Genomic DNA, 57,671 nt, shown 5'->3' on the forward strand with positions numbered 1-57,671 from the left:
CCAGCAGGCGATCCTCGTGCCGTTGGGCGATCGGGCGCACCTGCTGATAGACCCGGCGCCCGGACGCCGTGAGGCTGAGCCAGGTCACCCGGCCGTCTTCGCGGCTGGCTCGCCGGCGCACGTAGCGACGGTCCGCCAGCACCCGCACGGCGCGGGAGATCGCCACCTTGTCCATGCGGACAATCGGCTCGATGTCCCTGGCCATCAGCTCCTCGTGCTCGGCCAGCACCGCCATGATGCGCCACTGGGGGATGCTCAGGCGGAATCGGTCCGAGTACTCGGTGGCGATCAGGCCACTGACGCGATTCGACAGGACGGACAGACGGTAGGGCAAAAAATCCTGCAGACGCAGGGTGTTGCGGTGTCCGTCGGGGGATTTTCGGGCGCGTTTATTCATGCCGGTATTTTAATTTCATTTGAAACAAAATACTATTAAGTCCTCACAAGGACGCCCCATGCTTTCGCTTATGAGCCTGCCCGCGCGATATCGCCGGTGGGCGGTGTCCTCTTCGTCAGCTTCGCTCGAGGGAGGCGCACCACCATGGCCACGGCGCAGAACATCACCGAGAACCCGCTCGGCACCGACGGTTTCGAGTTCGTCGAATTTACGAGTCCCGAGCCGGAAGCGCTCGCTGACCTGTTCGAGCGGATGGGCTTCGTCGCCGTCGGCAAGCACCGTCGCAAGGACGTCGTGCGCTACCGCCAGGGTGACGTCAACTTCATCCTGAACCGCGAGCGTAGCGGCCAGCCCGCCGAGTTCGCGGGCGTGCACGGCGCATCGGCCAACGCGATGGCGTTCCGGGTGAAGGACGCGGCCTTCGCCTTCGACGAGGCCCTGCGTCGCGGCGCCACGCCCGTGCAGGCCCCCGTCGGGCCGATGGAGCTGAACATCCCCGCCATCGCCGGTATCGGCGGGCTGAACATCTACCTCGTGGATCGCTATGGCGCCCAGAGCATCTACGATGTCGACTTCGAGCCTGTCGAAGGCGCTGACCCGGCGGCGAGCGACGTCGGTCTCACCTACATCGATCACCTGACCCACAATGTCGATCGCGGTCAGATGGACAAGTGGGCGGAGTTCTACGAAGGCGTCTTCAACTTCCACGAAGCGCGTAACTTCGACATCAAGGGGCGCAAGACGGGCCTGCTGAGCCGCGCCATGACCTCGCCCTGCGGCAAGATCCGCATCCCCTTGAACGAGAGCCAGGACGATAAGTCGCAGATCGCCGAGTTCCTGCGCCGCTACAACGGCGAGGGCATCCAGCACATCGCCCTCGGCAGCAAGGACATCTACGAGAGCATCCCGGCCCTGCGCGCACGGGGCGTGCCCTTCCAGGACACGGTGGACGCCTACTACGAGTTGATCGATCGCCGCCTGCCGGATCACGGCGAGGACCTGGCCACCCTGCAGGCGCACAAGATCCTGATCGACGGCGGCGAGGCCCAAGGCGGCGGCAAGCTGCTGCAGATCTTCACCGAAGAGGTGATCGGCCCCGTGTTCTTCGAGATCATCCAGCGCAAGGGCAACCAGGGCTTCGGCGAGGGCAACTTCCAGGCGCTCTTCGAGTCGATCGAGCTCGATCAGGAGCGCCGCGGCGTCATCTGATCCGTTCGCTGCCCATGATTCCGAGCGCGTCGCGGCATGCTGCGTGACGCGCTCATCGCATTCGTTTTCCTAGGAGTTCATCGATGAAGCTCGCTTCCCTCGCAGGTTTTGGGCGGGACGGTCGGCTGGTCGTCGTCAGCCGCGACCTCAGCCGCTGTATCGAGGTGGTGGATATCGCCGCGACTTTGCAGCAAGCACTCGATCAGTGGTCGACGGCGGAGCCCGCCCTGCGCGAGGTGTACGAGTCGCTAAACGCGGACGCCTCCAAGGGCAAGCCCTTCGACCAGGCGCAGTGTGCCTCGCCGCTACCGCGCGCCTATCAGTGGGCGGACGGCTCGGCTTACGTCAACCACGTGGAGCTCGTGCGCAAGGCGCGTGGCGCGGAGATGCCGCAGAGCTTCTGGACCGATCCCCTCATGTACCAGGGGGGCTCGGACAGCTTCCTCGGTCCCCGCGAGCCCATCGGCGTGGGCGATGAGTCCTGGGGCATCGACATGGAAGCGGAGATCGCCGTGGTCACCGACGACGTGCCCTACGGCGCGCCGGCCGCCAAGGCAGGCGAACATATTCGCTTGGCTATGCTCGTGAACGACGTGAGTCTGCGGGGGCTCATCCCCGGTGAGCTCGCCAAGAGCTTCGGGTTCTTCCAGTCGAAGCCGTCGTCCGCCTTCTCCCCCGTGGCGGTCACCCCCGACGAGCTCGGTGACGCCTGGCGTGACAATAAGCTCCACCTGCCCCTGATCGTGCGCCTGAACGAAGCGCTCTTCGGCTGCGCGAACGCCGGCGTGGACATGACCTTCGACTTCGCCCAGCTCATCGCCCACGCCGCCAAGACCCGACCCCTCGGGGCGGGCACCATAATCGGCTCCGGCACCGTGTCGAACAAGCGGGACGGCGGCCCGGGCAAGCCCATCAGCGAGGGTGGGGTGGGTTACTCGTGCGTGGCTGAAGTGCGCATGGTCGAGACCATCCTCGAGGGTGCGGCGAAGACGCCGTTCCTGCGCTACGGCGATCGCGTGCAGATCGAAATGCGCGACGCTCAGGGCGCGGATATCTTCGGCATGATCGATCAGGTGGTTGAGCCGATCAACGACTGATGCCAGTCGGTCGACGCCGTTCGGCGTCGACCTCCTCGGGCTTAGGACACGCTGAGCCCATCGTCGACTCGGTAGGTTGATCCCGGGTCGTGCCCTCCTGCGCACATTGGCACCCGTGCCCGGGCAAACGGCCGGAACGCAGACACCGATAGCACCAGTCCCAATTTTACCTGCGCCTTATGCGGGCGCGTTCACACCTCATTGCTCGCTAAACGCGTGGCCTGCCTGCCTTTGCTCGATGCGATTCGCAACAATTTGCTCATCGTGAAAACCGGCGTCCAGTACGCCACCAAAGTGAAGCAGGTAGACCGACATGAGCAAGCAAGCACTGATCACCAGCGCAGTAGCAACCGCCCTCCTGGCCGGTAGTGCACACGCTGCTGCGCCGACCGCAAGCTCACCAAACGCTGGCGCGTCGCACTCCGTCGTCAGTGTCAAGAGCGAGACCATCGGCGCCAAGTCGTACATCGTGCAGGCGGGCAGCGTCGCGATGGCGCGGGAGCTGGTGAGCACCGTGGGCGGCGAAATCACCGCCACCCTCGGGGTAATCAAAGCGGTGGCCGCCACGCTGGATGCCGATCAGCACGCAGCGATTTCCGCGAATGCGGATGTGCGTGTGTACGCTGATGCAGCGGCCGAAGTGAGCAGCCGCCGCCGGTCCTCGAAGAGCTGGAGTGGCTGGGGGAGCGGTGGTCTCGCCTCCCTGTTTGGCAAGGCACCCACCGAGACGGCAGGTGAGACGACCCGCGCGGCCGTTCCGACCGTCGCTGCTGCCGGTGCACCCGTCGTGGATGCGGCGCCGACCGATGCCGCCCTTGGTGTGGCGAGCACTTTGAACGAGGCGGCGCCGACGCCTCCCGCGCTCGAGGCAGGTCTCTCGTCCCTCGAGTTGTTCCTCGCCGGGATGGAGCGCTTCTTTGCCACGGCGGATACGTCCTACCCGCGTGCCATCGGCGCGATGGGTTTGCACAACTTGGGCTACACCGGGGAAGACATCGGCGTCGCGGTGATCGACACAGGTTTCTGGGATGAGCGCCAGGTGGACATGTGGGATCGTCTGGTCGCCCAGGTCGACACCACGCGCTCGCCGATCTATGAGAAGCGTGCGCACGAGTGGACGAACGGCGTCGACGATGCCAACGGTCATGGCACCCACGTCTCTTCGATCATCGCCAGCAATTTTCAGGCGAGCAACGGTCGCTACGAGGGCGTTGCCCCCGGCGTCGACCTGATCTCCGTTCGAGCCTTCGGCGAGAACGGCGGCGGCAGCTACCAGGACGTTATCGAAGCAGTTGATTGGGTGATCGGGCACAAGGACGAATTCAATATTCGCGTGCTCAACCTCTCCTTCAGCGCAACGCCCCAGTCGCACTACTGGGATGACCCCCTGAACCAGGCGGTGATGGCTGCCTGGCAGGCCGGCATCGTCGTGGTAGCTTCAGCGGGTAACTCGGGTCCCGACCCCATGACCGTGGGTGTGCCCGGCAACGTGCCCTATGTGATCACCGTGGGTGCGGCGACGGACAACTTCACCTCCAACAACCCGACCGATGATCGCCTCGCGTCCTTCTCGTCCACGGGGCCGACCCACGAGGGCTTTGTGAAGCCCGACGTGGTGGCGCCCGGCGGTCACATCATGGGATGGATGCCGTACAAGGGTCACATCGCCTCGAACCATCCTGACTCGATGGCCATCAACCAGAAGCACTTCACGATGTCCGGCACTTCCCAGGCGGCTGCCGTGGTGAGTGGTGCCGTGGCATTGGTGCTGCAAGCAGATCCTTCGCTCACCCCGGACGAGGTGAAGTGCAAGCTGATGGCCAGTGCCCGTCCTGCCCTCTCCGGCAAGGGTGAGTTGGCCTACAGCGTGTTCCAGCAGGGCTCAGGCTTCATCAACGCAGCGGGCGCGATCGCGAGCTCCGCGACCGGCTGCGCCAACGTGGGCCTGGACATCGACGATGACCTGAAGGGCATTCGTCACTTCGGCGGTCCCGCCAACCTCGACGAAGATGGCAACTACTACATCATGGACATGGGCGCGGGCGAGCCCGGCCAGGCAATCGACAGCGACGGCTACACCTGGTCGCAGGGCTACACCTGGAGCCAGGGTTACACGTGGTCCCAGGGGTACACCTGGTCGCAGGGCTACACTTGGAGCCAGGGCTACACGTGGTCTCAGGGGTACACCTGGTCACAGGGCTACACCTGGAGCCAAGGCTACACCTGGAGCCAGTCCTTGCCCTGGCAGGAAGGCACCGGCGTGGACACCGCCACCGCTGCATCCGTCAACCACTGGGTGCCGCACGAATAGTCTCGTACGCCACCCAACGCACTACCCTTCGAGGGGACATCGCGCAACGCGGTGTCCCCTCTTTTTTTTGCTTCCCTTGGACGACACGAGGCGATGTCATCCGCTAGCATCCCCCAGCGTTTTACTAGTGGCGCCTCACAAACCTCTCAGGGAGCTGTTTCTCATGTCTCGCAATCACGTTCTCGGCGGCCTTGCCGCCGCCGGTCTCGCCCTGCTCGCCGTCGATGCCCACGCCCAGACGGGCTTCTACGTGGGTGGCGGTATCGGCTTCAGCGACCAGCAGGTCACCCTCGACGCCGTCAGTGACCTCACTCAGATCGCCCTGGACGAAGGCCAGGAGTTCGCCTGGAAGGCCTTCGCCGGCTTCAACCTCGACGTGCCGTTCATCAACCTCGGTGTGGAAGGCGGGTACGTGGACCTCGGCAGCCCTCAGGCGGTGGTGCCGGGTGCCTCTGAGGCGAGCCTGGACACGGACGGCTTCGATGCCTTCGCGGTGGCGGCCGTTGACGTGGGTCCCCTGTCCATCTTCGGCAAGGTGGGGCTGATCGCCTGGGATCTCGACGTCACCGCGACGCCGCCCGCCGCCAACGTGGGGGAGAGTGGCACCAACTTCGCCGGCGGCCTGGGTGCCCAGTTCCGCCTTGGCAAGCTGCAGATCCGCGGTGAGTACGAGTACTTCGATATCAGCGAAGTGGACGATAGCTTCCTGCTGTCCACCAGTCTGCTCTGGAACTTCTAGGGGTTCCCTAGGGAGGGAGTCCGGGCGGTTTGTGCAGGCGCTGCGATTGAGGGAAGTGGGGGGGAGACCTTGCCTCGCAGCGACCTGCACGCCCCGGACGCTCCTAACCCTACTGCGCTGCGACGCAGCAATCAAACAGAAATCTCCGACCGCCTAATAGACCGCCTCAATCGGGCGGCATATTTTTATGGCCATCGCCAATTGGTCTAATTGTGCCGCCAAGCCGTGGTCGACGCCGACGGTTCAGCCGGAGACCCGGGTAAAGACGAGCGCACTCATCAAGCAGCTCTCTCGCCCCGCATTCGCGACGGAGCGAGGGCGGCACAGGCGTCTCCTAGAAGAAGAACGAGGCGTACAGCTGCAGGACGTTGGCGTCGAAGCGGTGCAACGGCTCCTCGCCCACGGGCCCTTCCTGGGTGATGTCCCGATAGTTGTCGTAGCGGAAGCTGAAGCGGTCGTAGTAGACGTTCAGCGAGCCCTTCTCGACGAAGGCGAAGCCGCCTCGCTTCTGACCGAACTCCCAGCTCGCGCCGACGCTCAGAGCGTGCGCCTGGTAGGTGGAGAGCTCCTTGTCGCGGGCACGGAAGTTGAACTGATCCGCGCGGTCGAAGAGATCGCTGTAGAAGTCCGCAGCACCCTGCGTGTAGTAGCGATACCCGAAATCCAGCGTTAGGTTCCAGCGCTCCAGCGGGTGCGTGTAGCCGAAGTTCGTGGTGTGGGCGAGGATATTCCAGGTGTCCGTGAAGAAACGGTACTCGCCGTAGAGGGCGGCGCGGTAGGGCAGGTAGTACTTGGCCCGCACGGCCGCCGCGTTACTCGTGCGCGTGTTCGGGTAGAGCTCCTGCTGGAAGCTGAAGCCACTGCCCGCATCCGGGTTGCGGAAGCGCACCGAGCGATAGGGGTTATTCAGAAAGCCTTCATCGGTGATGGTCTCGTAGGAGAAGCCGAGGATGGCGTTCTTGGTCAGCACCTGCGAGAGGCCGAAGCTGTAGCCGTAGCGACGCGTGTTTTCGGAGAAGACGTCGTCGTTTCGCCGCATCACGGTGTCATCGCCGTAGGTCAGGCCGAGGCTGATCGTGGTGAGATCGCCGAAGAAATCCTGCGACACGCCGAAGTGGTAGTTGTTGGCGAGGTAGTCGTTCTCGTCGCTTCGCGTGTAGTTGAGGCTGATGAGGGTCTTGCCCGTGAGGAAGTCGATGCCCGCCGAGGTCTGCACGCGCTCTTCCGTGTAGGCGCTGCCCTGGGTCACCACGTCGAGGGAAGCGCTCGAGAGGCTGTCGACGTAGTAGTTGCCGCTTACGGACACGTGTTGACCAAAGCCCTTGCGCACGAGCACGGAAGGGCCTGTCACCTCCACGCCGTCGCCGCTGTAGGCGTGGTACAGCACGTCCGCGCGGTCGTCCGGCAGGATCGCGCTGTTGGCGTTCAGCGCCGCCAAGCCGAGGCTTGCGCAGGCCAACGCCCCCAGGCGTTTGACGAGGGCCATACTCACGAGGGAACTCCCGCTACGCATACAAATAAGCACCGCTTCAGCGATCAGTTGCAGCCGCAGCCACCGCCGGTAGCACCGGTGGCGCCGCGCGCGCCCTCGCGGGCCTCGTGGACGTGGCCGATGTAGGCGCTGGCGACCGGCGCGCGGTCGAAGGACATGATCGGGTCCGCCAGGTGATCGCGCTCGTAGGGCTCCACCCACGGCTTGATGGAGGAGCAAGCGCCGAGGGCCAGGGCGAAGGAGGCGAGGGCAGCTGCGCGGATCAGTCGGTTGATCATGTCGGGTTCCTCATCGAAGCGCGCCCCGTCCGTTGGTGGCGCGCGATGCCAATTCTTCGAAGGACGGCCGTGCTTACTCGCGGATCAGCGAGCGCACGAGGTCCTGGTAGGTGTTCTCATCGCCGGGCTTGTAGCCCTTGTGCAGGTGGCGCACGTTACCGTCGCGGTCGACCAGGATCGTGCTCGGCATGGCCTTCACCTGGTACATCTTGGTGAGCTGGTTGCTCGGATCGAGGAGCACGGGGAAGCTCACGCTGGTGTCGGCGAGCCAACGCTTGGCGTCGTCCACATCCTGCTCAACGTTCACGCCCAGGAGCTCGAAACCGAGGGGGTTGTAGCGCTGGTAGAGCGCTTCCAGCAGCGGCATCTCCTGGCGGCAGGGGCCGCACCAGGAGGCCCAGAAGTTGATCATCACCACCTGGCCGCGCAGCTCGGAGAGGCGCACGTTCTCACCGCCGAGGCTCTTCAGAGTGAAGTCCGGCGCGGGCTGCCCTTCGTAGGTGGACTTGGTGAGGCCACCGGCGCTGAACAGCAGGCCGAGGGTGAGCAGGGAGCTTGCGGCGAGGGTCTTCAGTTGCATGATGGCTTATCTCCGTGGCCGTCGCGTTTGGCGATGACGGCGTCGTGGCGTCTACGAATGGATTAGAAAAACACCGTGAAGCCGCCGTGGGCTTCCAGGTTGGTGGTGGTCTCAGGCTCCCCCAGGATGTCCAGATCGAAGAGGTGACCGCGCGCCGTGGCGTGCAGTGCCAGCCAATCCTTGACGTAGAAGCGATAGCCCAATCCTGCGCTGATCGTGAAGCGACTGTCGCCCGCGAACTCCGTGCTGCCGGCGCCTGCCGTCAGGTACAGCGATGAGTTGAAGGCGCGTTTCTTGCCCATGAACACCTCGCCCGGCAGCAGATTGAGGCCGAGCGAGAAGTTGTAATAGGTGAGCTGACGATCGTCCGGCAGCAGCAGCTCCGCGCCACCGCTCAACTCCTCGAAGCTCGTGAGGCCCGCCTCTGAGCGGCCGTAGCTCGCCTCGGCGTAGAAGGCCTGGGTCACGTGGTAGGCGGCGCGCACGCCGACCAGGGAGTTGGTGCCGAAGTCCTCGATGCTCATGATGCCGCCGAAGACACCGATCTCGAAGTTCTCCGTGTCGATCTTGGCCTGGCGGACCTCGCGGGTCTCGATGTCCGGTTCGAACACGAGCGTTAGCGTTTCCTCATCGCCGTCTTCGGCCTCGGCGTCCTTGTTGCCGCCGCCGAAGATGGCGCAACCGCTCAGGGCGAAGGCCAGCGTCAGGTTCAGAAGAAGAACGAGAAACCGAGTTTCCATTCAAAAATCTCCTCGTTCTCTTCGCGCTCGGTGAGCACGACGTAACCGTTGTACTCAGCTCGGGCCATGAAGCGACGGGTCAGGTAAGCGCGCACGCCGAAGGTAGCGGTGGCGACGGGGTCCGTGCGGTCCTCCACCTGCACCAGGGTGGCGTTGGGGGAGGTGTTGATCACGCCGGCGCCGATGCCGAAGTACGGCGAGGCGCGCCAGCGCGGGAAAAAGGTGTTCACCATGCGGCCCTGGCCGATCAGGCTGTTGGAGACTCGCCCGAGGGCCTGCGAGGCCTGAATCTCCAGCGCCAGGTTGGGGCTCAGGGCGAGCGCACCGTAGCCCGTGAGCACGTTGGCGCCGCCGAAATCGCCGGTCATGAAGCCCATCTCGAGGCGCCGGTTGCCCAGCTCGTCTAGGCCTGCGTTCTTCAGGATGACCTCATCGCCGTTGGAGAGGATCGTGCGCGCAAGATCCTCGCGCGAGACCCAGCCGACGTAATCGCGCGCCGTGCGGATCTTGTACCAATCCGTGCGCCGCTTTAGAACTTCGATAGGCTCGCCGCGATCTGCGATCTGGGTCACAGGATAGCCAGAGTGTGGACCGGTTCGCAGTTCCAGATAGGGATCGGCGACCGTCAGCAGCACGGGTGCTTTGCGCGCCCAGCCGGCACTGCTCATGAGCACCAGGCATACGGCGATGACAGCGGTTAGCACACGTGACACGGCAGCCTCGTCAGTCCACGGGGGCAGCAAACGGGTTGTTATAGTACTGGGCGCCAACGTCTAACCACTCGCTGATGAGTCTCAGTTCTGCAGCGGAGAGATAGCCCTCGTGCACGCCGCCCGGTGCGAACACGGCGAAGAACCGCGTCGACGCGTTGGCGCCATTCGCCGTTGCCGGGGGCGCCACGTTCTCTGTCGCAAAGATCGGTAAGCCCGTATCCGGGTCGATCCCCACCTGTATCTGGGCGTCCACTAAAACGCCCGCCACGAGGTCCTGCACGGTGTCGCCAAACAGCAACTCCCGGAATGACTTGAACTGGTCGGCCTCCTGATCGGAAGGACCGTCGCCTAGATCGAGCTGCGCCGCAGGTACCTGCAGCACACCGGCCGGATCTGCCGGGCTGTGACAGGCGATGCAGGTGTTGTCCTGGATCACGGTCATGTCCACCTCGTCGAGGATCAGGCGCGGCACGCTCCAGATCGGGTGGATGTGCTCCTCGTAGTTGATGGTCGTGCGGCAGGCTGCGCTCCAGGCCTGCACACAGGCCTCCAGGGTTGGCGGCGCGGTCTCGAGGTCGGCGTAGCTGAAGGCGAAGCTCGCATCGGCGGCGCGGCCCGCGGCGTCCTCGTCGGTCCACACATCCTGGTAGACGATGTCGACGCTCGGGCGTAGGGCGTTGCAGTTATCGGTGGCGCAGCTGATCCGCGTGCGCGCCTCGGCCATGGTTTCGCCGAAGTCCGCGAAGATCTCCGGGTTGGTATTGGGGAAGGGCGCCGAGGTGGTGAGGGCGCCCGGGTTGGCCGGTTCGAAGGCGTCCATGCGCCCGTGGCTCAGGGGGCTGTCCGGGTCGTGGCAGCCGTTGCATTCCATGATCTCCCCGCCCTGCACGCTGAGCCAGGTGCGATGGGCGCTGCCCACCCGGTGGCCGTCGGCATCGAGCAGGGAGAGGGAGAAGGCGACGTCGGCTGGCACCATCACGCGCACGGAGCCGTCCGGCTCCACCGGCGCGTAGCCGAGGATCTCGCGGAAGCCGAGGCCACGGTTGGGGCCGAAGGCGATGTCGGGGATCTCGAAGATGTCCTCGTCGGGGATCGAGACCGCCTTGGTCAGGCGCACGAAGCGTACGGGGCGATCCGCGGCCATGCTCAGGGCCGGGTCGGCGAGGGTGGCGATGTCGGCGGTGGCCTCGCCGTCGAAGTCGTAGACGCTGCGGATGTGGATCACGCCCACGCCCTCATCGGCGAAGGTCTGATCGAACTCCTCGCCCGCATCGCCGGGCAGGATGATGGTGGGCAGGGGACGCGGCTGGGTCGCCACCACGTCCGTGTACATCACGCCTTCCTCGGGCTGCAGGATCGGCAGCTGCGTGTCCGTCTCCAGGTCGTACAGCCATACGCCGTAGAGCGGCGGGGCCGGGACGGCGTTGGGGTTCTCGAGGTCCGCCTCGGTGCAGGGGCCGATGCGCGACTCACCCGAGTCCGGGTCCGTGATCGTCAGGCGGCACTGGCTCCAGGTCACGAGCAGGCGATTGGTGCCGTCGAAGAGGGGGAACACGCTGGAGTAGCGTCCCCCCGGCGAGGGGTCCTGCTCCGTGTCGACCAGGTTGATCGTGGCCGGCACCTGGGCGGGGCCGTTCAGCACCCCGAGATTCTGCGCCAGGGGCTGGGTGTTCTCGAAGTAGTTGGCGACGTCGATGAGCTGCAGGTCGCCGCCGTAGTTGTTGGTGACGAAGGGGCGGACCAGGGCGATGATCCGCCCGTCCGGCATCTCCTGCGGCTCGAGGAAGTGGATCTCGCTCTCGTTGGTGCCGGTCATGTGGCTCTCGGCGCCGTAGAGCAGTTCGATGCCGCTGCCGTCGGGGCGCATCTTGTAGAGGTGGATGCCCTCGGCGCCGCCGTTGCTGTTGTCCCAGCGGCTGAACACCACCTCGCCGGACTGCAGGATGCTGGGGTCCTGGTCGTGGCTCTGGTTGTAGGTCACCTGGGTGAGGTTTGCGCCGTTAGCGTCGATCACGTGCAGCACGAAGGCCGGCTCGTTGCCGTCTTCATCGAGGGCTTGGAACTGGGGCTTGCCCTCGTCCAGCAGCACGGCGCTGGAGCGGCGCTGGCGGGTTGAGCTGAAGATGATGCGCCCGTCCGGCAGGTAGGCGGGCGAGATGTCGTGGCCCTGTTCCGCGGTCAGGTCTGAGGAAATCACGCGCGAGAGCGTGTCCGTGAGCAGGTCGTACTGCCAGATGTTCCAGGTCGGTTGCTCTTCCTCATCAAGATCCGGACGTGGGGGGAAGCGCATGGCGAAGAGCACGGCGTTGCCGTCGAAGGCGAGGGTCAGGTCGCGGATATCGACGCCCGGGAACACGAACTCCGGGTCATCCACCAGGGTGGCGTACTCCGCCTCGAGCTCGACCAGGAAGGTCTCCGTGAGGTGGGTTTCCAAGGATGTGGGGGAGGCGCGATCGCGAAGGAAGAGCTCGGCGCCGCCGGCGAAATCGATCAGCGCGCGCGCATCGAGTTCGATCAGCTCGCCCGCCTCGTCGACGGGGAGGTCGCGCTTAACATAAGCGATAGGAAAATCGATCACCACCGGGTCCGCTTCCTGCCCCGACCCGAAGCCGATGCCGCCGTCGAGGGGGTTGGTGCTGTCACCGCCGCTGCAGGCGGCGAGGATGGCGAACATGGGGGCCGTGAGGACCAGCGTCTTCAGCTTGGCTTTCACCGTATCGCTCCGTTCGGGTGAGGAGTGGGCTGCGAGGGGGTGGGTCGGGAACGCCGTTGGAGTACCGGCGGTTGACCTATCCCCTCGCGAGTGGGCAGCGTGAGTGCATTTTGTTGCATGGATTCGCGCGATTTCGCGCGGTGCACGCGCCTCGACGACGCTGCCGCTGCGTCGACGTCGAGGATGATGGACAGGGGGGTATCCGCGGTCCGTGATCATGTTCACATCCGTCCTCCCGTACACGGCCCCGCGACGCTACGACGTGATGGAGATCGCGTGGGCCAGCTGATCAATGTGATGTACATCGAACTTCGGAATCGAAGCGGGCCCTCGAAGGGGTGTTGTGCTTCTCCCACTGGGGTCCCGAAGACGTGCACGGTTCACGCTCTGCGCATATCGCGCGGGTGCCTTAGAGGCGTAGCTATGAAGGCGATCAAATCAAAAAGGTGGGGTCTTCCCCAGTCGTCGCGATAATGCGACGTCGCAGCTTGGAGACGTTTGCGAGGCAGGGGATGCTGTGTGGAAATCGTCTCGCATCCGGGGGCTGCAATCGCTGATGGCGGGCGCTCCCGGGGGGTCGTGTCGAGGAGGGGAAGAAGCCTCGATACGAGTTGGATGAACTGTTAATGGCATACCCGTCGAAAGGCGGGGACGCAAAGCTACCGGTCTAAGGGCAAGAGGCCTAGGACAGCGGAGTTGCCAGGAAGTCGAGGCCGCTTTGAGCTGGCCTGCGGGTTGATCAAAAAATCGCCCGTCTTTCCTAGCCACGCTCACCGCTTTGCTTGTGCTTCTTCAGCGCTGATCGGCCTGAAGGGCGCGTCCCCAAAAATCGACAGAACACTAGTCGGACGGTAATCGAAATGAGCGCCAATCCAATAGCGAATATCTCGCGCCTACGCCATGGCGACCGGCAGGATGCTTGCCGATATGGTCATAGCGATCAAGATACCCGCATTGCACGACGTGTAATCCTCTGGTCCCACTACCTGCTGGTGGGTCTGCTGTTCCTCGGGGTGGTGGCCTACGCCGGCCCGCGCGAGCAAGCCCAACGTATGCACAACCGCTTGGCCGGCGTGCCGCCGAGTGCCAGTGTGCTGGACGAGATGACCACGTTGATCGCCGAGGGCGACACGGCTGCTGCCGCCGAGCTGGCGATGAGCAACGACGCCTTCTACAACGTCACGCTAAAGAACTGGATCTCACCGTGGACCAACGAGGAGCGCGAGGTCTTCGTGCCCCTCAACGATTACACGGCCACGGTGATCGGCATGATCCGCGACGACGTGCCCTTCAACACCCTGTTCTCCGCCGACATCCTCTACGTGGGCTCGGGCAACGGCTTGCCGCCGTACTCGATGACCAACAACGATCACTACGAAGAGCTGGAAGCGCGCGGCCTGCCCCTGCAGGACGTGCTCCAGCGCCGCACCCAGTCCGCGCTCACGGACCTGCCGCCCCAGGGCATCGCCGGCATCTTCACCACGCGCCAGGCGGCGCAGGCCTACTTCATCATGGGCACCAACCGCGCCATGTTCCGTTTCATGCTGATGGATCACATGTGCCGTGACCTGGAGCAGGTGCAGGACACCACGCGCACGCCGGACCGCATTCGCCAGGACGTCTCGCGCAGCCCCGGTGGCGACAGCCGCGTGTTCCTGAACAACTGCGTGAGTTGCCACAGCGGCATGGACCCGATGGCCGGCGCCTTCGCCTACTACGACTACGACGTGGACTTAGGGCGCATCATCTACACCCCGAACCAGGTGCAACCGAAGTACTCCCTCAACAACGCCACCTTTGCGCCGGGCTACATCACCACCGACGACAGTTGGGCCAACTACTGGCGCGAGGGCATCCACGCCTCGATCGGCTGGAGCGCGAACCTGACCGGCAGCGGCAACGGCGCCGCCTCCATGGGCGATGAGCTCGCCAACTCGCAGGAGTTCGCGTCCTGCCAGGTGCGCAAGGTGTTCCGTAACGTCTGCCTGCGCGATCCGGTCGATGCGGCCGACCGCGGCCAGATCGACACCATGGTGTCGGCCTTTCAGACCGACGGATATCGGATGAAGCAGGTGTTCGCGGAATCCGCGGCCTACTGCATGGGCGAGTAAGGGAGTCACGACAATGAAACACGAATCGAATCGTCTCGTGCCCGCCTCGCCCTTGCGCGGATTGAGCGCTGTGGCACGGCCGGCAGCATGGTTAGCGACCGCAGCCCTCGCCGTCCTGGCTGGCTGTGGTGGTGAGAGCACGGTGCCCCTGCCCGTGACCGACATCGGCACCGGCGGTGACGCCGCCTACAACGGTCCGCCGGCAGCCACCCCCGAGGTCGCGGCCTTCAAGAACCAGGTGTGGGACCCGATCGTGGAGGAGGGCGGCTGTCAGGGCTGTCACTTCACGGGCGGCCAGGCCCCCACCTTCATGCGCAACGACGACATCAACCTGGCCTTCGAGGATGCGCGAGCGCTCCTCGACCAGGGCTCGCCCGAGCTGTCCCGCCTGTCCACCAAGGTGGGCGGTGGCCACAACTGCTGGCTGGCCTCGGATCAGGCCTGTGCCGATCGCATGACCGCCTGGATTGGCCTCTTCGCCTTCGAGGTGGCCGGTGGTGAGGGCCCGAGCGATGGTCGGGAGATCATCTTGACGCCGCCGCCGATCAAGGACGTGGGTGCGAGCAAGGCCTTCCCGTCGGATCCGGCTCTGTACGCCGCGACCGTGCAGCCGCTGCTGGTGACCTACTGTTCGGGTTGCCACGCGACGAGCGCGGCACTGGCCCAGTCGCCCTACCTCGGCAACGCCGATCCGGTCACCTCCTACGAGGCGGCCAAGGCGCGTATCGACCTCAACACCCCCGCCAACTCTCGCCTGGTGCTGCGCCTCGAAGACGAGTTCCACAACTGCTGGGGCGATTGCGTCGCCAATGGCGCCGAGATGCAGGCAGCGATCGAAGCCTTCGCCGATCAGATCGATCCGACGGAGGTCGATCCCTCGCTGCTCACCAGCAAGGCCCTCACGCTGTTCGACGGCTCCCTCGCCAGCGGCGGCAGCCGGGTGGAGAACAACGTGATCGCGCTCTACGAGTTCAAGAGCGGCCAGGGCAACACGGCCTTCGACACCAGCGGTGTATCGCCCGCCCTCGATCTCACCATCAGCGGTGACTTCGACTGGGTCGGCGGCTTCGGCATCGACCTGCGCAGCGGCAAGGCCCAGGGCTCCACCACCAACAGCTCCAAGCTCCACGAGCTCATCACCCAGACCGGTGAGTACTCGATCGAAGCGTGGGTGGTGCCGGCCAACGTGACCCAGGAAGAAGCGCGCATCGTCAGCTACTCGGCGGGCGTGTTCCAGCGCAACTTCACCCTGTCGCAGACCCTCTACAGCTACGACGCCTTCAACCGTTCCAGCGTCACCGACGCCAACGGCGAGCCCGTGCTGACCACCTTCGCTGACGACGAGGATCTGCAGGCCACCCTGCAGCACGTGGTGGTGACCTACGACGCGCTCCTCGGCCGCCGCATCTACGTGAACGGCGTGTTCACCGACGACTTCGACGCCGGTGGCGGCAGCCTCGCCGACTGGGACGACACCTACGCTTTCGTACTGGGTAACGAGGTATCCAACGACCGTGCCTTCTCCGGCGTCATCCGCCTGGTGGCGATCCACAACCGCGTGCTCACCCAGGAGCAGATCCAGCGCAACTTCGATGCCGGCGTCGGCGAGAAGTTCTTCCTGCTCTTCAACGTGGCGGACCTGGTGGAGCTGCCGGCGGCCTACGTGATGTTCGAAGTCAGCCGCTTCGATAGCTACAGCTATCTCTTCGAGGAGCCGCGCTTCATCAGCCTGGACACCTCGGTGATCCCCGACAACATCCCCTTGGAGGGTATGCGCATCGGGGTGAACGGCGGCGAGCCGACCGTGGGTCAGGCCTACGCCAACCTGGATGTGATGCTGAACACCGCCAACTACGATCCCGCCGAGGGGCAGTTCCTGTCCACCATCGGCACCATCGTGGCTCTCGATCAGGGACCGGACGCGGATGAGTTCTTCCTCACCTTCGATCGCATCGGCAACAACGAGAACGTGCGCACGGACGATGCCGCCCTCGCCCCGCCGCCCGCGGTGGACGGTGAGGAGACGCCGGACATCGGCATCCGCACCTTCGCCGAGATCAACGCCACCATGGAGGCGGTGACCGGCGTGGACAGCCAGAGCGAGTCGGTGCGTACCACCTACGACCTGATTCGCCAGCAGCTGCCCACGGTGGACGCGCTGGGCGGCTTCCTGTCCTCGCAGCAGATCGCGGTGGCCCAGCTCGCCATCGAGTACTGCAACACCCTGGTGGACGACACGGGCGCTCGCGGCAGCTACTTCCCGGGCTTCAACTTCGGTGAAGCACCGAACGCGGCCTTCGGCAATGCGGCGCAGCGGGATCTGGTGATCGATCCACTGCTCGCCAACATGATGGGCGATGGGGTGGGTACCCAGCCGGTGCCGGCAGACGTGCGCGATGAGCTGAATGCACTCATCGATCGTCTGACCACCTGCGGCAACGCGTGCCCCGCCGACAAGACCGGCACCATCGTCAAGGCCGTGTGCTCCAGCGTGCTCGGCAGCGCTGTGACCCTGGTCCAGTGACCCGATAACAAGATTTACGAGGAATACTGACATGTCACGCAAGATCAACTATGCAGACACGCGCCAGCCCTTGTTGCATCCGGATCACCCGCGGCCGGTCACCCGTCGTGAGTTCATCAGCGCGGGCTTGATGAACGGGGCGGGGCTCGCTTTCGGTTCCACCCTGTTCGGCCTCTTCGGTAACCCGAAGATGGCCCGCGCAGCGCTCTCCGATGACCTGGAGACGTTGCGTCAGAGCTGCGGCATCGCCGTGCAGGGCGCGGGCAAGATCCCCTTCATGTGCTTCGACCTCGCCGGTGGCTGCAACGTCGCCGCGTCGAACGTGCTGGTGGGCGGGCCCGGTGGGCAGTACGACTTCCTGAGCACCGAGGGCTACGCACGCCTCGGCCTGCCCGGGGACATGATCCCGCCCGTGGCCAACCCGCAGACGGGAACCAACGACTTCATCAACACGGACATGGGCATCGCCTTCCACTCCGATAGCGCGTTCCTGCGCGGGATCCTGGAGAAGGCATCGCCTGGCACCCTGGCCAACGTGCACGGGGCCGTGATTCCGGCGCGTTCGGAGAACGACACGGGCAACAACCCGCACAACCCCATGTACGGCATCTTCCGTGCCGGCGCGGACGGCGAACTGCTCACCCTGATCGGCTCGCGCAACAGCGATTCCGGTGGTCGCTCCGTGGCGCCCATGGAGCTGATGGACCCGAGCGTGCGCCCCACCAAGGTAGATCGCCCCAGCGATGTGACCGGTCTGGTCGATACGGGCAAGCTCGTGGGCCTGCTCGACCAGGGCGATGCCGTCGCCGTGATGGAGTCCATTCAGCGCATCAGCGACATGAAGCTCGGCCAGGTGGACACACGGATCACCGCCGACGACGTCCTCAAGGACCTCGTCCGCTGTGGGTACGTGAAGTCCGCAGACCTAGCGGATCGCTTCGGTGATCCCTCCACCCTGAACCCCGAGATTGACCCCGATATCGTCGGCCCCACAGGGATCTTCACGGAGGAGGAGCTGAACGACAACGACATCCGCAAGACTGCCTCGGTGATGAAGCTCGTGATCAACGGCTTCGCCGGTGCCGGCACGGTGGAGATGGGCGGCTACGACTACCACGGCGGTCGCCGCGCCCGTGGTGAGGAACGTGACCTCGAGGCGGGGCGCTGCATGGGGGCGACCCTCGAGTACGCGGCCCGCATCGGCGTGCCCCTGATGCTGTACGTGTTCAGTGACGGCTCCGTTTCCGCCAACAGCAACATCGACAACTCGCCCGAAGGTCGCGGCAAGTTCGAGTGGCAGTCGGACAACCAGTCCACCGCCGCCTCGTTCTTCCTGGTCTACGACCCGAACGGCCGGCCGAGCCCCTTCACCGGCGACTCCCTGGGGCCGGAACGGCATATTCAGATCGGTCACTTCCGACCGGATGGGTCGGTGGAGGCCTCGAGTACGCCGGCGGCCAACAACGTCAACCTGCTGGTGCAGACCGTGATCCTCAACTACATGGCCTTGCACGGGGAGCAGAACCGCTTCTCCGAGATCCTGCCGGCGCACGGCTTGGGCAGCGTCGCCCTACGCGATAGCCTCACGGCCTTCGATCCCATAGTGAACGGAACGATTGGCTGAGCGATGCCTCGCTAGGACACCGGTGACGGTGTTACCCCCACGGCGCCGTGACGAGCCTCGTCGCGGCGCCGTCGTCGCGCCTACTTCGGGTACGATTCAGCGCCTGCCGGCAGTCCCCGCACCCGCCGTGCGTGTGCGGGCGATCGAAGCGGGCCAGGTGCTGGTGCTCGAGCGCCCGCCAGAGGCCTTTTCCGGTCTGCTGCGCCGAGCGAGCGAGCTGGTCGACGATGCCTTCGCCCTCGAGGGGCCTGCTGCACTCGCGCACTGCCTGCCGGCGGAGGTCTTCGCCGCGCGCGGCCGCATCCTTCAGCGGCGCTTCGCCGGCGACGCGACGGCACGCGACGCCTTCTGGCAAACGGCCAGCGCCCTGCAGATGGGCGATGGCGTTTTCCGCGATCAACTCTTCTTGCGTGTGCTGCCGCCGCAGGCGAGCGGCCACGGCGGCTTCCCACCCCTGCATCCCCACCGCGACACCTGGGGCTCGCGGGTCATGTGCCAGGAGAATTGGTGGGCCCCCGTGTCGCCCGTGTCACGTCTGAACACGTTGGGCCTGTACCTGCAGCACTGGCAGCAGCCGGTGGAGAACGAGTCCGACACCTGGTCCTTCGAGGACTATCGAGCCCATCGCCAGGCTGCAGGCGGTCAGGGGCGGTCGGTGGCTTACCCCTCGGCGCCGCGGGCCAAGTTACCGCCGCCGGCTCAGGAGGCGACCCCGCTGGAGCTGCCCGTGGGTCATCTGGCCTTGTTTTCCGGGGCGCAGCTGCACGTCTCCCTGCCCAATCACAGCGGCGTCACGCGCTTCAGCGTGGAGACCCGCACCGTTCGCTTGGAGCGCGGCGGGCGGCTGGCGCCGGGGCCGCGCAACGTTGACACGGCCGAGCGCCCGCCGTACCTCACCTGGTTTCGCGATCGCCGCGGTACCACCCTTGCCGAGGCCCTGGACGCGTACGGCAGCTGATCGCGCGAGCGACTACAATGCCGGCCCATGATGATCAGAGTTTCCGCCCGCGCAGCGCTCGCCTGCGCCGTTCTCATCGCCGCGGTGCTGAGCGGATGTGCGAAGGCGCCGCCGCCGCGCGATCTCGCCGATGCCCGCTTGCTCAGCATCTCCCTGGCGGCCGCGCCTGACCACGGCGTCGTATCGCTGGCGGCCGATGCGTCGGCGGGGGATGAGCAGTGGCTCTACCGGGCCCCCGCGGGCAGCGAGATTCGCCAGCTCACCGTGGCCCGGGACGAGTCGTTCCTCATCTACAGCTACGTGCCACCGCCGGCGGGCGACGCGCGCCTGTTCGACCGCAGCGCCTTGTACCGGGTGGATCTCACGGCCCCCGAGTGGTCCGCCCAGCCCCTGCTCGGCGGGGACACGCCCGGCGAGTACCTGCTGGAGCCCGCCCTGTCGCCGGACGGGCGCTACTGCTACCACGTGCGCGTGGCCGCCTCGGACGATGCGATCAACGCCTACTCGGACGTGACCTTGCGTCGCCTCGACCTGCGCACGGGCGAGGTGCAGGACATCATCGCCAACGGCATCTGGCCCACCGTGTCCCCCGACGGGCGCAAGATCGCCTTCGTCGGCGTGCAGCCCCTGTCCCAGCAGCGCGGCCTGTTTGTGGCTAACGTCGACGGTAGCAAGCTCGAGATGTTGGTGCCCGTGGGCAAGTTCTTCGATGTGGACGCACCCGCGTTCACCCCCGACGGCAAGCACCTGGTGTTCGCCGTGGCGGAGGAGGACACGCGCGTGCCGGCAGGGCAGCGGGGTGGCCTGTCGTCCCTCCTGTGGCGATTGCTGCCGATCGGTGAGGCGCAGGCGCACAACGACCACGATGTGGCGTCGGACTGGTGGCGCGTCCCCGTTGCTGGGGGTGAGCCTGAACGCCTCACCGAGCAGGCACAGATCATGAGCTACGGCGCTTTCGCGGGCGGTGATGGCACCTTCGCCTACGCCACCACCAATGGCATCTACCTGACGGATCTGTCAGGGGAAGCGCCTGTGGCGGTGCGGTCTGAGGGCGTGTGGATGAGTGTGGCATGGCTGGGAGGGCGTTGAAGATGACGTCGAGAGGATCGTGGTATCTCGCCGCGTCGTCGGCGCTGCTGCTCAGCGCCTGCGGGCCCGCGCCGAGCGAACCGGAAGCGCAAGCGCAGACCGCTGACCATGCGCACCATGAGCACATGGGGGGTGACGGCGATGCCGAGGTGCGCGCCATGCTCGAAGGCGCTAGCGTCGCCTCCGCCCAATCCACGCCCTCCGCCTGGCGCGCTCTGCGGGCCGAGGTGGCGGCAGGGCGCATCAGCCTCGACGATGACGGCATTCCGCAGAGCCTGGACCCGGTGGCGAGCAAGCTCACCGAGGGCGGGCATTTCCGCATCAGCCTCCAGGCGCCGCCTGAAGGGCCGCAGATCAATCGCCTGCTCACCTACACGATCGCTGTGGACGATCCCGAGGGCACGCCCGTGGAGGGCGCGCAGCTCGATTTCGTCGGTGGCATGCCCCTGCACGATCACGGCTTTCCCACCTCACCGGCGATCGGCGCGCCGGTGGCTCCCGGCCGCTACCCGCTCGAAGGGCTGCGCTTCGGCATGAAGGGCTGGTGGCAGCTGGTCCTGTCGGTGCAGGCGGGGCAGGTGACCGACACGGTGACCTTCGACATCGCCGTCGAGCCTTGAATCGTTGCCACGCGCTGGGCGCCCTGGCGGCGCTGGCGCTGCTCGCGGTTGGGCCAGCGGCGAGTGCGAACGACGCCGCCGAGGCGCCTTGGAGTGTTGCCGAACGCTCGCTGCTCGCGAGCCTCAGCCTCCTGCCGTCCCCCAGCTTGCCGGTCCCACCGAGCCCTTCGAACGCCCTGGCCGATTCTCCAGCAGCAGCTGCTCTCGGCGAGCGTCTGTTCTTCGACACCCGTCTGAGTGCCAACGGCGAGGTCTCCTGCGCCAACTGCCATCAACCGACCCACGCCTTCGCCGACAGCACCGCCCGTTCCCGCGGCCTCAGCCTCACCGGTCGCAACGCGCCGACCGTGCTCGGCGGGGCTTACCAACGCTGGCTCTACTGGGATGGGCGTCGGGACAGCCTCTGGGCCCAGGCGCTCACGCCGATCGAACACCCGGATGAGCAAGGGCTCGGCCGCGTGGCCGTGCTCGCCGTGCTCGCCGAGGACCCCACCTATCGCGAGGCCTGGGTCGACCTCTTCGACGAAGCACCCCTCGATGTGTCCGACGCGGAGCGTTTCCCGCTCCACGCCACACCGCGCGCGGACGCACCTGCCCTCGCCGCCTGGCAGCAGATGGCCTCGGATGATCGGGCGCGTGTGGATGCCGCCTTCGCGCGCGTGGGGAAGGCGATCGCCGCGTACGAGCGCACCCTGCTGCCCGCGCCGTCGCGCTTCGATCGCTTCGTCGCCGCCCTGCTGGCGGGAGATGTCACTGGAGGGGGATACCTCAGCGACGAGGAGCAGGCGGGCCTAAGGCTATTCATCGGTGATCGCGCCCAGTGCACCCAGTGTCACAACGGGCCCATGTTCAGTAACGGCGGCTTTCACAACATCGGCCTGATCGCACGCACCGCCACGGCCGACACCGCAGATCTGGGCCGCGCCGCGGCCGTGCGCGAGGTGCGCGAGGATCCCTTCAACTGTCTCGGCCCGCACAGCGATGCGGCCCCCGCGGACTGCGCCGAGCTGCGCTTCATGAAGGCCCGTGGTGCGGACCTGTTGGGGGCGTTTCGCGTGCCCACCTTGCGCAACGTGGCGCGCACGGCGCCCTACATGCACGACGGCCGCTTCGCTGACCTCGCCGCTGTGCTCGCCCACTACGTGGCCGCGCCCACCCAGGTGCTCGGCCACCAGGAGCTCGACCCGCTACGCCTGGACGCGGAGGAGCTCGCCGCCCTGATCGCGTTTCTCCACGCCCTGAGCGGGGAGAGCCTCGACGACGGCGTGGCCGCGCTGACCCCCTGACCGTCGCATGCGCGGGTGCTTTGCTCCGCCATTCGGGCCGGCGCTATAGTCGACGTCAATGTCGCCATCGCCGCAGGACTGTGCCTTGAAGTTAGCTGAGATCCGCGTCTATCAAGTCGATCTTCCCCTGGTGGAGGGCCGCTACAGCTGGTCCGAGGGCAAGTACGTCGAGGTCTTCGACAGCACCGTCGTCGAGCTGATCGGCGACGACGGTCGCTACGGCCTTGGCGAGGTGTGCCCCCTCGGCCCCTTCTACCTCCCGGCGTTCGGGCCCGGTGCCCGGGCCGGTATCGGCGAGCTGGCGCCCACCTTGCTCGGCGAAGACCCCACGGCCCTCGGGCCGATCAATCGCCTCATGGATCGCGCCTTACTCGGCCACCCCTACGTGAAGTCGGCGATCGACATGGCGTGCTGGGACCTGCTCGGCAAGGCCTGTGACAGGCCGGTGTGCGACTTGCTGGGCGGTCGCTACGGCGAGCGCGTCGTGCTGTATCGGGCGATCAGCCAACGCCCCGTGGCGGAGATGGCGCAGAACGTCGCCGAGCATCGCGCCGCGGGCTATACCAAGTTTCAACTCAAGGTGGGCGGTGATCCCGCCACGGACATCGCGCGCATCCACGCGGCGGCCGATGTGCTTTCCCCGGGCGAGGTGCTCGTCGCCGACGCCAACACGGGCTGGCGCGTGGATGACGCCCTGCGGGTGGTGCACGCCGTGCGCGATCGCGACGTGTACATCGAGCAGCCGTGCCGCACCTACGAGCACTGCCTCACGGTGCGCCGCAAGACGGCGCTGCCCTTCATCCTCGATGAGAACATCACCGATCTCGATGCCTTCCTGCGCGGCCATCACGACGGCGCGATGGATGCGATCAACCTGAAGATCTCCAAGGTGGGCGGCCTGAGCAAGGCAAGGCAGATCCGCGATCTGTGCGTCTCACTCAACGTGCCGATGACCCTGGAGGACAGCTGGGGCGGCGACATCATCACGGCTGCCATCGCCCACCTCGCGCACTCCACCCCCGAGCCCTTGCGCTTCTCGGCGACCGATTTCAATAGCTACGTCACGGTGAGCCACGCGAGCGGAGCGCCGACGCGCGTCGACGGGTGCATGGAAGCATCGCGCGCCCCGGGGCTCGGCGTCGAACCTCGTCGCGAGGTGTTGGGCGAGCCGGTGGCGGTTTACAGCGCGTGACGTCCCCGAGGAGCGTCCGATGGAGCTGAAGGTATTCAACGCACAGGCGGTGGCCGAGGGCACGCCCTGGGTGCCCATGATCGATGCTATCCGTGACGCTTTCCGGGCCGCGGGCGTCTCGCCGATGCGTCATCACCATGCGGTGCCCGGCGTCGCCGAGGGAGACGACGACCTGACCTTGTTGCTGATGCCTGCCTGGCACGGCCAGGGCGGGGCCTTCGGTCTCAAGGTCGCAGCGCTCTCGCCTACGAACGCATCCGTTGGGTTGCCCACCTTGCACGGGGTGTACCTGTTGTTCGAGCCGGGCACCGGGGTGCCGCGGGCGCTGCTGGATGCGGGCGCCCTCACGGCCAGGCGCACGGCCGCTGCCTCCGCCCTGGCCTCGCGCTACCTTTCCCGCGAGAACGCGCAGACCTTGTTCGTGATCGGCACCGGTCGGGTCGCACGGGAGCTGATCAGCGCTCACTGCGCGGTGCGCCCGATCCGTGAGGTGCGCGTGTGGGGGCGGCGCCCCGAGCGGGCGCAGGCCTTGGTGGAGGCCGTCAGCGCAGAGCTCGACGCCGGGCAACGGTGCGTGAGCGTGGCGGACGTGGCCAGCGGCGCGGCCGGAGCGGACATCATCAGTGCTGCCACCGGCGCCAAAGCGCCGCTCCTGCGCAGCGAATGGGTGGAGGATGGCACGCACGTGGATCTGGTGGGGGCTTACACCCCTGCAATGTGCGAGGCGGACCCGGCGTTGGTGGGACGGTCCGACCAGGTGTTCATCGATACGTGGGAGGGCGCACGCGATGAGGCGGGCGATCTGCTGCAAGCGATCTCCGCTGGTGCCTTCTCGTTTGATTCGGTGGCGGGCGATCTGTATCAGATGTGCGCACACGATGGGGGCACCCTGCTGCGGCGGAGCGCACAGGAGATCACCCTCTACAAGTCCGTCGGCACGGCCCTGCAGGATCTGGCCGCGGCTGAGTTGTGCGTCACGCGCGCCCCATAGGGCTGCATATGTCGACTGCGCGAGCGCAGGCCGGACCTTCCATAGCGTCGCGCGCACTCTCGCGCTAGCGCTAGGCCATCGCTCGACGCCTGCTCCGTCAAGGGCTTATGTCGGTACCCGCGAGCCGCGCCCGGCTCCGGTACACTACGCCCCCTCCAGTCCGAGCTGAATTCAGAGCGTTACCTATCATGAACGAGAAGAAGACCGCAGCAGCGGCCGCCGAGGCGTCGACCACCGTGTCGCGCGCTGGAATGATCGGAGTGTTCACGTCGGCCCTGGTGCTTGCGGGGTGCGGCGGCGGCGGTGGCGGCGGAAATCCCGCGCCCCCGGCTCCCCCCACCAACACCGCGCCCACGATCACCGGTACGCCCCCGGCGACCGTGGATCAGGATGCCCAGTACGCATTTTCTTTCACCGCCAACGACGCGGATGGCGACACCCTCACCTTCGCCATCGACGGCGCGCCCGCCTGGCTCATGATCGATCCCGCCACCGGTGATCTCTCGGGCCAACCTGGCAACGCCGACGTCGGGGTGACGGCCGACATCACGGTGAGCGTGAGCGATGGTGACGTCACCGTCGACAGCGCGCCCTTCAGCGTGGAGGTGGTGAACGTCAACGACGCCCCCGTCTTCACCAGCGGCGCCTTGCCCATGATGGCGACGGAGGACGCACCCTTCACCTTCCAACTCAGCGCCACCGACGCGGACGGTGACGCGCTCACCTTCGGCTTGCGCAACGCGCCGATCTGGTTGCTGGTCGATCCCATGACGGGCGCCCTGACCGGCACGCCGACCAACGCGGATGTGGGCGTGACCACGGACGTGATCGTGACGGTGACCGACGGCACCGCCACCACCAGCAGCACTGGCGTCTCGCTGGAAGTGATCAACGTCAACGACGCCCCGGAGCTGGTCGGCGCCCTGCCGGCCACCGCGACGGAAGATGCGGCCTTCAGCTTCCAGCTCACCGCCACCGACGCCGACGGCGATGCGGTCACCTTCTCGATCGCCAACGCCCCCGCCTGGGCGACCCTCGATCCGGCCACGGGGCAGCTCACCGGGGCGCCGACCAATGACGATGTGGGCGTGACCGCCGGCATCGTGGTGACGGTGAGCGACGGCACCGACAACACCTCCAGCGCCCCCTTCTCGCTCGAGGTGCTGAACACCAACGATGCGCCGGAGATCGCCGGCACGGCACCCGCCTCCGTGGACGAGGGTCAGGACTACGCCTTCACGCCCACGGCGAGCGACGTCGACGTGGGCGATGACCTGACGTTCTCCATCGCCAACACACCGCCTTGGGCGAGCTTCGATCCCGATACCGGCGCCCTCACGGGCACACCGTCGAACACGGACCAGGGCGAGTACGCGGACATCACGATCAGCGTTGGCGACGGCACGACCACCGCGAGCCTCGACCCCTTCACGATCACCGTGGTGGACATCACCACCGTGGTGCTCTCGGGCATGGTGACCGACTCGCCCGTCACCGACGCCGCCATCTTCGGTAGCTTCGACGGCGATGATTTCGAAGCCACCGCCGACGGCAGCGGCGCCTACACGGTCACGCTGCAGCGGCGCGAAGGGGAGTTCAACGCGGACGCCCTCGTCACCCTGCGCGCCTTCGGCACGGCGGCGGGCCAGGAGCAGGTGGAGCTGGTCTCCGTGCTCGGCAGCCTCGCCCAGCTGGTGGCCGCCGCGGGCGCCGACGAGACCCTCGATGCGAGCGAGTTCCCGCGTCTCAACGTGACCCACGTGAGCACGGCCCGCGATCTGCTGCTGCCGGACTTCAACGGCGGCGCCGCGGCGACGGATGCCGAGACCTTGACCCGCGCCGAGACCGCCATCCCGTTGCAGCTGCTCCTCGACACGGCCTCGCTGATCAAGGCCATCGTCGACGACGGCCTCATCACCGTGCCCGACGGCGAGACCGTGCTGGGCCTCCTGCTGCCCGACGGCATGGAGTCGCGCCAGGAGGCGATCACCGCCCTGTTGGAAGCGCAAGGCCTGCAGGATGCCGACGGCGTGCGCACGGACGCCTTCGCCCAAGCCTTGGCCGACGCCCAGGCGGCCACCCTCGCCGATGGCAACGTGGTGGCGGGCTTCGACGCCGCCACCCTGCCGGGTACGCGCATCTGGGCCGCCGAGGCAGCGCCGAATCACCTCCTGCGCGACATCACGGCCAAGTCCGTGGTCGACCTGGCGGACGGCGGCACGGGCACCTACTACCGCCAGCGTTACGAGGCCCTCGGTGCCCGTGCGCAGAAGGTGCGCACCGATGCCATCGGCCTGTCCTGGGCCTTGATGAACCAAACGCTCACGTTGACCTTCGACGAGGCGGACGCGCTCGCCGTGGCCAACACCGCCGAAGTGGCCCTTGCCGACCGCAACGACCTGGTGTCCCAGTTCGGCTTCGATCAGGAGGTGGTGGACTTCCTCACCCAGGCGTTAGTGGATGGGGACATGGTGCCCGATCCCCTGGAGGTGCGTACGCGGCTGACCTCGCGCGTCGCCCAGGCCGTGAGCAGCGTCGACGGCGACGTGCAGGCGATCGTGGAGGAGCGCGAGGTGAGCGATCTGGATCAGGTGCTCACGGACCTCGAGTGGCCCGGCGACCTGCCGAGCGGCTCGCGCTCGAGCGAGTTCACGCGGGTGATCTCGCCGCCCACCGCGCGCGACGGTGACCTCGCTGACGACGTGGTGTCGCTGCAGGCCTGGGCCGTGCCCGTGCGCTACGACCTCGGCGGCAGCTTCGACACGGCGCCCGGCATCGCCGTGGACCTCTTCACCCTGCGTCAGGATGGGCGCACCACCTTGGGCGTGCTGAGCGATCTCGACTTCGCCTGGAACCTGATCGACGGCGCCCTGGTCTTCACCAGCGAAGACGAGGAGGGCACCACGGAGCGCTTCACCTTCCAGCGCCTGCGTCGCCTGTTCGACATCGACTTCGTCCTGGTCACCTACGAGGTGCATGGCGAGGTGATGCTGCGCTTCACCGATTGGATGGCGCGCCAGCGCAACGACGGGGCGAATCTGCTCGAGGATCTGCTGGCCGCGGAGCCGAGCTACTGGGCACCGGTCACCGCCGAGCCGAACTTCGGCCGGGAGCGCGTGGATCGCAGCAGCATCTACCGCGCCGACGGTTTGCCCGACCCGCAGCGCATCTCCGGCTACCTGTTCAGCGCCGACCTCAGCGCACGCCTGTTCGAGCCGGGCCCGGCCACCTGCCTGACGGACGATTCGCGCGGTTGCTTCGAGACCGCCGGCACCTGGACCTACACCAGCTCCGTCGACACGGCGCAGATCGTGCTCACGGGCGACTTCGCCCTGTTCGACCGCGACCTCACGTGGGAACTGCTCGACTACGACGGCGAGGCGGACGTCGGCACCGTGCTCGAGTTCGAGTTCAGCCTCTTCGACGACGGCATGGGTGGGGAAGGTCGCCAGGTGCGCGTGCCGCCGCGCCTGAACCGCATCGACCTCGAGACCCTCGACGACTATCCCGCCGAGCTTCAGGACGCCCGCGACGTCGGCTTCCTCGAGGACTGAGGGACGCTCACGGCAGACGCGGCAGCGGGACACTTGCTGCCGCGCCTCTCGGCCCGCGATGGGGGAACTCCAGGTAGAATAACGACCCTGGTTTCGTTTTCATCGCGGACTCATCTCAAGTAGAGGCACCCTGTCGTGAGCAACTTCGAGCAGCAGAAAGCCAAATTCCAAAGCGCCGATGGCTTCATCGCCGCCCTCGACCAGAGCGGCGGCAGCACGCCCAAGGCCCTGCGCCTGTACGGCGTGGCCGAGGATGCCTGGTCCAACGACGAGGAGATGTTCGACCTCGTGCACCAGATGCGCTCGCGCATCATCACCGCGCCCGCCTTCAACGGCGATCGCATCCTCGCTGCCATCCTCTTCGAGATGACCATGGATCGGGAGATCGACGGTCGCCCCACCGGGGACTACCTGTGGGAGGAGAAGAACGTGGTGCCCCTGCTCAAGGTGGACAAGGGGCTCGCCGAGGAGTCGCAGGGTGTGCAGCTGATGAAGCCCATGCCGGGCCTCGATGAGCTCCTCGCGCGCGGCAAGGCCAAGGGCATGTTCGGCACCAAGATGCGCTCGGTGGTGAAGCAGGCCAACGGCGAGGGCATCGCTGCGATCGTCGAGCAGCAGTTCGCCGTCGGCAAGCAGATCATCGCCGCCGGCCTCGTGCCCATCATCGAGCCCGAGGTGGGCATCCACTGCCCCGACAAGGCCGGCGCCGAGGAAATCCTCCACGCCAACATCATGCAGCACCTCGATGCCCTCGGTGCCGAGGAGATGGTGATGCTCAAGCTCACCTTGCCGGAGAAGGACGACCTCTACGCCGACTGCATCGCCCATCCGCGGGTGCTGAAGGTGGTGGCCCTGTCCGGCGGTTACAGCCGTGAGGAGGCCAACGCGCGCCTCGCCCGCCAGCACGGCATGGTGGCGAGCTTCTCCCGTGCCTTGAGCGAAGGCCTCTCCGCCCAGCAGACGGACGAGGCGTTCAACAGCACGATGGACGCCTCCATCCAGAGCATCTTCGACGCCTCCAAGACCTGACACCGCCTGCCCGGTGCGAGGCACCCCGAGGAAGCGTAGCGAGCGCCGCCGACCCCGCGGCGCTCGGCTGCGCCTGCCGATGACGGACGACGGGTCCGCGGGGGCTTGCCGAGGCAGGTGAACGGGGTGCATCTCATCCTGGTGATCGGTGCCCTGCCACCGCCCATCAACGGCCAATCCAAGAACCTGGAGCGGATCGCAGGCGATATCGCCGCCTGCCCCGGCGTCCGGCTGGTTCGGCGCAGTGTGGCGGCCGGAGCCCTCGAGAAGAGCGTGGTGACCCACGCCCGCAAAGCCGGCCGCGTCGTGGCAGCCTGGGTGACGATGCTCGCTTTGTCGCTACGTTATCGAAAACGTTCGCTCTACCTGGTGGCGGATGGAGGACGAGGCCTCGTCTACACCTGGGGCCTGGCGGCCACGGCCAAGGCCTTGGGCTACCGGATCGTGTTGCAGCACCGCACCTTCGAATACGTGCGTGCCCCCAATCCTCTGATGGCCAGGATCGATGCCCTGCGAGCGCGCAGCGCTGGCGCCCAGGTGTTTCTGTGTGAGTCCATGGCGCGACGGTTTCGCGAGGCCTACGGGAGTGCTGTTGGACCGTCGCACGTCGTGGGGAATCTCTCGCAGTACGCCGGCTTCGCCGGCCCGCAGGACCGCCCCGAGCCCCTCGTCGCGGACGCGCCGATTCGGGTCACGATGCTCTCCAACCTAATCCCGGAGAAAGGTGTCGATACCTTCCTGGCCACGGCACGTCTCGTGCTGGCGCGCAGCCAGGCCTGCCAGTTCACCCTGGCGGGGCCCGTGCCGCACGCGGACACGCGGGCGGCGATCGAGGCCCTGGTGGCGCACGCCCCGGAACAGGTGCGCTGGCTGGGTCCGCTCTACGGCGAGGATAAGCGTGAGCTGTTGAAGCGCACGGACGTCTTCGTCTTCCCGACCCGCTACCGCTTCGAAGCACAGCCTAACGTGGTGCTCGAAGCGATGCGCCTGGGCGCCACGGTGGTCGCGCCCGATCGGGGCTGCATCGCGAGCGATGTCGCCGAGACGGGTGTCGTCATCGAGGCGGGGCGGGAGTCCGATCCGAAGGCTTACGCCGAGGTGCTTCTGGCGTACGCTGCCGAGGGCGGGCGAGCGCTGTTGAACGCCAGGCGTCAGGCCGCCTTTGAGGCCGCTGCGCACGGGGTGGTGGTGGGTCGCGCCGCCTACGCGCAGTTCCTGAGCGATCTGACGGGTGTCGACGCGAACCGACTGCCCGTCGCCGGCGAACCGGGATCAACAGGCCGTGCAAGCGTCTGAGGTCGGTGATCGCCGGGGCCGTGTCCCGGAGCGAATGTTCCTGTTGATCGGGGCGATGAAGTCCGGCACGACGGCGCTGTTCGACGACGTGGTGACCCATCCCGCGATCCACGCGCCGAGCATGAAAGAACCCGCTGATCTCACCGACGACGCGGTCCTCACGGAGGCGGGTCTTGCGCGGTATCTGAAGATCTTCGACGGGGCGCCGCGCGAGGCCTGGTGTGCAGAGGCGTCGACCGCCTACACCAAGCTGCCGGCCTTCACCGGTGTGGCGGCGCGGGCGCTCGCGCTCTTCGGTCCTGAGCTGCGGTTGGTCTTCATCGGTCGCGATCCCGTGGATCGCCTGCGTAGCCACTACCGACACGACGTTGCGAAGGGGGCCTATCGTGGTGATTTGGTGCAGGCCCTCGAGGAGTTGCCGTTGCTGCGAGAGGTGTCGCGCTACGATCGGCAGCTGGCGCCCTGGCGCGCCGCCTTCGGCGATGACGCCCTGCTCGTGTTGCGCTTCGACGACTACGTGGCGGACCCTGAGGCTAGCGTCGAGCGCGTCTGGTCCCACCTCGGGCTGGCGCCTGTCACCTCATCGCTCGGCGCCCAACGCAACGCGAGCGCACAGAAGCGGGTGCCCCGAGGCCTGCTCCGCGCCGCCATCCAGTCCGATCTCTATTCGAGAACCCTTCGCCGCCTGCTGCCCGAGAAGCTGCGGGCCCAGCTAAAGGCCGTGTTGGTACCGAAGGGGCAGGGTGGCTTCGCCGATGCGCTCCCGCCAGCCCTCGAGCGGGCGCTGCGCGAGGAGCTGGCCGCAGATTGCGTGGACTTCGAGGCCCTCGCCAGTCGCTAGCGTCGCGCCTCGATGAAGCGCTGAACGCAAGAAGGCCCGCGAGCGAATGAGTCGCTCGCGAGCCCGGTGGTGGCGAAGGAGTGCGCCGGGTTAGTCGTCGTTCAGGGTACCGTTCAGACGCAGACCGTCTTCATCCTGCACGCTGTCCGACCAGAGGTACGCATCGCTCCAGAGGTAGCCGTCGGACCAGAGGTAGCCGTCGCTCCACAGGTAGGCGTCGGACCAGAGGTAGCCGTCGCTCCAGAGGTAGCCATCGGACCAGAGGTAGCCGTCGCTCCAGAGGTAGGCGTCGGACCAGAGGTAACCGTCGCTCCAGAGGTAAGCCGAGCTCCAGCTGGCATCACCCCACAACTGCGCGGTGTTCTCCACCAGCATCACGGTGCCGTCGTCGGAGCGCGCCATCAGGGGCGACAGGGCATTGCCGCTGATCGTACCGGAGTCGTCGAGCGCTGCCTCGATGTCGAGCAGGCCTGCGCCCACCTTGGTCGGACCCCCATCGATCTTCTTAGCCGAGCGCATGAGGCGGGCCTTGATCGTGTCCGGTGTCAGCGATGAGTCCTTCTGCAGCATCAGGGCCGCGGTGGCGGCGACGGCCGGGGCCGCCATGCTGGTGCCGGACATCTCGAGGTAGTCGCCCTCGCAGTCGCTGCCGGAGCAGGACACCACGCGGTCGGACAGGTCCGTGCGCAGCTTGCCGCCTTGGGTGATGGTGGAGATGACTCGGTTGCCTGAGGCCACGAGATCGGGCTTGAGCACGAAGTCGATCGCCGTCGGACCCTGCGAGGAGTAAGTCGAGGGGTAGTCGTCCAGTGGGTTGAGGCCCGTGCCGTTGTCCGTGAGTGAGCCCACGGTGATGATCTTGCGCGAGTTACCCGGGCTCGTGATGGTCATGTGCCCATCGCGGCCGTAGTTACCCGCCGAGGCCACCACGGTGATGCCCGAGTCCCACACGGCTTCCACAGCCTGCACCAGCGGATCCACCTGGTTGGACTGGAGGACCGCCATGCCGAAGGACAGGTTGGCCACCTTGATGTCGTTCTCGGCGCCGTGCTGCAGGAGCCACTCCATGGCCGCGAGGGCGCTGGAGAGGTTGCCGCGGCCGTTCTCGTCCAGCATGCGCAGGGAGTAGACGGTCGCCTCCGAGGCGGGACCGCGGTGCACGCCGTTCGAGTTCTCACCGTCGGCGGCGACGATGCCCGCCACGTGGGTGCCGTGACCGTTCGGATCGTTGTCCGTAGCGTAGGCGTCGGGACCCGCGTTGTAGTGGTCCAGCACCTGGCTCGGGCTCAGGGCATCGCAGTGCACGGCCGCGAGGTGGTAGTCGCCGCGGAAGTCGCGGCTGCCGTTGTTGGGGCTCGTGTTGAACTCGTTGCCGATGGCGAAGTTGTAGCTGCCGACCCAGTTCGAGAAGTCGCCGCCGATGGTCTCGACGTCACGTAGTTGTCCGTCGACGTACAAGCGAGCACTGCCCTGGGCATCGCGAACCGCCACCACGTGCTGGAGCTGCGTCTTCACCGTGTTGTGGGGGGTGTAGAGCTGGCGACCGGTGCCGTTGTTGCCGTTAGTCGTGGTGCGCAGGCGCATGACGTAGCGGCTGCCGTCCTGGGCCAGGGTGAAGTTGCGGTTACCCGAATTGATCGAGAAGGTGATGATGCGGGCCGGGCCACCCTGACTGGTGTTGTCGGGCTCCACCCAGGCTTCCAGCGTGATCTCGTTGCTGGCGCGACAGGCGTTGAAGATGCGATCCGTGCCCGTCGCTGCGGAGGCGCGGCTCGCGTTGTCGAGCTGTGCGGTGCCGTCTTCCCACTCGAAGTTGGTGTTCTCGAACACCAGGTCTGCGGGCGTCTCGCCAGCGTCCACTGAGCGGTCGAAGACGCGGCGGCCGCGAGCTTCGTCGAAGACGTACAGCGCTTCGGCAGCGCCGTCGTGGCGCACGCCGTTGGCCAAGCGCGTCTTCGGCGTGATCAGGTTGACGTGCTCGACGTTGTCGAGATCGCCGTGCACGCCGACGCCGGAGTCGACCACGGCCACGTTGATGCCGCTGCCGCGGTACTGGGCGTTGGGGCTGTTACCCCTCGGCATCTTGTTCGTGTGACGCGAAGATGAGGACGCGCCGATCACCTCACGGTCGAGGGACAGGCCGGCCACGTGCGGGTCCATCGCGAGGGCTTCGAGCGAGCCGGCCGGGAGGCTCACGGCGCGCATGTTCAGCGCTGCGAATTCCTGAGTGACCACACCGCCCAAGGCCGCCAGGCGCTCGGCGTCGAACAGTTCCGGCTGCTCGTCGAGGTGTGCGATGAGGCTGACGCGCTGAGCGCCACCGGCCGCCGCAAAGGCCGCGAGGGCGGGGCCGATCTTGTCGCTCACGTCGCCGGTGCCGGCATCGTCTTTGCGCGCGGTGGACTCGTCGGCGTTGCGGCCGTCGAAGGACCCGCGATCACCCGGGAAGCTGCCGATGGCACCCGCCGGCGGCCCGATCAGATCCGGTGCTTCACCCCGACTCTGCGACCAGGGGAAACCGGCGGTATCCAGATTGCCGCCGACGCTGGGGTTCGAGGGATCCAGTCCGGCACCCAGGCCAGCGCCCGGCGTAACGTCTGCGGCGGCAAACAGCGGTAGGTCCTGTTCGCCGTGAGAAGACGGTGCACGGGGCGAAAGCGCGGTAGCCGCGGAGATGGCGACGACGACGGCGATGCCGAGGGTAGTGTTCTTGTTCACGTTGGTCAGCCCTGAAGGTGTGTGCCTGAAGATGGGCGTATTTCATCAGGGGCGCCGAGAGTGAGCGTTGTCTTCGCGACGCACTGCTCAGGCACGAGTGTGAAGCCGATCACGTAATCCGTGGGTAAAGTGCTGACAGGGGTGTGCGGCTTGACGGAATCCGGAGTTATCGGGGGCGCCGAGTCAGCGGATGGAGCGATGTGTGCACTCGCCTCAGCTTGTCGAGGGCATTCCTGGCGGTAGAGTAGCGGTGTCGCCGGTCGCTCACGGATCCCCGCCTATGCAACGCCGCCAGTTCCTCACCGCCACTGCGGCGGCCCTCACCTGGGCGTCCGTCGGCCCGGTCACCGCCGCGCAGCGTTCCCTGATCAAGGCGCCCGCCCTGCGGCGAGGAGATCGCGTGGGACTGGTGAATCCTGCGACCGCTGCCTTCAAGCGCGCTCCTATTGAGGTCATGCAGGAGGCGCTCGAGTCGCTGGGCCTGGAGGTGGTGCTGGGCGAGCACTTCTACGACCGCCTGGGGTACTTCGCCGGTGAGGACGAGGCGCGGGCGGCGGACATCAACGGTTTCTTCACCGATCCGTCGGTGCGGATGATCTTCGCCCGGGGCGGTTGGGGCTCGGCCCGCCTGTTGCCGCTCCTTGATTACGAGGCGATCGCCCAGCATCCGAAGATCCTCATGGGGTACAGCGACGCCACGGCGCTGATCAACGGCGTCCACCAGCGCACCGGATTGGTCACCTTTCATGGCCCGAGCCCGCTGGACCGTTTCTCCGCTGAGTACTTTCAGCGCGTCGTCATGGCGGGGGAAGCGGTGACCATGCGCAACCCGACCGGGACCCCGCGCGACACCTTGGTGCCGGTGAACCATCGTATCCGCTCGCTTCGCGGCGGTAAGGCCCAGGGCCCGCTCCTCGGCGGCAACCTCACCGTGCTCACCGCCATCGTCGGCTCCTCTTACGTTCCCGACTTCGACGGCGCCATCCTGTTCCTGGAAGACGTGGGCGAGGCGGTCTACCGCGTCGACCGTATGCTCACGCAACTCAAGCTCGCCGGCATTCTCGATCGCCTCGCCGGCGTGGTGTTCGGTCGCTGCACCGATTGCGGGCCCGGCACCGACTACGGATCGCTCACGCTGGAGGAAGTGCTCGAACGTCATTTCACGCCCCTCGGCGTGCCGGCCTTCAGCGGCAGCATGATCGGTCATATCCCGAAGCAGTTCGTCTTGCCCCTGGGGTTGAACGCACAGATCGATGCAGACCTCGGCACGATCCGACTGTTGGAGAGCGCCGTCGCGCCAGCGCCGTAGCCGGGACCACTCCACCGACATCCCGTAGGCGCATATCGCTTCCGCCAATCGTTGTTGCTAGGATCAAAAAGACGCCGCTGCACTAGGGACGCAGGGCGCGTTTATCACCAATCGAATAACAACGATGCTAGGCGAGGGCAGGTTGATGTCGATTATGTCAAGGGAGCGAGTGCTTACGGGCACTTGCTGCGCTGCCGTGTCTATGCTGATGCTTGGCAGCTACGCAGCTAGGGCAGAGCTGCAGTTCACCGATGTCACCGCGAGTGCGGGCGTAGAGTTCACCCAGATCGGGGATCACCAGGTGCCGATCGGCGCCGGTGCCGCGTGGGTGGACGTAGACGGCGACGGCGACGATGACCTCTACGCCACGCAGATGGTCGGCTGCAATCGCTTGTACCTGAACGACGGCAAGGGGGAGTTTACGGAACTCTTAGGGGCCGGTGGTGCAGACGATTGCACCGGCGTCACCTTCGCCGTCGGCGCCGCCGACATCGACAACGATGGCGATCAGGATCTGTTCGTCGGCAACAAGGGGCAGAACCGCCTCTACGAGAACAGTCCGCTCGACGGCCAGGTCCGCTTCATCGACATCACCGAGAGCGCGGGCCTCGGCAACGACGGCGAGCGCACCACGGGGGTGATCACCTTCGGTGACTTCGATGCGGACGGTTTCCTCGATATCTTCGTCGGCAATCACATCGTGCCGCCGGAGACCCCAGACAACGGGTTCCTGCCGGTAACGTGTACGGCCGACTATCTCTGGCACAACAACGGCGACGGCAGCTTTGACGATGTGGGCCCGTCCACGGGCATCGCCCTGTCGGGGCTGCCGAAGATCGCGGGCTGCGCCCTGGCCGCCACCTTCACCGACTTCGATAACGACGGCGATGCCGACCTCGCCGTGGTCAACGACTTCGGCACCGAGAGCGGCACGGGCGTGCCTAACCGCCTGTTCCGCAACGATGGCCCCGGCGTGCTGAACTGGACCTTCACCGACGTCAGCGACGTGGTCTCCTTCGACTACCCGCAGGCGGGCATGGGCATCGCCATCGGCGACATCAACCGCGACGGCACCTTCGACTACTACTCCACGGACGTCGGTTCGAACGACCTCGCCTCGGGCGACCCCTTTGACTTCATCTTCGCCAACGTCGCCAAGTTCCTCGGCGTCGACGCCAACGATCAGGACATCTTCGGTGGCCGCGGGCTCGTGGGCTGGGGCACGGGATTCTTCGATATGGACCACGACGGCTGGGAGGATCTGATCGTGGTCAACGGCGGCGTACCGATCGAGAAGTTCCCCGTGACCTTCGGCGGCGATGACTACCAGCACGCGAACCCGGTCTACCTGTTTCTCAACAACTGGCCTAACCCCTTCCCCGAAGTGCACGAGCAGGTGGGGATGACGGCGCAGAAGCTCTATCGCGGCTCGTCGGTCACGGACCTCGATGATGATGGCGATCTCGACCTGCTGGTCTCCACCTTCGAGGGCACCAACACGCTGTACCGAAACGACCTGAACCCCACCGGGGGCGGCGAGCACTGGGTGAAGGTGCGCGTGCAGGGCACCGTGTCCAATCGCGACGGTATCGGCACCCGCCTGCGCCTCACCACCGCCACCGGCACCCAATTGCTACGTGAGGTGGACGGCGGGTCAGGCTACGCGGGACGCAACACGCTACAGGTGCACTTCGGTACCGGATCGGAAGATAGGGCGGACATCAATGCGGTGTTCCCCAGCGGCATCGAGACCGAGGTGCTCGACGTGGCCCTCGACAGCACGCAGGTGTTCGTCGAGCCGCTGCTCTCGGCCCGCTTCAAGGGCGATGAGGAGGTGGTGGGCACCGCGGGCGAGACCTTCTCCCTGGAGCTGACCGTACGCAACCACAGCGACGCCGCCCAGACGCGAGAGCTATGGATGGTGCGCCAAACGCCGGCCGGGGCCGAGGTGGTCTTCCGTGCGCCGCGTACGATTACCCTCGGTGCCGGTCAGTCCTTCTCCTTCACCGTCACCTTGCCGACCACACCTAACACTCAGCTTGGGCGCCATCGGGTCATCGCCCGCGCCGGTGAGTTCCCTGAGGTGTTGACGCAGCAGGATCATGTGGACCTGATCCTCAGCGCTCCCTGATCGTCGGCCGCTGAAACGCGGCCATGAAAAAGGCCGCCGAGGTGTGATGCCTCGGCGGCCTTGTGCTAGTTGGCCGATGATGGGGAACCGAAATTCCCCATCGGTCGGTAGCGGGGTCAGTCGTTGCGGGTGTAGAGATCCTTCACCCGGAACTGGCGGTAAACCGGCACGCTCACCCGCAGGGACAGGGCCACCTCGCCGGAGGGCGTCAACTCATCGCCGAGGGCGTAGCTGAAGCCGATGATGCCCGAGTTGGCGTAGATGTTGCCGTTCTCCAGCAGCTGGGCTGAGCCGAGCGCGAAGGAGTATTCGCGCGTGGCGAGGCTGTGCTCCAGCGTGGCTTCCATCGTGTTCTCGTCGAAGCTGTAGAGCTGCGCACGGCTGCCGCAGCCGTTGATCGGATCGGCGGCACAAGCGGTCAGGGCGTTACCGTTGTCGTACACCAGCATCTGGTTGTCACCGATGAAGTTGTTGTCGTGCTGGTGGCTCTGCCACAGGTCCGGGTCGACACCGTCCGTGAGCGTGAAGTCGCCGTCCTTGCCGAGGTTCCACTTTACGGCACCGGTGCCCTGGCCGTCGGCGTAGTCGATACCCATCATCCAGTCGAGGTGGCGGATGGACATGACGATGGTGCCGTCGGACTCGCGGTAGCCAAGGGCGTTGCTGTGCAGCCAGTCGTTGGCCTCGAGCACGCCGTCAGGCTCGGAGCCCGGGCCCTCGGGGCCGTAGTCGTCCTGGGACAGGAACAGTATGGGGCAACCGCCCTGGGTAGCGCCGGTTTCCGGGTTGTAGGTGCACAGCTCACCGAGGATCGCCACCTTCTCGAGGTCCACGTGCTCGAAGGCGTCCCACTGCCAGATCACCTGCATGTTGCGATCGAGGCCGAGGATGATGTCGGACAGGATGTCCACTGGGCCTTCTTCGCCCTGCGCGCCGTCGATACGGGCTTCCGAGTGGGCCAGCACGATCCATTGGCCGTTCGGCAGTTCGCGTGCCTCATGGTGAATGGTGGTGAGCGGTACCGTGCCACCGTTGGCGGCGAACTGCTCAGACAGGCGCCGGGCGTTGGTTTCGCGCAGCGTGTTACCGACCAGATCGATCTCGCGCACGCGGAAGCGATCGTTGCTGGTGGCGGCGCCGATCAGCATGATGCGACCGCCGCTCGACATGCGGGTGAGCGTGACCCCACTCTCATCGGCATCGGGCGGGTTGTAGTACCACACGAGATTGCCGTCGAGATCGGTCGCGATCGGGCGTCCGCCGAGGCCCGCCGTGGGGCCGAACACGACGAAGCGCTCTTCGGTGCTAACGTCTGCCGTAGCCGGCGAGTCCACCGTGACTTCGGGAATGTCGTCCAAACCCTCCGGAATGGCGCCGGTGGTGAACTGACGCAGGGGCCCCTGGACCACCTCCGTGCCGTTCGGCGAGAGCAGGACGTGACGCACCGCGTAGTTGGTCTCCGGCAGCATGCCGCCGAGGTAGAAGTTCATGGCGGTGTTGCCGTCGCAAGCCTTCGCGTCGGTGGACACCGGCAGCTGCGTGCCGCCCTCGGGCGAGAAGGTGACGGCCATACGCAGGCCGGCCGGGCAGGCCGGGGCGCCATAGATGGCCACCAGCGGGTGGCGCGTCTCGCGCACGCTCACGCCCGGCGTCGGGCGAATCAGGAAGCCGGCGCGCAGGGTTTCCAGGTTCACGCCGTCGCGCACGGTCATGGTGACGGCGTAGCGGCCCACTTCCAGGGGCGTCCAGCGCAGTCCGTTGATCGAGGTGTAGTCGTAGATCACCTGCTGCTGACCGCCGATGCGGGTCACCGCCAGGCGGTAGGTAGCGTTTGCCGGGGCGTTCTCGACGCTCCAGGTGACCGAGGTGCCTGGCAGCTGCCCCGGTGGCAGATCAGATACCAAGTTGAGTTGGGCGTTCGCCAGCCCAGCAGCGAGAGCGAGGCTCGCTGCGACGAGCGGCCGAGTGTATTTGAGGGTCATGTCACCATCCCTAGCGTTGGCGTTATTCAGTGCTGATTCGCGAATCAGTTTCGTTATTAGAGGCGATCCGTCGACGCCCCAACATATTGTTGAGACGCGACAAATATAGCGAATGTAAAGGCGGTCGTCGCGCTGATTTCGCGTATCGGATCTGCAGCAATTTGCTGCGGTGAACAAGGCTGGCCCCGCTCACCGCCGCAGGCGCTTGATTCTCTTGGTGCTATGCGTCGGCGACGGCCTATGCGCAGCGAGCCGGGCTGCTACCCGATCGCTGCAGAAGTGAATGTCACGTCGTGTGTTAGCTGGTGCTCAAGCGGTGGGCGGCTGGACCACGGGACCGTCGATCGGCGGCAGGGGGTACTTCAGGCCGGTCGCGCAATTGAACAGAACGGCGTGATCGGTGGGCGCGATGAGTCCCCGGTCGCGCGCTAGCTGCCAGGCAGCGTAGGTGGCAGCCCCTTCTGGGCAGAGGAGCAGTCCCTCCTCGGTGGCGACCTCGGCGAGGGCGCGCGTGGTGTGCTCGTCGTCCACGGCAATGGCGAAGCCGCCGCTTTCGCGCACGGCGTCGAGGATCAGGAAATCGCCGATTGCCGCGGGCACGCGAATCCCCGTCGCCACCGTGTGCGGGTCGACCCAGGGCTCGGCGTGGGTGTCGCCGCGCTCGAAGGCGCGCACGATGGGGGCGCAGCCGCTCGCCTGCACCGCCACCATCCTTGGCATGCGTGCATCGTCGAGCCAGCCGAGTTGGCGCAACTCGGCGAAGGCCTTCCACATGCCGATGAGCCCCGTGCCGCCGCCGGTGGGATAGAAGATGACGTCGGGCAGGCGCCAGCCCAGCTGCTCGGCGAGTTCGAGCCCCATCGTCTTCTTGCCCTCGATGCGGTAGGGCTCCTTGAGGGTGGAGACGTCGAACCAACCCTCCTGTGTCTTGCGCTCGCCGACCAGGCGGCCGCAGTCGTTGATGTAGCCATCGACCCGATACACCGTGCCGCCTTGCAGGGCCGTCTCCTCCATGTTGATGCTGGGCGTGTCCTTGGGGCAGAAGACGTGACACGGCAGGCCGGCCCGCGAGGCGTAGGCGCTCAGCGCCGCGCCCGCGTTGCCGTTGGTGGGGATGGCGAAGGCGCTCACGCCAAGCTCCCGGGCCATGGTCACCGCCATCACCAAGCCGCGTGCCTTGAACGATCCAGTGGGCAAGCGCCCCTCATCCTTCACCGTGAGCCGTCCCTGGGATCCGCCGAGGCGCGGCAGCCCCACCAGCGGGGTCATCTGCTCGCCCAAGCTCACGCGGTTCGCGAAGTCCCGGACGGGCAGCAGCTCGCGGTAGCGCCAGAGCGTGGGCTCGCGATCGCGCAGGTCTTCGCGCTGAACGGCCCGGCCCACCGCGTCCAGATCGTAGTGGACCAGCAGCGGCGCCCCCTGCGGCGATAAGTTGTGCAGCTGGCCCGCGGGCAGGTGTTCGCCAGTCTTCGAACAGCTCAGGTGGGTGACGAAGCAGCGATCATCGGCGGCGCCCATAGGGGGGTCCTCGTGGTGCGGTGGTGGCGGGGGCTTGTGCTAGGCTCGACGGAGCAGTGCGCGCCTATCCTCGCAGCACTCCCCGATCAGCACCAGAACGCAAGCAACGGAGCTCCCATGCCCAGGACCGCGGCCCCCCTACACACCACCCTGCTCGCCGCCGTGACGGCCGGTCTGGCACCGCTCGCGCAAGCCGAGTTGACGCCGGAGCAATTGGAGCGGGCGATCGACGCGGACTACGCCTACCTCGGGAACTTGTTCGTTCACTTCCACGAGAATCCGGAGCTCTCCTTCCGCGAGGAGCAGACGGCCAAGCGCTTGGCGCAGGAGCTGCTCGATGCAGGCGTGCCCGAGGTGACCACGGGTGTGGGTCGCACCGGCGTCGTCGCGATCCTGCGCAATGGGCCAGGGCCTGTGGTGATGATCCGCGCCGATATGGACGGCCTGCCCGTGCGCGAGCTGTCGGGCCTCGAGTACGCCTCGGAGGCGAAGCAAACGAATATCTTCGGTGATGAGAAGCCGGTGATGCACGCCTGCGGTCACGACATGCACATGGCCTCGCTGGTGGGCACGGCGCGCCGCCTGGTGGCGATGCGCGAGGAATGGTCGGGCACGGTGGTGTTCATCGGTCAGCCGGCCGAGGAGCGCATCACCGGCGCCAAGGCCATGCTCGACGACGGCCTCTACGAACGCTTCCCCCGCCCAGACTACGCCCTCGCCCTGCACGTGGCGGCGGGCGAGCCGGCCGGCAAGATCGGCGTCACCTCCGGCCTCACCTATTCGAGCTCGGACAGCGTGGACATCACCGTGCACGGCGTCGGGGCCCACGGCGCCTCGCCTCACCGCGGTAAGGACCCGGTGGTGCTGGCGGCACAGATCATCGTCGCCCTGCAGACGCTGGTGAGCCGTGAGGTCTCTCCGCTCAAGCCCGGCGTGGTCACGGTGGGTTCCATCCACGGCGGTCAGAAGCACAACATCATCGGCGAGCGCGTCGATCTTCAGCTCACGGTGCGGTCGAACGATGAGGACACGCGTCGGCGCTTGCTCACGGGCATCGAGCGCATCGCGATCAACGCCGGACGCATGGCGGGCTTCCCGGAGGACAAGCTCCCCACGGTGACCTTCCTCGAGGAGTCCACGCCGGTGACCGAGAACGATCCGGCCCTCGCCTCACGCATCATTCCCCGCCTCCAGCGCGACATGGGCGACGGTCAGGTGTACTTCGCTGAACAGAAGGGCATGGGTGCCGAAGACTTCGCCTATTTCACGAAGACCGCGGACGCCGTGCCCGGCTTCTATTTCCGCGTGGGAGGCACGCCTGAAGAAGACCTGATCCGCGAGCGCGACGGCGGTGCGCAGGTGCCGTCCCACCACTCGCCCTTCTTCAGGATCGCGCCAGAGCCTTCGATTCGGGCAGGCGTGAAGGCCATGACGCTGGCCGCGATCGAACTCCTCGACGCCCCCTCAGAGCCTGCCAGCGGGGACGCTTCCCGCTAGCGCGCCGCGCGCCGGCACATACACACTTCATCGAATCGTCATCAGCCGGCAACGTTGGCGCTCTAGCCTCGCCGGCTGATATTCCGATTAAACGCGCTTCGGCGCCCGGGAAGACGAAACGATGAAGAACGCGACCCTGCTCTCACTCCTATGCCTCGGCGCCTGGTCGGGCGCCACGAGCGCCTCCACCATCGCCGGCACCAGCTTTGAAGAACCGCAAGCCGTCGGCGGCCAGTACACCGACACGCTGCCGGCAGACACGGACCACGCTCTGCTGGACAACGCGGGCGAGCCGATCGTCAACTACACCAGCATCGGCGGTGAGCTCGGCTTTTCGAGCTTTTACACCAACACGCGCGACAGCAGTGGCCTGACCGACGGCGATTTCGTCGGCGTCACGGACTTCACCGGCGATGTCGGTGCCTACACCGATGGCCTGCAGGGGTTCCAGATCAGCGACCCCGACGGCCTGATGACCATCACCTTCGACACCGTCGACCTCTCCGGCGTCACGGACGCCACCCTCACCGTGGATCTCTTCGTGAACGAGACCGGTTACGAGGATGGCGACCGCGTGCGCGTGTGGGTGGAGGGCGACGGGGGCGTCGTCGATCTCATCGACACCGCGGGTAGCGACATCGACGACCTCGGCATCGAGGGTGTGTGGTTGAACCTGATTGCCGATCTCTCAGGCTTCACCATGGCGACGCTCCTCTTCGAGGGCGAGTCGAACTCCTCCGCCGAGTCCTTCTACTTGGACAATGTCGCCTTCTCCGGCGCGGCCGCCGTGGTGCCCGTACCGGCCGCGGCCTGGTTGCTGCTCGGCGGCCTCGGCGTGCTGGGTCTGCGCCGGCGCGCCTGAGCCGATCCAGGCGCTGCTCCGCTCACGCCCGCGTCGACTTCTGTCGGCGCGGGCGTTTTGCTTTCCGGTCTGCGGGATCGCCTACGGGCGGCGCGGGGGGATTATGAGACGGGGATCACACCTGTACCTCCCCTCGCCGTCGCTGAGCAGACGCCGCCCGCTTCCTGCCTTGCCACACTGCCTCCATCACATGCACCCACGCGCAGATGGAGAGACGCAGTGAACAGCGAGCGGTTGGAACAGGTTAAATCCGTGGTGGTCGGCGCTCTGATGGCCGCGGCCTTCATCATCATCGGACCGCCTCAGGGCTCGACACCTGAGGAGGCCGAACCCGCCTTGGTGATGGTCGATCACTCGCCGGCGACCGACGGCCCTTACCTCTCGCAGCTGATCAGCGAGTAGGTGATCGATCGACTATCGGGGACGCTAGCTCAGCCGCGCCAGATCTCGGGCTCCGCCGGACAGCTTGTGACCGGCTGCGGTCGACTCTCGACGAGGTTCGTGCGCCAGCACTCGTCGAACACCGAGCAGTAGCAGGCCTCGAAGCGGTAGGTAAATCGCGCCCGGTCGATCGCCGACCACAATGGCTCCGACGCTGCGTCGTAGGGCACAGCGAACACCAAGACCGCTTCACCCGGGGCGAGCACGCGGCCGCTGGGGGTCGTGGTGTACGTCGTGGGCGCCTCGCGTTCCTCCGTGCTCTTCGGGGGCGTCCACTGGTCATCGTAGCCGTGGCGGATGAGCTCACCGATATGGCGCAGGGGGGTGCCGTCCTCGGCTCGGATCACGAAGGACTCGAGGCGCAAGGGGCCGACGCCGGCGTTGGACAGGGTCAGCTGGATCACCCGTTCCCCGTCCACCACATTGCTCGAATCGAGTTGGAGGTAGGGCCAGCTGTTGGCCTCGACCAGTCGCTCCATGGAGTCGGCGTTCTGCACGGCGATGAAGATCGAGGCGGCCGAGGTGGCCAGGGCGGCCAGGCTGACGATGATGCCAAACCAGTCACGCCTGGCAGCGGGGAGCTCTGCGGGTTCCGGGACGTCTTCCATCTTCGCGCTCGAGGCGTTCTCTCGCGAGAACGGTCTGGAGACGATAGCGGGCGATCCGTCGGGGATCCACCCGCTCCTGAAGTCCTCTAGCTGCCCACCGGCGCCGGTCGGGTCTCGCCGAGCAGGCGCTTCGCGAATGCCACGACCCGCCCCGGGAGCCGCACGAGATCGTCCAGCACCAGGTAGTTCATCGGAATCAGCAGCAGCGTGATGGCGGTAGCGAAGAGGATGCCGAAGCCCAGGGACACCGCCATCGGCACCAGGAATTGAGCCTGCGTGGATTTCTCGAAGATCAGCGGCATGAGCCCCGCGAAGGTGGTCAGGGAGGTCAGCAGGACGGGGCGGAAGCGGGCGCCGCCCGCGGCGTACACCGCCTCGCGCACGCTGGCGCCCTCGCGGCGCCGTTGGTTGACGTAGTCCACCAGCACCAGGCTGTCGTTCACCACCACCCCGGACAGGGCGAGCATGCCGAGCACGCTCACGAAGCTCAAGGTGAGGCCCATGATCATGTGTCCGAGCATGGCCCCGATCACGCCGAAGGGAATCACTAGCATCACGATCAGCGGCTGCAGGTAGGAGCGGAAGGGCACGGCCAGCAACACGTAGATCGCGAACAGCACGAACAGCGCGCCGTTGGTCACGCTGCCGAAGGACTCGCGCTGTTCGGCCGCCTCGCCCTCGAGGGTGAAGCGCACGGTGGGCCGGGTGGTGAGCTCGCCGCCGAGCCAGGCGTTGAGATCGGCCTTGATGCCCTCCACGTCCGCGCTTTCCTTGTCGACATCGGCCGTCACGCTGACCTTGCGTGTGCGGTCGACCCGCGTGATCGAGGCGAAGCCGCGCCCCTTGGTCGCCAGGGCCACTTCCTCGAAGGGCACGTCGGCGCCGCTGGCGGTGCGGATGGTCATGGCTTCGAGGGTGGCGATCGACTCGCGGTCCACGCGCGGGTATCGCAGGTACACCCGCACCTCCTCGCGGCCGCGCTGCACGCGCTGCACCTCGAGACCGAAGAAGGCCTGGCGCACCTGCGAGGCGAGATCGTCCAGGGTGAGGCCGAGGGGTTCCGCCTGGGGTCTCAGGGCTAGCTCGATCTCGGCCTTACCCGCCTCGAAGTCGTCGGTGACGTCGAAGACACCGGGGTAGGTGGCGAGGCGTTCGCGCACGCTCGCCGCCACTGCGCGCAGCTCGTCGAAGTCCTGGCCGGTGAGCTGCACATCGATGGGCGCACCGCCGCGGGCGAACTCCGCCCGCAGGTTCAGATCCTCGGCGCCGGGGATGGTGCCGATGCGCTTGCGCCAGCTGGCCACCACATCGCGGGTGGACGGCCCGTCCGGGCGACTCTCCGCCGGCGTCAACTCCACCAGCACACGCGCCACGTTGCTCTGCGCCGTCGTGCTCTGGCTGGACGAGAAGCCGCCCCCGCCGCCGCCGCCGACCACCTCGTAGATGTGGGTGATCACGCTCTCGCCGGTGACCGGGTCCACGAACTCCTCGCGCAGGGCATCGGCCGCATCGCTCATGCGCCGGGCCGCGGCGCGGGTCACCTCGAAGGAGGTGCCCGTCGGCATGGTGAGGCTCGCCGTGGCGGTCTCGCTCGGCACGCGGGGGAAGAAGATGAAGCGTAGGTTGCCGCTCGCCACGGTGGCGAAGGTCAGCATTGCCAGCGCGACGAAGGACGCTAGCACCACGTAGCGATAGCGGATGGCGAGGTCGAGGAAGGGTTGGTACACGTGCCGTACGAACCACTCGAGGGAGTCGGCGATGCGCCGCTGCACGCGCGTGAGCAAGCCCACGTCGTCGTCGCGCATGGCGTGGGAGCGCGCGTGCTTCAGGTGGGCGGGCAGGATCAGCTTCGATTCCACCAGGGAGAATAGCAACACGGGAATGACGATCAGGGGGAACTGGGCGAAGAGCTTGCCGCGCGTCCCTTCGATGAACAGCAGCGGCGTGAAGGCCGCCACCGTGGTCAGCACACCGAAGGTGACGGGCACCGCAATCTCCTGCGTGCCGCGGATGGCCGCCTGCTCCGGCGGTGCACCGGCGCGCAGGTGGCTGTAGATGTTCTCGCCGGTGACGATCGCATCGTCCACCACGATGCCGAGCACCAGGATGAAAGCGAAGAGGCTAAGAAGGTTGATCGTCACGCCCAGGGTGGGCATGAGGGCGATGCCGCCCATGAAGCACACTGGAATCCCAACCACCACCCAAAGGGCGACGGACCAGCGCAGGAACAGGGTGAGCAGGATGAGGATCAGCAAACCGCCCTGGATGGCGCTCTTGGTGAGCGTGCCGAGGCGCGCCTTGACCACTTCGGAGTTGTCGTCCCACACGGTGATGGCGACGCCTGCGGGCAGCGTGGCGGCGGCACGGTCGACGTAGTCCTTGACCGTGGCGGCGATCTCGATGGCGCTCTGGTCGCCCACGCGATCCACCTCGATCACGGCCGCCAGCTGGCCATCGAAGGCGGAGGACACGGGCTCTTCGCTGAACCCGTCGCGCACCACGGCGATCTCCGAGAGCGGGATGCGGGTGCCGTCCGCGCCGCGCACCACGATGCGCTCGAAGTCCAGGCGCTCGTAGGCCTGGCCCTCGGTGCGCAGCACGATGTCGCCGCTTGGGCTGCGGATCTGCCCCGCGGAGAGGTCCAGGGAGGAGCGCCGGATGGCCTGCGCCACCTGATCGAAGGTGAGGCCGTACTCGCGCAGGGTGGCAGCGGAGACCTCGATGGAGATCTCGTACTCGCGCACGCCCGAGAGCGAGACCTGAGTGATGCCGGGCAGGGTGGCGACGTCGTCGCGGACGCGCTCGGCGAGCTTGCGCAGCTCCGCCTCGGGCACGCTCCCGTGCAACACTACGTCGATGACTTCGAAGCCCGTCTGCGGGATGTAGACGACGGGCTTCTCCGCGTCCACGGGGAAGGTGCTGATCGCATCGACCTGCACCTTGATTTCCTCCAGCAGGTCCTTCGGATCGTAGCCGCGGTCCACTTCCGCCGTGATCGTGCCGAGCCCTTCGCTGGCCGTGGAGCGCAGGCGCTTGATGCCCTCGATCTCGTAGATCGCCTCCTCCACCTTGATCGTGATGCCTTGCTCCACCTCCACGGGCGTGGCGCCGGGGAAGGGCACGCGCACGTTCACCACGTCGATGTCGAAGGCGGGGAACACTTCCAAGGGGAGGCCGCGCACGGTCATGAAGCCCGCGCCGAGAATCGTCAGCATGAGCAGGTTCGCGGTGACGTCGTTGCGCGCGAACCAGTCGATCAGTCCCTTCATCGCGAGGCGCTCGCCGCCGCCTCGCCGGCCACCGCCGGGCTAGGTCGGCCGCCGCCGGCGCCGCCGCTCCCGCGGCCACGTCGCGGCGGCGCTTCGCCGTCCACCGTGGCGCGCACGAGGGTGCCATCGGCCACGACCGCGAGCGGCGTGGTCACCACCACCTCGCCCGCGCTCAGGCCCTCATCGATCACCACCGTGTCGTCGGTCAGCCAGGCGACGTGCACCTGACGGCGTTCTAAGGTGCTCTCGCTGGTCACGGTGAGCAGCTCGTCCGCTCCGCGCAGGGCCTGGCGGGGCAGCACGAAGACGTTGTCGAGGGTGCGCCCCTCGATCCGCGCCTCGACGAACTGACCCACGCGCAGGGGTGGGCGGGAGTCGTTGGCGAGACGTGCGTAGGGGTCGATCACCTCGGCGATGACGAACAGGCGTCGGCTGGCGCTGTCGATGGCGCCCTCGCTGCGCACGATGCGCGCCGACCACCGGTGCGAGCGATCGCCCAACTTGCCCGTCAGCTCGACGCGGGGGGAGGGAGCACGGCCCTCGTCGTCGCGGTAGCTGCCGGGCAGATCGACGTACGCGAGCTGTCGGCTCGCCAGGGGCAGGCGCACCTCGGCGCGTTCCACCGAGTAGAGCTCGGCGAGGGTGGAGCCGACGTTGACGAACTGGCCGACGTCCGCGCTGATCGAGAGCACGCGACCGGCGTAGGGGGCGCGCAGCACCGTGCGTTCCAGATCTACCCGCGCGCGTTCTAGCTGCGCCTGCGCCGAGGCGAGGTCGGCCCGGGCGGCGGCGATCTGAGGCTCGCGCAACCCGAGCGGTGGGGCTTCACGGCCGAGGGCCTTCCAGTCGCCGGCCACGACCTCCGCTTCGGCAAGTTCCAGCTCGAGGGCTGCCTGGGCCTGGGCGACCGCAGCTTCGGCCGACGTCACTGCCAGGCTGTAGTTGCGCGCGTCGATGCGCACGAGCACGTCGCCCGCCTCGAAGAAGGCGCCGGCGCGGAACTGCTCGGCGACCTCTTCGATGCGCCCTGCCACCTCGGGAATGAGGGTGGTGGCCGTGCGCGGGGACACGGTGCCGTCGCTGAGCAACTCGATAGCGTATTCGGTGGGCACCAGGCGGGTGGCGTCGACGCTCACCACCGAGGGCGGTGGCGTGAACCGCTGCGGCGTTTCGCGCCCGGCGATCATCGCCCGCGAGAGCACACCCCCGACCACCAACACCGCGATGGCCAACCCCGCCTTAAGCGCGGCTGACCGGATCTTGCTCTGCCCCATGGCTGTCCCCTGAACGCTTTCGTGGCTCTGTACCCGTCGGCATGGCGGGTACTGAACATGGATTCGCTAAGTCGATGACTTCGCTGAAGCTTAGGGGACGGATGTGGCCGCCACGGCAAAGATCCGTAAGGAATCGTTTGCCGTCGCGGTGGATCTTGGGATCACTCGTCCGGATCGGGATCCGGCGGCGGGTCGGCGAGCAGATCGGCCCAGGCCTGGATCGCTGCCTGCATCTGCGCGGCGTCGGCGTTGCAGTCCGCGCTCCAACATCGGTGGTTGTCCACGGCGAGGCGTTCGACGAGGCGCGAGGCAGCGGCCACTTCGAGGTTGACCAGCATGTTGTCGATGGTCTGCATGTGGGCCGTCTCCACCACGGGATCCGCGAAGCCCGGCGCGGCCGCGCCGCCCACCACATGGCAGTTCGAACACATCGCCTCGCCGCGCACCAAAGGCCACACGGTGGCCTGGAAGGCGGCGATGCTGGCCGCATCCGGATCATCCTCCGGCGGCGGCTCGTCCTCCGGCGGCGGCACGATGATGATGCCGACGTCGTCCTCGTCCGGGATCAGGCAATCGGGGCCCATGGCGCTGATCCAGGCGTCGACCAGGGCGATACCGGCGGCGTCGGCGATACGCTGGCCCGAAGGCGGCATCTGGCGCGGACCGCGCTCGGCCATCCGCGCGCGCAGGATCGATCGGTCCGTATCGCCCGGGGCGATCAGGCGCGGGTCCTCCACGCCGAGATCACCGCGCATGGGCGCGACGTCGCAGGCGCCGATCATGTCGACGGTCTGCTCGAAGCGCAGATCCAGGGCACCGGGGGCGCTGCCGCCGGGGCGATGGCAGCTGGAGCAGTTCACGTGCAGGTAGGCCCGGGCGCGACGGGTCAGGGTGTCTTCCGTGTCGTCCAGGCGCGGGAAGGCGGGCAGGTCGGTGGCCGGTGCCGGGAGCGCCTCGGTGAACAGCTCGATACCCTCCAGCGTCGTCAGCTGGTTGGCGCGTCGTGGCCCGTAGGTGAACAAGCTGTTTAGCTGCGGTGATTCGAGACCCAGGCTGCCGCCGGCAGGGCCGAGGTGGCAATCGAGGCACTCGTTCTCGCTCGGGTAGTACCAGAGGGGCCCCGCCAGACCTTCCGCTTCCCCTAGGTTGACGAGGGCGCCGCCGCGCACGCGGGTGGCGACGCGGGTGATCGGATCCCAGGCGTAGGTGTAGCCGCGCAGGCGCCCGTCCGTGTGCCGGGCGAGCACGCGCGTCTCCACCGGCGAGCCGTTGAGCTCGAGGGTCTGCAGCAGCACGTAGCTGTCGGGCAGGGTCCAGTCGCCGTTGCCCGTCTCGGGGTCGAGGCCGGCATCGACGAAGGTGTTGTTCGGCAGGGCGAAGCCTTTGCTGTGCACAGCCTCTTCCGTGAAGCTATCCACCAGGGTGGCGTAGGGGATCACCGCGCTGACAAAGGCTTCGAAGTCGTTGAGGTCGATGCAGCCTGTGTCCGCCAGGGCGTCGGGCCACGGGTTGTTCTCGCTCGCCGCGTTGGGCGTGATGCGGAAGTAGCGACCGGAGGCGATATCCGTGAGGTACAGCTCGCCCTCGGCGTCCTCGAAGAAGGAGGCCGGGGAACGGGTGGTGTCGAGCAGGCGTTCGACCGTGTAGCCGCCGTCGTCGGCGAGGCTCAGGGCGAGGACGCGACCGCTGACGAAGTCCGCGAAGACGTAGCGACCGACCAGCGTGGGGATGGCGCTGCCGCGGTAGACGTAGCCGCCCGTGATGGAGCTGCCGAGACCCTCATCGTGGGCGTACTCGGCCGTGGGGCGCACCAGGTCGATGTCCGTGCAGTCGACCGCCGGGTCGAAGCAGCGCGAGCCCTCGCGGATGCGCCAGCCGTAGTTGCCGCCGCCGACCAGCACGTCGATCTCCTCCACCGCGTCCTGACCCACATCCCCGGCCCACAGGCGGCCGGTGGCGCTGTCGAACTGCCACTGCCAGGGGTTGCGCAGGCCCCAGGCCCAGATCTCCGGGCAGGGCGCCGCGCCCACGCCGCCAGCGGCGCAGGTGGGGTTGTCGGCGAAGGGGTTGGTCTCGGGGATCGTGTAGGGCGTGCCGAAGTTCACGTCGACGCGCAGCATGGCGCCGAGGAGGTTGCTCGTGTCCTGGGCGTTGTCCTCGGGGTCGCCGGCACCGCCGCCATCGCCCATGGCGATGTAGAGCAGGCCGTCCTCGCCGAAGCCGATGCGTCCGCCGTTGTGGTTGGTGAAGGGCTGCTCGACCGTGAGCAGTTCGAGCTCGCTGGTCGGATCCAGGGTGAGACCGCCGTCCTCGCTCACGAAGCGCGAGATCACAGACGTGAGCGGGGCGGTCCCGGCGCCTGTGCGCGTGTAGGACACGTAGACGAAGCCGTTGAGGGCGAAGTCTGGGTGGAAGGCGGCGCTGAGCAGACCACCCTCGCCGGTGGCATCCACCTGGGCGGTGAGGTCCAGGAACACGGTCAGGCCCGTCGGCGGATCGTCCGGCAGGGCCTCGGGATCGGGCAGGGCGGCGCTGTCGTAGCGGTAGATCAGTCCGCCGCGCTCGACCATGTGCCACACGGTCGCCGGCGGCGGCTCCGTGCCGTCGAGGGGCTCCACGAGCGGGGGGCGCAGCAGCTGGATCGGGGCCGCGAAGTCTGGCAGGGACGGGAACGCGTCCGTGAGGCCCACGGTGGTGGCGCTGGTCGGCGTGGCGCCCGCGAGGCAGACGTTGTTCGGCGGGCGAGTGGTGAGGCCGACACCGTCGCTCTCGTCGTCGTCGTCCACGATGGTGCCGGTGGCGGGGCCCTCGGGCAGCACGCCGTTCACCACGTTGGAGAAGCTCAGCACGATCGATTCGGGGCCTTCCTCGGCGTCATCGTCGAGGAGGTCGACCACCACCGTCTGGCTGGTCACGCCGACGGAGAATGTCAGGGTGCCCATCACGGGCAGGTAGTCCTGGTCCGGCGTCGCCGTGCCCGGATCCACCGAGTAGTCCACCATCACCGGTGCATCGGGGGTGGCCGTGAGGGTGACGAGGAAGCTCAGGGGGGTGACGCCCGCGCTCGCCTCATCGGCGCTCGCGTCGGCCACCTGCAGCTGGGGGAAGAGGTCGTTGTCGACGATGGTGGCGATAGCCCCTGCCAGGAGGAACTCAGCACCTACCGGATTGCTTAGTTCGAGGCGGAAGTTCTCGTCGCCTTCGCGGATCTCATCACCGACGATGGGCACGGCCACGGTAGCACTGGTCTGGCCCACCTCGAAGGTGAGCATGCCCGTGCGACCGAAGAAGTCGATGCCCGCGGCCGCCGTGCCGTCCACCGTGGTGTAGTCCACGGTCACCGTGCTCTCGGGGGCCTTGTCGAGGGTGATGGTGAAGACCGCATCGACCGCGCCGTCATCGCCCTCGGTCACCTGGGTCTCCGCTACGCTGATCTGCGGCGGTGGCGTGGAGGCGTTGCCGGCCACGGGGTCCGTATTGACGGTGCACGCCGTGAGGAAGGCGGCGCTTGCGAGGATGAGGGTGGCGGCCTGCGCCTTAGCGTCGGTGGGCATCATCACGCGTCGTTTCCAAGTGGACCGGAGCGCAGACGGTAAGGCGCGCAGTTGCAGGCGGTGAAGCTGTCTCCCGTCGAAGACACGGGCGAGCGGGCCCCCTACCAGCAGGCGGTAGAGGTGTCACCGCCGGTCGTATCGACGGCGGTGCGTTGCCCAGCGGCGTTGATCGAGAAGCTCGCGCAGATGGCGTCGTTCACCTGCGGACCGCCCTCTGTGGGCGTCGCGGTGATCGTGTAGGTGGTGGCGTTCGCGGTCGGAATCGTGAGCGTGTAGTAGCCCGCGTCCGTCACCGGATCGTTCAGCTCGGACATGTCGCCGTAGCTGTTGTTCTGCAGGTAGAACTTCTCCTGCTCCGCCGCCACGCGCATCAGGGCTGCCGTGGCATCGGTGCGATTGCTGCGGCGGATCTGGTTGGTGAAGCTAGGCAGGGCGAAGGCGCCGAGGATGGTGATGATGGACACCACGATCATCAGTTCCGTCAGGCTGAAGCCAGCGGTTTGCTTTGCGTTGATGCTCACGTGAACTCCGAGGGTGGATCGGGGCGTCAGGTCGCGCAGCTCGGCGCGCCGGAGACTTCACCGTGGGTGACGATCTGCGGGCGGCCGGTGGCGGGCAGGCGAAGGATGCGAGCGCCCGCGTTGCCGCGCTCGTCGCAGAAGACCACGTCCCCGCTCATGGCCCCGCCGCCGATGGCGCGGGTGAATCCTGAGGAGACATAACTCACGTAGATCGGCAGCCCGTCGGCGATGGTGGTGATGCCGCCGCGCTGCCACACGTCATTGCGCAGGAGCACGTCGCCGGCCCCCGAATCGAAGGAGGCGTCGTCGTCCGCGTTCACGAAGACGGCGTAGCCGGTGCCCTCGGAGGAGCAGGCGGGCGCCTCGGCGATGGTGCTGCGGCATACGGTCACGCGCGTTCGCTGCTTCACCGCTTCCGAGCGCGCCACGTAGAGCGCGGCCAGCCACGTGTTGGTGGCCGCGTTCATGCGGCTCGAGCGCACCTGATCGATGAAGCTCGGCACGCCGACCCCCAGCACCAGGGCGGCGATCCCCACGGAGTAGAGGAGCTCTACCAGGGTAAATCCGCGTTGAGTGTTCATGAGCCGCAGTGTAGCCACGGCGTCGGCCGCCACCGGTTGAGGTGGTTCACAACTTGGAGCACGGGTCTTTTGCGGTGCGACGTAACCCTGAACCCGTTCCATGCAACCGGAATTCCATGTCATACGGCCACGAACGACGGGCCCTCGCCCCGAATCTCAGCGATCGGACTTGAGCCGCCCGGAGCGCCCGTGCAAAATCCCCCCGCAGCGCGTCAGAGGGTTCCCGAGCGAGCCAGGCGGCTAAAAGCTAAGCGATTTTTCGGCGTGAATGGAGCTGGCCAGCGGTCGCTTCATGGCTCGCGCTCTAAGCGACTCGCGAATCGGGGACCGTGGTGAGGGACATTAGCGTCGTGTCGCTCGATTTAGACGACACGCTTTGGGAGCTGGGGCCGGTCATCCGCCGCGCCGAGGCGACCCTGCACGACTGGCTGCGTCGGCACTACCCGGCGGTCAGCGAGCGGTTCTCCTCGGCGGACATGTTCGCCATGCGCCCGCTGATGCTGGCGCGTTACCCCGAGCACCGCCACGACGTCTCGACCTTGCGCCGGGCCACCCTGCGCCATTGCTTCGAGGCGGTCGGCGAGCCAAGCGCCGGGGCGGATCAGGCGTACGCCGTGTTCTACGCGGCGCGCAACGAGGTGGAGTTGTTCGAGGGGGCGTCCGCGCTACTCGAGTGGCTCAGCAAACGATTTACGGTGCTTGCCCTCACCAACGGCAACGCCGACCTGGAGCAGATTGGCCTGTCGACGCACTTCGAACACGTGGTCACGGCCGCGAAGGCGGGGGCCTCGAAGCCGGAGCGGACGATCTTCGATGTGGCCTTGGCCGCCTGCGGCGCATCGGCCTCGCAGGTGGTGCACGTGGGGGACCATCCCAGCGCGGATGTGGAGGGCGCCTTGGGCGCGGGCATGCACGCGGTGTGGTTCAACCCGCAAGGTCACGCGTGGCCGCAGGACATCGAGGTGCGACGGCGAACGGGCCAGGCGCATCACGAGGTGCGGTCCCTGGCGCAGCTGCGCACGCTGCTGCAGCCGGCGGCGCCTCGCGCCGCGACGACCGAGCAGAGTGGGAGAGGATAGGGTTTGGCAACCAATATTCTGGCAGAGGGGCAGCCTAGGGGCGCCGCGTCGCCGCAGGCGCTGGACGCCGCGATCAAGCGCGCGCTGGGCTGGCTCGACGATAACCAGGAAGACGGTGGCTTCTGGGTCGGGATGCTCGAGTCGAACTCGTGCATCGAAGCCGAGTGGCTGCTCGCCATGCATTTCCTTGGCATCGACGATGCGCCCAAGCGCGACGGCCTGGTGCGCGCCCTGCTCGCGGAACAACGCGAGGATGGCTCCTGGGAGACCTACCACGACGCGCCTCGCGGCGACATCAACGCCACCGTCGAGAGCTACGCGGCCCTGCGCGCCTGCGGCTTCGCGGCCGATGATCCGGTCATCGTTCGCGCCCGCGAGTGGATCTTCGCCAACGGTGGCCTCGGTGGCCTGCGCGTGTTCTCGCGCTACTGGCTGGCCCTGATCGGCGAGTGGCCCTGGGAGAGCACGCCCAACCTGCCGCCGGAGATCATCTTCCTGCCGAGTTGGATGCCCTTCAACATCTACAACTTCGCCTCCTGGGCGCGGGCCACCATGATGCCCCTCGCCGTGCTGTGCGCGCGGCGTTCGAGCCGACCGCTGCCGCCCGAGGCACGCCTCGACGAGCTGTTCCCGGACGGTCGCGACACCTTCGACTACCGCATGCCCAACACCAAGTCGGGCTCTTGGCGCGAGGTGTTCCTCAAGGCCGACCGCGCCCTCCACGCGTACCAGAACTTCGGCATTACGCCCGGGCGCAACGCGGCCATCCGTCTCGTGCTCGACTGGGTGGTGAAGCACCAGGATCAGGACGGCGCCTGGGGGGGCATTCAGCCGCCCTGGATCTACAGCCTCCTGATGCTGTACGAGGAGGGCTATTCCCTCGAGCACCCGGTGCTCAAGCGCGGCATCGAGGCCCTCGATTCGCACTGGTCCTACGAGCGCGACGGCGCCATCTACATCCAGGCGTCCGAGTCACCCGTGTGGGACACCTTGCTCTCCCTGCTCGCCATGCAGGATTGCGAATGCGACTACGCCTCGACGCCGTCCATGCAGCGCGCCGTGGAGTGGGTGCTGGAGCAGCAGGTGCGCGTGCCGGGCGACTGGAGCGTCAAGGTGCCGAACGCCACGCCGGGCGGCTGGGCCTTCGAGCGCGCCAACCTGCACTACCCGGATATCGACGACACGGCGGTGGCCCTCATCGTGCTGGCCCGCCTGCGCGGCACCTACCCCGACCAGGCCCGTCTGCAGCGCGCCATCGATGACGCGGTGGGCTGGACCCTGGCCATGCAGTCCTCGAACGGCGGCTGGGCGGCCTTCGATAAGGACAACGATCACGAGATCCTGACCCAGCTGCCCTTCTGTGACTTCGGGGAGGTGCTGGATCCGCCGAGCGTGGACGTCACCGCCCACGTGGTGGAGGCCTTAGGGTTGCTGGGCATGGACCGTCGCGAGCCCGCCCTGGCCAAGGCCCTCGACTACATTCGCCGTGAGCAGGAGCCGGACGGCAGCTGGTTCGGTCGCTGGGGGGTGAATCACATCTACGGCACGGCGGCGGTGCTGCCGGCCTTGAAGGCCGTCGGCGAAGACATGCGTTCGGTGTACGTGGTGCGCGCCGCCGATTGGTTGGTGCAAACGCAGTGCACCGATGGCGGCTGGGGCGAGAGCTGCGCCTCCTACATGGACGCCCGGTCCCGCGGTAAGGGCGAGAGCACGGCGTCGCAGACCGGCTGGGCCCTAATGGCGTTGATCGCCACGGGTAACCGTCGCTATCGGGACGCGATTCAGCGTGGTCTCGATTACCTCACGTGCTCTCAGCTCGATGAGGGCACCTGGGACGAGCCGCACTACACCGGCACGGGCTTCCCCGGCTACGGGGTCGGCGCCCGCCTCGAACTCGACGGCAAGGACCAGACGCTGGAGCAGGAACTGCATCAGAGCACGGAGCTCGGGCGCGGCTTCATGATCAACTACAACATGTACCGCCACTACTTCCCGCTCATGGCCCTCGGCCGGGCGCGCGAGTACCTCGCCTCCCTGACCGCGTAACTAGAGCGCGGGACGCCACACCTCGAAGCGAAAGATGCGCAGGTGGCGCTCGCCGCTGCCGCTCGCAGGGGCGTGGGCGACGCGCAACTCGTAGTCCCCCGAGGTGAGCTCATCGGCGGGCACGCTCAGGGTGGGACGCAGGGAGCCGAGGGTGTCGGCGCGCCAGCTCGGCGAGCCGCCGGCCGCGGTGAGTTCCAGGCGCCAATCGACGGGCTCGGCCGCGCGCAGCTGCGGCAGCAGATCCAGGCGGTCGGCGCGGGGGTCGAGGCGCACGGCGGGAATGCTCTGGGTGTTGGCCCACGCGGCCATGTGATCGGGCACGCTCACCACGGTGACCCGCTCACCGGTGGACGCCTCGTAGGCGGAGGCCAGGGGCACCACGTCGGTGTCGGCGGGGCCCGCGGTCACCCACCAGAGCATGAGGGCGGTGAGGACGATGCCGAGCGCCGCCCAGGCCGGGTGAGGGCGCCATCTCGCCGGCGCGTTAGGCTCTGCCACAATCGCCGTCACCTCCGAGCGCCCGAGCTCCCGCGCCAGGCGCAGCTGCTTGCTGAGCTCTGCCGGGGCCCCCTGCACGGACTGCTCGAAGGCACGCGCCTGCGCCGGATCGAGACGCCCGGAGAGGTAACGACGCAGCACCTCTCGCGGTTCGATGTACGGCGAGCGGGTTGCCTGGGGCAGGCGCAGGGGATGGCGGGTCATGTCGGGGGCCACGCAGCGGCTCTCCTCGGGGCGAGCATGAGTGAAGGCGCAGACCGACCCCGACGCTGGGCGGACTGCGGGCATGTCTTCTTATAGCGCTAGTCCCTCATCGACACGATGACAGGACACAACTTTTCACGCCCGTGCCGAGCTTCGTTAAACTTTCCGTGCGCTAGTTCAGGAGAACACCCTATC

41 protein-coding genes and 1 riboswitch are annotated in these 57,671 nt (G+C 67.0%); of the genes, 24 read left to right on the top strand and 17 right to left on the bottom strand.

Annotated features, from left to right (window positions below; all coding sequences use genetic code 11):
• The coding region (locus AAF184_07210; protein ID MEO0422106.1) for a MarR family transcriptional regulator at positions 1-397 on the bottom strand (397 nt) is incomplete at its 3' end.
• A gap of 144 nt (positions 398-541) precedes the next feature.
• Here AAF184_07210 and hppD point away from each other — a divergent pair.
• From hppD to AAF184_07230, 4 genes are all read left to right on the top strand, one after another.
• Complete coding sequence (gene hppD, locus AAF184_07215) at positions 542-1,606, top strand: 4-hydroxyphenylpyruvate dioxygenase (GenBank protein ID MEO0422107.1); 1,065 nt, start codon at positions 542-544, stop codon at positions 1,604-1,606.
• Positions 1,607-1,689: 83 nt separating this feature from the next.
• Positions 1,690-2,703: a fumarylacetoacetate hydrolase family protein gene (locus tag AAF184_07220; protein ID MEO0422108.1), complete on the top strand. Its 1,014-nt coding sequence runs from the start codon at positions 1,690-1,692 to the stop codon at positions 2,701-2,703.
• A gap of 313 nt (positions 2,704-3,016) precedes the next feature.
• Positions 3,017-5,014 carry a S8 family serine peptidase gene (locus tag AAF184_07225; GenBank protein MEO0422109.1) on the top strand — a complete coding sequence of 666 codons (1,998 nt, stop codon included), beginning with the start codon at positions 3,017-3,019 and terminating at the stop codon, positions 5,012-5,014.
• Positions 5,015-5,177: 163 nt separating this feature from the next.
• On the top strand, positions 5,178-5,753 hold the full coding sequence (locus AAF184_07230; protein ID MEO0422110.1) for an outer membrane beta-barrel protein: 576 nt from the start codon (positions 5,178-5,180) through the stop codon (positions 5,751-5,753).
• Positions 5,754-6,087: 334 nt separating this feature from the next.
• Here the strand turns inward: AAF184_07230 and AAF184_07235 are convergent, their stop codons facing one another.
• From AAF184_07235 to AAF184_07260, 6 genes are all read right to left on the bottom strand, one after another.
• On the bottom strand, positions 6,088-7,239 hold the full coding sequence (locus AAF184_07235) for a DUF3570 domain-containing protein (GenBank protein ID MEO0422111.1): 1,152 nt from the start codon (positions 7,237-7,239) through the stop codon (positions 6,088-6,090).
• A 50-nt stretch (positions 7,240-7,289) separates the two neighbouring features.
• Complete coding sequence (locus tag AAF184_07240; GenBank protein MEO0422112.1) at positions 7,290-7,523, bottom strand: DUF4266 domain-containing protein; 234 nt, start codon at positions 7,521-7,523, stop codon at positions 7,290-7,292.
• A 73-nt stretch (positions 7,524-7,596) separates the two neighbouring features.
• Positions 7,597-8,103 carry a TlpA disulfide reductase family protein gene (locus AAF184_07245; protein ID MEO0422113.1) on the bottom strand — a complete coding sequence of 169 codons (507 nt, stop codon included), beginning with the start codon at positions 8,101-8,103 and terminating at the stop codon, positions 7,597-7,599.
• Positions 8,104-8,165: 62 nt separating this feature from the next.
• Positions 8,166-8,843: an outer membrane beta-barrel domain-containing protein gene (locus tag AAF184_07250; protein ID MEO0422114.1), complete on the bottom strand. Its 678-nt coding sequence runs from the start codon at positions 8,841-8,843 to the stop codon at positions 8,166-8,168.
• Positions 8,813-9,556, bottom strand: coding sequence for an SH3 domain-containing protein (locus AAF184_07255; protein MEO0422115.1), 744 nt, complete (start codon positions 9,554-9,556; stop codon positions 8,813-8,815). The genes AAF184_07250 and AAF184_07255 overlap by 31 nt, the downstream gene beginning before the upstream one ends.
• 10 nt (positions 9,557-9,566) lie before the next feature.
• On the bottom strand, positions 9,567-12,269 hold the full coding sequence (locus AAF184_07260; GenBank protein ID MEO0422116.1) for a hypothetical protein: 2,703 nt from the start codon (positions 12,267-12,269) through the stop codon (positions 9,567-9,569).
• A gap of 618 nt (positions 12,270-12,887) precedes the next feature.
• A riboswitch (cyclic di-GMP riboswitch) is annotated at positions 12,888-12,973 on the top strand.
• Between the two features lie 288 nt (positions 12,974-13,261).
• On the opposite strand from AAF184_07260, the gene AAF184_07265 reads away from it, so the two are divergent.
• The 13 genes from AAF184_07265 to AAF184_07325 all read left to right on the top strand — a co-directional run bounded on the left by AAF184_07265 (position 13,262) and on the right by AAF184_07325 (position 31,384).
• Positions 13,262-14,380 (top strand): hypothetical protein, encoded by a 1,119-nt coding sequence (locus AAF184_07265; protein MEO0422117.1) that lies wholly within the window; start codon positions 13,262-13,264, stop codon positions 14,378-14,380.
• A gap of 13 nt (positions 14,381-14,393) precedes the next feature.
• The gene (locus AAF184_07270) at positions 14,394-16,904 is read left to right on the top strand and encodes a LamG domain-containing protein (GenBank protein ID MEO0422118.1); all 2,511 of its coding nucleotides are present in this window, start codon (positions 14,394-14,396) and stop codon (positions 16,902-16,904) included.
• A 31-nt stretch (positions 16,905-16,935) separates the two neighbouring features.
• Positions 16,936-18,528 carry a hypothetical protein gene (locus AAF184_07275; GenBank protein ID MEO0422119.1) on the top strand — a complete coding sequence of 531 codons (1,593 nt, stop codon included), beginning with the start codon at positions 16,936-16,938 and terminating at the stop codon, positions 18,526-18,528.
• Positions 18,529-18,550: 22 nt separating this feature from the next.
• Positions 18,551-19,486 carry a hypothetical protein gene (locus AAF184_07280; GenBank protein MEO0422120.1) on the top strand — a complete coding sequence of 312 codons (936 nt, stop codon included), beginning with the start codon at positions 18,551-18,553 and terminating at the stop codon, positions 19,484-19,486.
• Positions 19,487-19,513: 27 nt separating this feature from the next.
• Positions 19,514-20,575 (top strand): hypothetical protein, encoded by a 1,062-nt coding sequence (locus tag AAF184_07285; GenBank protein ID MEO0422121.1) that lies wholly within the window; start codon positions 19,514-19,516, stop codon positions 20,573-20,575.
• A 2-nt stretch (positions 20,576-20,577) separates the two neighbouring features.
• A complete protein-coding gene (locus AAF184_07290) occupies positions 20,578-21,195 on the top strand; it encodes a FixH family protein (protein ID MEO0422122.1) in 618 nt (205 codons plus the stop codon).
• On the top strand, positions 21,192-22,481 hold the full coding sequence (locus AAF184_07295; protein MEO0422123.1) for a cytochrome c peroxidase: 1,290 nt from the start codon (positions 21,192-21,194) through the stop codon (positions 22,479-22,481). The genes AAF184_07290 and AAF184_07295 overlap by 4 nt, the downstream gene beginning before the upstream one ends.
• Before the next feature lie 85 nt (positions 22,482-22,566).
• Positions 22,567-23,673 (top strand): cis-3-hydroxy-L-proline dehydratase, encoded by a 1,107-nt coding sequence (locus AAF184_07300; GenBank protein MEO0422124.1) that lies wholly within the window; start codon positions 22,567-22,569, stop codon positions 23,671-23,673.
• 19 nt (positions 23,674-23,692) lie between these two features.
• Positions 23,693-24,664 carry an ornithine cyclodeaminase family protein gene (locus AAF184_07305; protein ID MEO0422125.1) on the top strand — a complete coding sequence of 324 codons (972 nt, stop codon included), beginning with the start codon at positions 23,693-23,695 and terminating at the stop codon, positions 24,662-24,664.
• A 188-nt stretch (positions 24,665-24,852) separates the two neighbouring features.
• Positions 24,853-28,218, top strand: a complete 3,366-nt coding sequence (locus AAF184_07310) for a putative Ig domain-containing protein (protein ID MEO0422126.1) — start codon at positions 24,853-24,855, stop codon at positions 28,216-28,218.
• Positions 28,219-28,353: 135 nt separating this feature from the next.
• Positions 28,354-29,247, top strand: a complete 894-nt coding sequence (locus AAF184_07315; GenBank protein ID MEO0422127.1) for a fructose bisphosphate aldolase — start codon at positions 28,354-28,356, stop codon at positions 29,245-29,247.
• Between the two features lie 126 nt (positions 29,248-29,373).
• Positions 29,374-30,543, top strand: coding sequence for a glycosyltransferase family 4 protein (locus tag AAF184_07320; GenBank protein MEO0422128.1), 1,170 nt, complete (start codon positions 29,374-29,376; stop codon positions 30,541-30,543).
• A gap of 34 nt (positions 30,544-30,577) precedes the next feature.
• On the top strand, positions 30,578-31,384 hold the full coding sequence (locus AAF184_07325) for a sulfotransferase (GenBank protein ID MEO0422129.1): 807 nt from the start codon (positions 30,578-30,580) through the stop codon (positions 31,382-31,384).
• Positions 31,385-31,474: 90 nt separating this feature from the next.
• Here AAF184_07325 and AAF184_07330 read toward each other — a convergent pair whose 3' ends face one another.
• Positions 31,475-34,102, bottom strand: coding sequence for a S8 family serine peptidase (locus AAF184_07330; GenBank protein MEO0422130.1), 2,628 nt, complete (start codon positions 34,100-34,102; stop codon positions 31,475-31,477).
• Positions 34,103-34,382: 280 nt separating this feature from the next.
• On the opposite strand from AAF184_07330, the gene AAF184_07335 reads away from it, so the two are divergent.
• Positions 34,383-35,411 carry an LD-carboxypeptidase gene (locus tag AAF184_07335; GenBank protein ID MEO0422131.1) on the top strand — a complete coding sequence of 343 codons (1,029 nt, stop codon included), beginning with the start codon at positions 34,383-34,385 and terminating at the stop codon, positions 35,409-35,411.
• 169 nt (positions 35,412-35,580) lie between these two features.
• Positions 35,581-37,542 (top strand): FG-GAP-like repeat-containing protein, encoded by a 1,962-nt coding sequence (locus AAF184_07340; GenBank protein MEO0422132.1) that lies wholly within the window; start codon positions 35,581-35,583, stop codon positions 37,540-37,542.
• Between the two features lie 116 nt (positions 37,543-37,658).
• On the opposite strand, the gene AAF184_07345 is transcribed toward AAF184_07340, so the two are convergent.
• Positions 37,659-39,524 (bottom strand): aryl-sulfate sulfotransferase, encoded by a 1,866-nt coding sequence (locus AAF184_07345; GenBank protein ID MEO0422133.1) that lies wholly within the window; start codon positions 39,522-39,524, stop codon positions 37,659-37,661.
• 309 nt (positions 39,525-39,833) lie between these two features.
• Positions 39,834-41,042, bottom strand: a complete 1,209-nt coding sequence (locus AAF184_07350; protein MEO0422134.1) for a threonine synthase — start codon at positions 41,040-41,042, stop codon at positions 39,834-39,836.
• Positions 41,043-41,159: 117 nt separating this feature from the next.
• Between AAF184_07350 and AAF184_07355 the strand changes: the two genes are divergently transcribed.
• The 3 genes from AAF184_07355 (at position 41,160) to AAF184_07365 (ending at position 43,803) form a co-directional block, all read left to right on the top strand.
• Positions 41,160-42,539: an amidohydrolase gene (locus AAF184_07355; GenBank protein MEO0422135.1), complete on the top strand. Its 1,380-nt coding sequence runs from the start codon at positions 41,160-41,162 to the stop codon at positions 42,537-42,539.
• A 121-nt stretch (positions 42,540-42,660) separates the two neighbouring features.
• A complete protein-coding gene (locus AAF184_07360; GenBank protein ID MEO0422136.1) occupies positions 42,661-43,401 on the top strand; it encodes a VPLPA-CTERM sorting domain-containing protein in 741 nt (246 codons plus the stop codon).
• Positions 43,402-43,620: 219 nt separating this feature from the next.
• Entirely contained in the window at positions 43,621-43,803 is a 183-nt protein-coding gene (locus AAF184_07365; GenBank protein ID MEO0422137.1) for a hypothetical protein, read from the top strand.
• 29 nt (positions 43,804-43,832) lie between these two features.
• Here the strand turns inward: AAF184_07365 and AAF184_07370 are convergent, their stop codons facing one another.
• The 6 genes from AAF184_07370 to AAF184_07395 all read right to left on the bottom strand — a co-directional run bounded on the left by AAF184_07370 (position 43,833) and on the right by AAF184_07395 (position 53,649).
• On the bottom strand, positions 43,833-44,450 hold the full coding sequence (locus AAF184_07370) for a hypothetical protein (GenBank protein ID MEO0422138.1): 618 nt from the start codon (positions 44,448-44,450) through the stop codon (positions 43,833-43,835).
• A gap of 86 nt (positions 44,451-44,536) precedes the next feature.
• Positions 44,537-47,719, bottom strand: a complete 3,183-nt coding sequence (locus AAF184_07375; GenBank protein ID MEO0422139.1) for an efflux RND transporter permease subunit — start codon at positions 47,717-47,719, stop codon at positions 44,537-44,539.
• Positions 47,716-48,993 carry an efflux RND transporter periplasmic adaptor subunit gene (locus AAF184_07380; GenBank protein ID MEO0422140.1) on the bottom strand — a complete coding sequence of 426 codons (1,278 nt, stop codon included), beginning with the start codon at positions 48,991-48,993 and terminating at the stop codon, positions 47,716-47,718. The genes AAF184_07375 and AAF184_07380 overlap by 4 nt, the downstream gene beginning before the upstream one ends.
• 161 nt (positions 48,994-49,154) lie before the next feature.
• Positions 49,155-52,547 carry a PQQ-dependent sugar dehydrogenase gene (locus AAF184_07385; GenBank protein ID MEO0422141.1) on the bottom strand — a complete coding sequence of 1,131 codons (3,393 nt, stop codon included), beginning with the start codon at positions 52,545-52,547 and terminating at the stop codon, positions 49,155-49,157.
• Between the two features lie 101 nt (positions 52,548-52,648).
• On the bottom strand, positions 52,649-53,068 hold the full coding sequence (locus AAF184_07390) for a type IV pilin protein (protein ID MEO0422142.1): 420 nt from the start codon (positions 53,066-53,068) through the stop codon (positions 52,649-52,651).
• Between the two features lie 26 nt (positions 53,069-53,094).
• On the bottom strand, positions 53,095-53,649 hold the full coding sequence (locus tag AAF184_07395; protein ID MEO0422143.1) for a GspH/FimT family pseudopilin: 555 nt from the start codon (positions 53,647-53,649) through the stop codon (positions 53,095-53,097).
• Positions 53,650-53,999: 350 nt separating this feature from the next.
• On the opposite strand from AAF184_07395, the gene AAF184_07400 reads away from it, so the two are divergent.
• Together AAF184_07400 and shc are read left to right on the top strand one after the other, a co-directional pair.
• Positions 54,000-54,728, top strand: a complete 729-nt coding sequence (locus AAF184_07400) for an HAD-IA family hydrolase (GenBank protein MEO0422144.1) — start codon at positions 54,000-54,002, stop codon at positions 54,726-54,728.
• 3 nt (positions 54,729-54,731) lie between these two features.
• Complete coding sequence (gene shc, locus AAF184_07405; GenBank protein MEO0422145.1) at positions 54,732-56,774, top strand: squalene--hopene cyclase; 2,043 nt, start codon at positions 54,732-54,734, stop codon at positions 56,772-56,774.
• Here the strand turns inward: shc and AAF184_07410 are convergent, their stop codons facing one another.
• Positions 56,775-57,488 carry a hypothetical protein gene (locus AAF184_07410; GenBank protein MEO0422146.1) on the bottom strand — a complete coding sequence of 238 codons (714 nt, stop codon included), beginning with the start codon at positions 57,486-57,488 and terminating at the stop codon, positions 56,775-56,777.
• Positions 57,489-57,671 lie beyond the last annotated feature (183 nt).

It is taken from the genome of Pseudomonadota bacterium (assembly GCA_039815145.1).
Taxonomy (GTDB): Bacteria; Pseudomonadota; Gammaproteobacteria; order Steroidobacterales; family JBCBZW01; genus JBCBZW01.

What these genes read in the sequence shown, in the direction of transcription:
- hppD (MEO0422107.1), top strand. Translation starts at nt 542, where the DNA reads ATGGCCACGGCGCAGAACATCACCGAGAACCCGCTCGGCACCGACGGT.
- AAF184_07220 (MEO0422108.1), top strand. Translation starts at nt 1,690, where the DNA reads ATGAAGCTCGCTTCCCTCGCAGGTTTTGGGCGGGACGGTCGGCTGGTC.
- AAF184_07225 (MEO0422109.1), top strand. Translation starts at nt 3,017, where the DNA reads ATGAGCAAGCAAGCACTGATCACCAGCGCAGTAGCAACCGCCCTCCTG.
- AAF184_07230 (MEO0422110.1), top strand. Translation starts at nt 5,178, where the DNA reads ATGTCTCGCAATCACGTTCTCGGCGGCCTTGCCGCCGCCGGTCTCGCC.
- AAF184_07235 (MEO0422111.1), bottom strand. Translation starts at nt 7,239, where the DNA reads ATGGCCCTCGTCAAACGCCTGGGGGCGTTGGCCTGCGCAAGCCTCGGC.
- AAF184_07240 (MEO0422112.1), bottom strand. Translation starts at nt 7,523, where the DNA reads ATGATCAACCGACTGATCCGCGCAGCTGCCCTCGCCTCCTTCGCCCTG.
- AAF184_07245 (MEO0422113.1), bottom strand. Translation starts at nt 8,103, where the DNA reads ATGCAACTGAAGACCCTCGCCGCAAGCTCCCTGCTCACCCTCGGCCTG.
- AAF184_07250 (MEO0422114.1), bottom strand. Translation starts at nt 8,843, where the DNA reads ATGGAAACTCGGTTTCTCGTTCTTCTTCTGAACCTGACGCTGGCCTTC.
- AAF184_07270 (MEO0422118.1), top strand. Translation starts at nt 14,394, where the DNA reads ATGAAACACGAATCGAATCGTCTCGTGCCCGCCTCGCCCTTGCGCGGA.
- AAF184_07275 (MEO0422119.1), top strand. Translation starts at nt 16,936, where the DNA reads ATGTCACGCAAGATCAACTATGCAGACACGCGCCAGCCCTTGTTGCAT.
- AAF184_07285 (MEO0422121.1), top strand. Translation starts at nt 19,514, where the DNA reads ATGATGATCAGAGTTTCCGCCCGCGCAGCGCTCGCCTGCGCCGTTCTC.
- AAF184_07290 (MEO0422122.1), top strand. Translation starts at nt 20,578, where the DNA reads ATGACGTCGAGAGGATCGTGGTATCTCGCCGCGTCGTCGGCGCTGCTG.
- AAF184_07305 (MEO0422125.1), top strand. Translation starts at nt 23,693, where the DNA reads ATGGAGCTGAAGGTATTCAACGCACAGGCGGTGGCCGAGGGCACGCCC.
- AAF184_07310 (MEO0422126.1), top strand. Translation starts at nt 24,853, where the DNA reads ATGAACGAGAAGAAGACCGCAGCAGCGGCCGCCGAGGCGTCGACCACC.
- AAF184_07325 (MEO0422129.1), top strand. Translation starts at nt 30,578, where the DNA reads ATGTTCCTGTTGATCGGGGCGATGAAGTCCGGCACGACGGCGCTGTTC.
- AAF184_07335 (MEO0422131.1), top strand. Translation starts at nt 34,383, where the DNA reads ATGCAACGCCGCCAGTTCCTCACCGCCACTGCGGCGGCCCTCACCTGG.
- AAF184_07345 (MEO0422133.1), bottom strand. Translation starts at nt 39,524, where the DNA reads ATGACCCTCAAATACACTCGGCCGCTCGTCGCAGCGAGCCTCGCTCTC.
- AAF184_07350 (MEO0422134.1), bottom strand. Translation starts at nt 41,042, where the DNA reads ATGGGCGCCGCCGATGATCGCTGCTTCGTCACCCACCTGAGCTGTTCG.
- AAF184_07355 (MEO0422135.1), top strand. Translation starts at nt 41,160, where the DNA reads ATGCCCAGGACCGCGGCCCCCCTACACACCACCCTGCTCGCCGCCGTG.
- AAF184_07360 (MEO0422136.1), top strand. Translation starts at nt 42,661, where the DNA reads ATGAAGAACGCGACCCTGCTCTCACTCCTATGCCTCGGCGCCTGGTCG.
- AAF184_07370 (MEO0422138.1), bottom strand. Translation starts at nt 44,450, where the DNA reads ATGGAAGACGTCCCGGAACCCGCAGAGCTCCCCGCTGCCAGGCGTGAC.
- AAF184_07375 (MEO0422139.1), bottom strand. Translation starts at nt 47,719, where the DNA reads ATGAAGGGACTGATCGACTGGTTCGCGCGCAACGACGTCACCGCGAAC.
- AAF184_07380 (MEO0422140.1), bottom strand. Translation starts at nt 48,993, where the DNA reads ATGGGGCAGAGCAAGATCCGGTCAGCCGCGCTTAAGGCGGGGTTGGCC.
- AAF184_07385 (MEO0422141.1), bottom strand. Translation starts at nt 52,547, where the DNA reads ATGCCCACCGACGCTAAGGCGCAGGCCGCCACCCTCATCCTCGCAAGC.
- AAF184_07395 (MEO0422143.1), bottom strand. Translation starts at nt 53,649, where the DNA reads ATGAACACTCAACGCGGATTTACCCTGGTAGAGCTCCTCTACTCCGTG.